This is a genomic window from Pseudomonas sp. B6(2017) (assembly GCF_002112765.1).
Taxonomy (GTDB): Bacteria; Pseudomonadota; Gammaproteobacteria; order Pseudomonadales; family Pseudomonadaceae; genus Aquipseudomonas; species Aquipseudomonas piscis.
Genome location: NZ_NEIQ01000002.1, coordinates 220,590 through 275,993 on the forward strand (window position 1 = coordinate 220,590; position 55,404 = coordinate 275,993).

The 55,404-nt window shown below is 61.7% G+C and carries 57 protein-coding genes and 1 tRNA gene (1 of these 58 cut by a window edge); 42 read left to right on the forward strand and 16 right to left on the reverse strand.

Going from position 1 to position 55,404, the window contains the following annotated elements:
- Both CAG11_RS04325 and gcvA read right to left on the reverse strand, forming a co-directional pair.
- Positions 1-501, reverse strand: the 5' portion of a protein-coding gene (locus CAG11_RS04325) for a LysE family translocator (protein ID WP_085594965.1). It extends 108 nt beyond the left edge of the window; only the first 501 of its 609 coding nucleotides appear in the window; it begins with the start codon at positions 499-501; its stop codon lies off the left edge, out of view.
- A gap of 149 nt (positions 502-650) precedes the next feature.
- Positions 651-1,580 carry a transcriptional regulator GcvA gene (gene gcvA / locus CAG11_RS04330; protein WP_085594967.1) on the reverse strand — a complete coding sequence of 310 codons (930 nt, stop codon included), beginning with the start codon at positions 1,578-1,580 and terminating at the stop codon, positions 651-653.
- A gap of 101 nt (positions 1,581-1,681) precedes the next feature.
- Here gcvA and CAG11_RS04335 point away from each other — a divergent pair, with 101 nt between their 5' ends.
- Positions 1,682-2,809 (forward strand): MFS transporter, encoded by a 1,128-nt coding sequence (locus tag CAG11_RS04335; protein WP_085594969.1) that lies wholly within the window; start codon positions 1,682-1,684, stop codon positions 2,807-2,809.
- A 69-nt stretch (positions 2,810-2,878) separates the two neighbouring features.
- Here the strand turns inward: CAG11_RS04335 and CAG11_RS04340 are convergent, their stop codons facing one another.
- Positions 2,879-3,202 (reverse strand): hypothetical protein, encoded by a 324-nt coding sequence (locus CAG11_RS04340; protein WP_085594971.1) that lies wholly within the window; start codon positions 3,200-3,202, stop codon positions 2,879-2,881.
- 167 nt (positions 3,203-3,369) lie between these two features.
- On the opposite strand from CAG11_RS04340, the gene CAG11_RS04345 reads away from it, so the two are divergent.
- A complete protein-coding gene (locus CAG11_RS04345) occupies positions 3,370-4,080 on the forward strand; it encodes a response regulator (protein WP_085594973.1) in 711 nt (236 codons plus the stop codon).
- Entirely contained in the window at positions 4,077-5,411 is a 1,335-nt protein-coding gene (locus tag CAG11_RS04350; protein WP_085594975.1) for an ATP-binding protein, read from the forward strand. The genes CAG11_RS04345 and CAG11_RS04350 overlap by 4 nt, the downstream gene beginning before the upstream one ends.
- Before the next feature lie 140 nt (positions 5,412-5,551).
- Here CAG11_RS04350 and CAG11_RS04355 read toward each other — a convergent pair whose 3' ends face one another.
- Both CAG11_RS04355 and ppk2 read right to left on the reverse strand, forming a co-directional pair.
- Positions 5,552-6,289, reverse strand: coding sequence for a hypothetical protein (locus CAG11_RS04355; protein WP_085594977.1), 738 nt, complete (start codon positions 6,287-6,289; stop codon positions 5,552-5,554).
- Between the two features lie 371 nt (positions 6,290-6,660).
- Entirely contained in the window at positions 6,661-7,554 is an 894-nt protein-coding gene (ppk2, locus tag CAG11_RS04360; RefSeq protein WP_164485063.1) for a polyphosphate kinase 2, read from the reverse strand.
- 395 nt (positions 7,555-7,949) lie between these two features.
- Between ppk2 and CAG11_RS04365 the strand changes: the two genes are divergently transcribed.
- A complete protein-coding gene (locus CAG11_RS04365) occupies positions 7,950-8,462 on the forward strand; it encodes a hypothetical protein (RefSeq protein ID WP_256578538.1) in 513 nt (170 codons plus the stop codon).
- Entirely contained in the window at positions 8,425-8,619 is a 195-nt protein-coding gene (locus tag CAG11_RS33985) for a M35 family metallo-endopeptidase (protein ID WP_256578539.1), read from the forward strand. Before CAG11_RS04365 ends, CAG11_RS33985 begins: the two co-directional genes overlap by 38 nt.
- A gap of 115 nt (positions 8,620-8,734) precedes the next feature.
- On the opposite strand, the gene aceE is transcribed toward CAG11_RS33985, so the two are convergent.
- Positions 8,735-11,404 carry a pyruvate dehydrogenase (acetyl-transferring), homodimeric type gene (gene aceE, locus CAG11_RS04370; RefSeq protein ID WP_022639709.1) on the reverse strand — a complete coding sequence of 890 codons (2,670 nt, stop codon included), beginning with the start codon at positions 11,402-11,404 and terminating at the stop codon, positions 8,735-8,737.
- A 178-nt stretch (positions 11,405-11,582) separates the two neighbouring features.
- Here aceE and CAG11_RS04375 point away from each other — a divergent pair, with 178 nt between their 5' ends.
- Positions 11,583-12,035 carry a MarR family winged helix-turn-helix transcriptional regulator gene (locus CAG11_RS04375; protein ID WP_022639708.1) on the forward strand — a complete coding sequence of 151 codons (453 nt, stop codon included), beginning with the start codon at positions 11,583-11,585 and terminating at the stop codon, positions 12,033-12,035.
- 4 nt (positions 12,036-12,039) lie between these two features.
- Here CAG11_RS04375 and CAG11_RS04380 read toward each other — a convergent pair whose 3' ends face one another.
- Positions 12,040-13,158 carry a pyruvate dehydrogenase gene (locus tag CAG11_RS04380; protein WP_103324013.1) on the reverse strand — a complete coding sequence of 373 codons (1,119 nt, stop codon included), beginning with the start codon at positions 13,156-13,158 and terminating at the stop codon, positions 12,040-12,042.
- 117 nt (positions 13,159-13,275) lie between these two features.
- Here CAG11_RS04380 and CAG11_RS04385 point away from each other — a divergent pair, with 117 nt between their 5' ends.
- A complete protein-coding gene (locus CAG11_RS04385; RefSeq protein ID WP_085594981.1) occupies positions 13,276-13,905 on the forward strand; it encodes a glutathione S-transferase family protein in 630 nt (209 codons plus the stop codon).
- Positions 13,906-14,190: 285 nt separating this feature from the next.
- On the forward strand, positions 14,191-14,919 hold the full coding sequence (locus CAG11_RS04390; RefSeq protein ID WP_085594983.1) for a LuxR family transcriptional regulator: 729 nt from the start codon (positions 14,191-14,193) through the stop codon (positions 14,917-14,919).
- On the opposite strand, the gene CAG11_RS04395 is transcribed toward CAG11_RS04390, so the two are convergent.
- Positions 14,889-15,527 (reverse strand): acyl-homoserine-lactone synthase, encoded by a 639-nt coding sequence (locus CAG11_RS04395; protein WP_256578540.1) that lies wholly within the window; start codon positions 15,525-15,527, stop codon positions 14,889-14,891. The two genes, CAG11_RS04390 and CAG11_RS04395, sit on opposite strands and share 31 nt — an antisense overlap.
- Before the next feature lie 326 nt (positions 15,528-15,853).
- Here CAG11_RS04395 and CAG11_RS04400 point away from each other — a divergent pair, with 326 nt between their 5' ends.
- The 5 genes from CAG11_RS04400 to CAG11_RS04420 are packed head-to-tail and all read left to right on the forward strand — an operon-like array spanning position 15,854 to position 19,413.
- On the forward strand, positions 15,854-17,032 hold the full coding sequence (locus tag CAG11_RS04400; protein ID WP_053131807.1) for a pyridoxal phosphate-dependent aminotransferase: 1,179 nt from the start codon (positions 15,854-15,856) through the stop codon (positions 17,030-17,032).
- Positions 17,025-17,543, forward strand: a complete 519-nt coding sequence (locus CAG11_RS04405; protein ID WP_085594987.1) for a DUF6190 family protein — start codon at positions 17,025-17,027, stop codon at positions 17,541-17,543. Before CAG11_RS04400 ends, CAG11_RS04405 begins: the two co-directional genes overlap by 8 nt.
- Entirely contained in the window at positions 17,533-18,333 is an 801-nt protein-coding gene (locus tag CAG11_RS04410; protein ID WP_085595268.1) for a dihydrodipicolinate synthase family protein, read from the forward strand. The genes CAG11_RS04405 and CAG11_RS04410 overlap by 11 nt, the downstream gene beginning before the upstream one ends.
- A complete protein-coding gene (locus tag CAG11_RS04415) occupies positions 18,333-19,190 on the forward strand; it encodes an iron-containing redox enzyme family protein (RefSeq protein ID WP_085594989.1) in 858 nt (285 codons plus the stop codon). The genes CAG11_RS04410 and CAG11_RS04415 overlap by 1 nt, the downstream gene beginning before the upstream one ends.
- Positions 19,174-19,413, forward strand: a complete 240-nt coding sequence (locus CAG11_RS04420) for a Rieske 2Fe-2S domain-containing protein (protein WP_085594991.1) — start codon at positions 19,174-19,176, stop codon at positions 19,411-19,413. The genes CAG11_RS04415 and CAG11_RS04420 overlap by 17 nt, the downstream gene beginning before the upstream one ends.
- Before the next feature lie 297 nt (positions 19,414-19,710).
- Here CAG11_RS04420 and CAG11_RS04425 read toward each other — a convergent pair whose 3' ends face one another.
- From CAG11_RS04425 to CAG11_RS04435, 3 genes are all read right to left on the reverse strand, one after another.
- Positions 19,711-20,760 carry a hypothetical protein gene (locus tag CAG11_RS04425; protein WP_085594993.1) on the reverse strand — a complete coding sequence of 350 codons (1,050 nt, stop codon included), beginning with the start codon at positions 20,758-20,760 and terminating at the stop codon, positions 19,711-19,713.
- A 7-nt stretch (positions 20,761-20,767) separates the two neighbouring features.
- Positions 20,768-21,451, reverse strand: coding sequence for a bifunctional 2-polyprenyl-6-hydroxyphenol methylase/3-demethylubiquinol 3-O-methyltransferase UbiG (locus tag CAG11_RS04430; protein WP_085594995.1), 684 nt, complete (start codon positions 21,449-21,451; stop codon positions 20,768-20,770).
- A gap of 566 nt (positions 21,452-22,017) precedes the next feature.
- A tRNA-Leu gene (locus tag CAG11_RS04435) sits at positions 22,018-22,102 on the reverse strand.
- Positions 22,103-22,210: 108 nt separating this feature from the next.
- On the opposite strand from CAG11_RS04435, the gene queA reads away from it, so the two are divergent.
- From queA to CAG11_RS04465, 6 genes are all read left to right on the forward strand, one after another.
- On the forward strand, positions 22,211-23,275 hold the full coding sequence (gene queA, locus CAG11_RS04440; RefSeq protein ID WP_085594997.1) for a tRNA preQ1(34) S-adenosylmethionine ribosyltransferase-isomerase QueA: 1,065 nt from the start codon (positions 22,211-22,213) through the stop codon (positions 23,273-23,275).
- Positions 23,276-23,289: 14 nt separating this feature from the next.
- Entirely contained in the window at positions 23,290-24,405 is a 1,116-nt protein-coding gene (gene tgt, locus CAG11_RS04445; protein ID WP_022640715.1) for a tRNA guanosine(34) transglycosylase Tgt, read from the forward strand.
- A 46-nt stretch (positions 24,406-24,451) separates the two neighbouring features.
- Positions 24,452-24,790, forward strand: coding sequence for a preprotein translocase subunit YajC (yajC, locus tag CAG11_RS04450; RefSeq protein WP_011063224.1), 339 nt, complete (start codon positions 24,452-24,454; stop codon positions 24,788-24,790).
- A gap of 61 nt (positions 24,791-24,851) precedes the next feature.
- A complete protein-coding gene (gene secD, locus CAG11_RS04455; RefSeq protein ID WP_085594999.1) occupies positions 24,852-26,720 on the forward strand; it encodes a protein translocase subunit SecD in 1,869 nt (622 codons plus the stop codon).
- 9 nt (positions 26,721-26,729) lie between these two features.
- Positions 26,730-27,644 (forward strand): protein translocase subunit SecF, encoded by a 915-nt coding sequence (gene secF, locus CAG11_RS04460; RefSeq protein WP_022640713.1) that lies wholly within the window; start codon positions 26,730-26,732, stop codon positions 27,642-27,644.
- A 121-nt stretch (positions 27,645-27,765) separates the two neighbouring features.
- Positions 27,766-28,314, forward strand: a complete 549-nt coding sequence (locus CAG11_RS04465) for a glycine zipper 2TM domain-containing protein (RefSeq protein WP_022640711.1) — start codon at positions 27,766-27,768, stop codon at positions 28,312-28,314.
- A gap of 88 nt (positions 28,315-28,402) precedes the next feature.
- Here the strand turns inward: CAG11_RS04465 and suhB are convergent, their stop codons facing one another.
- A complete protein-coding gene (suhB, locus tag CAG11_RS04470) occupies positions 28,403-29,221 on the reverse strand; it encodes an inositol-phosphate phosphatase (RefSeq protein ID WP_007941397.1) in 819 nt (272 codons plus the stop codon).
- Positions 29,222-29,444: 223 nt separating this feature from the next.
- Between suhB and trmJ the strand changes: the two genes are divergently transcribed.
- From trmJ to CAG11_RS04575, 21 genes are all read left to right on the forward strand, one after another.
- Positions 29,445-30,215, forward strand: coding sequence for a tRNA (cytosine(32)/uridine(32)-2'-O)-methyltransferase TrmJ (gene trmJ / locus CAG11_RS04475; protein WP_085595001.1), 771 nt, complete (start codon positions 29,445-29,447; stop codon positions 30,213-30,215).
- Positions 30,215-30,991, forward strand: coding sequence for a serine O-acetyltransferase (gene cysE / locus CAG11_RS04480; protein ID WP_085595003.1), 777 nt, complete (start codon positions 30,215-30,217; stop codon positions 30,989-30,991). The genes trmJ and cysE overlap by 1 nt, the downstream gene beginning before the upstream one ends.
- A gap of 236 nt (positions 30,992-31,227) precedes the next feature.
- Positions 31,228-31,719 (forward strand): Fe-S cluster assembly transcriptional regulator IscR, encoded by a 492-nt coding sequence (gene iscR, locus CAG11_RS04485; RefSeq protein WP_011063217.1) that lies wholly within the window; start codon positions 31,228-31,230, stop codon positions 31,717-31,719.
- 50 nt (positions 31,720-31,769) lie between these two features.
- A complete protein-coding gene (locus CAG11_RS04490; protein WP_022640706.1) occupies positions 31,770-32,984 on the forward strand; it encodes an IscS subfamily cysteine desulfurase in 1,215 nt (404 codons plus the stop codon).
- A gap of 93 nt (positions 32,985-33,077) precedes the next feature.
- Positions 33,078-33,464 (forward strand): Fe-S cluster assembly scaffold IscU, encoded by a 387-nt coding sequence (iscU, locus tag CAG11_RS04495; protein WP_007929523.1) that lies wholly within the window; start codon positions 33,078-33,080, stop codon positions 33,462-33,464.
- A gap of 42 nt (positions 33,465-33,506) precedes the next feature.
- Positions 33,507-33,830 (forward strand): iron-sulfur cluster assembly protein IscA, encoded by a 324-nt coding sequence (gene iscA, locus CAG11_RS04500; protein WP_053131791.1) that lies wholly within the window; start codon positions 33,507-33,509, stop codon positions 33,828-33,830.
- A gap of 8 nt (positions 33,831-33,838) precedes the next feature.
- Positions 33,839-34,360 (forward strand): co-chaperone HscB, encoded by a 522-nt coding sequence (hscB, locus tag CAG11_RS04505; protein ID WP_085595005.1) that lies wholly within the window; start codon positions 33,839-33,841, stop codon positions 34,358-34,360.
- Between the two features lie 51 nt (positions 34,361-34,411).
- A complete protein-coding gene (hscA, locus tag CAG11_RS04510; RefSeq protein ID WP_085595007.1) occupies positions 34,412-36,274 on the forward strand; it encodes a Fe-S protein assembly chaperone HscA in 1,863 nt (620 codons plus the stop codon).
- A 3-nt stretch (positions 36,275-36,277) separates the two neighbouring features.
- Positions 36,278-36,619 carry an ISC system 2Fe-2S type ferredoxin gene (fdx, locus tag CAG11_RS04515; protein WP_022640702.1) on the forward strand — a complete coding sequence of 114 codons (342 nt, stop codon included), beginning with the start codon at positions 36,278-36,280 and terminating at the stop codon, positions 36,617-36,619.
- Positions 36,620-36,633: 14 nt separating this feature from the next.
- On the forward strand, positions 36,634-36,834 hold the full coding sequence (iscX, locus tag CAG11_RS04520; RefSeq protein WP_022640701.1) for a Fe-S cluster assembly protein IscX: 201 nt from the start codon (positions 36,634-36,636) through the stop codon (positions 36,832-36,834).
- Between the two features lie 94 nt (positions 36,835-36,928).
- Positions 36,929-37,354 (forward strand): nucleoside-diphosphate kinase, encoded by a 426-nt coding sequence (gene ndk, locus CAG11_RS04525; protein ID WP_022640700.1) that lies wholly within the window; start codon positions 36,929-36,931, stop codon positions 37,352-37,354.
- Between the two features lie 31 nt (positions 37,355-37,385).
- Positions 37,386-38,534, forward strand: coding sequence for a 23S rRNA (adenine(2503)-C(2))-methyltransferase RlmN (rlmN, locus tag CAG11_RS04530; RefSeq protein WP_031320437.1), 1,149 nt, complete (start codon positions 37,386-37,388; stop codon positions 38,532-38,534).
- Between the two features lie 12 nt (positions 38,535-38,546).
- Positions 38,547-39,305 (forward strand): type IV pilus biogenesis/stability protein PilW, encoded by a 759-nt coding sequence (gene pilW / locus CAG11_RS04535; RefSeq protein WP_085595009.1) that lies wholly within the window; start codon positions 38,547-38,549, stop codon positions 39,303-39,305.
- On the forward strand, positions 39,305-40,321 hold the full coding sequence (locus tag CAG11_RS04540) for a RodZ family helix-turn-helix domain-containing protein (RefSeq protein ID WP_085595011.1): 1,017 nt from the start codon (positions 39,305-39,307) through the stop codon (positions 40,319-40,321). The genes pilW and CAG11_RS04540 overlap by 1 nt, the downstream gene beginning before the upstream one ends.
- Before the next feature lie 3 nt (positions 40,322-40,324).
- Positions 40,325-41,434 carry a flavodoxin-dependent (E)-4-hydroxy-3-methylbut-2-enyl-diphosphate synthase gene (gene ispG, locus CAG11_RS04545; RefSeq protein ID WP_022640696.1) on the forward strand — a complete coding sequence of 370 codons (1,110 nt, stop codon included), beginning with the start codon at positions 40,325-40,327 and terminating at the stop codon, positions 41,432-41,434.
- A 22-nt stretch (positions 41,435-41,456) separates the two neighbouring features.
- Complete coding sequence (gene hisS / locus CAG11_RS04550) at positions 41,457-42,746, forward strand: histidine--tRNA ligase (protein ID WP_022640695.1); 1,290 nt, start codon at positions 41,457-41,459, stop codon at positions 42,744-42,746.
- A 40-nt stretch (positions 42,747-42,786) separates the two neighbouring features.
- A complete protein-coding gene (locus CAG11_RS04555; RefSeq protein ID WP_022640694.1) occupies positions 42,787-43,428 on the forward strand; it encodes a tetratricopeptide repeat protein in 642 nt (213 codons plus the stop codon).
- The gene (bamB, locus tag CAG11_RS04560; RefSeq protein WP_022640693.1) at positions 43,421-44,572 is read left to right on the forward strand and encodes an outer membrane protein assembly factor BamB; all 1,152 of its coding nucleotides are present in this window, start codon (positions 43,421-43,423) and stop codon (positions 44,570-44,572) included. The genes CAG11_RS04555 and bamB overlap by 8 nt, the downstream gene beginning before the upstream one ends.
- 141 nt (positions 44,573-44,713) lie before the next feature.
- Entirely contained in the window at positions 44,714-46,186 is a 1,473-nt protein-coding gene (der, locus tag CAG11_RS04565) for a ribosome biogenesis GTPase Der (protein ID WP_022640692.1), read from the forward strand.
- Positions 46,187-46,371: 185 nt separating this feature from the next.
- Positions 46,372-47,520, forward strand: coding sequence for a pyridoxal phosphate-dependent aminotransferase (locus CAG11_RS04570; RefSeq protein ID WP_085595013.1), 1,149 nt, complete (start codon positions 46,372-46,374; stop codon positions 47,518-47,520).
- Positions 47,508-48,299: an amidohydrolase gene (locus CAG11_RS04575; protein ID WP_022640690.1), complete on the forward strand. Its 792-nt coding sequence runs from the start codon at positions 47,508-47,510 to the stop codon at positions 48,297-48,299. The genes CAG11_RS04570 and CAG11_RS04575 overlap by 13 nt, the downstream gene beginning before the upstream one ends.
- A 230-nt stretch (positions 48,300-48,529) precedes the next feature.
- Here CAG11_RS04575 and leuA read toward each other — a convergent pair whose 3' ends face one another.
- The 4 genes from leuA to CAG11_RS04600 all read right to left on the reverse strand — a co-directional run bounded on the left by leuA (position 48,530) and on the right by CAG11_RS04600 (position 53,736).
- Complete coding sequence (gene leuA, locus CAG11_RS04580; protein WP_085595015.1) at positions 48,530-50,209, reverse strand: 2-isopropylmalate synthase; 1,680 nt, start codon at positions 50,207-50,209, stop codon at positions 48,530-48,532.
- A 378-nt stretch (positions 50,210-50,587) separates the two neighbouring features.
- The gene (locus CAG11_RS04590; protein WP_022640687.1) at positions 50,588-51,409 is read right to left on the reverse strand and encodes a M23 family metallopeptidase; all 822 of its coding nucleotides are present in this window, start codon (positions 51,407-51,409) and stop codon (positions 50,588-50,590) included.
- Between the two features lie 3 nt (positions 51,410-51,412).
- Positions 51,413-52,792, reverse strand: coding sequence for an exodeoxyribonuclease VII large subunit (gene xseA / locus CAG11_RS04595; protein WP_085595017.1), 1,380 nt, complete (start codon positions 52,790-52,792; stop codon positions 51,413-51,415).
- A 47-nt stretch (positions 52,793-52,839) separates the two neighbouring features.
- Entirely contained in the window at positions 52,840-53,736 is an 897-nt protein-coding gene (locus tag CAG11_RS04600) for a LysR family transcriptional regulator (protein WP_085595019.1), read from the reverse strand.
- Positions 53,737-53,838: 102 nt separating this feature from the next.
- On the opposite strand from CAG11_RS04600, the gene CAG11_RS04605 reads away from it, so the two are divergent.
- Entirely contained in the window at positions 53,839-54,609 is a 771-nt protein-coding gene (locus CAG11_RS04605) for a sulfite exporter TauE/SafE family protein (protein WP_085595022.1), read from the forward strand.
- Between the two features lie 131 nt (positions 54,610-54,740).
- The gene (locus CAG11_RS04610; RefSeq protein ID WP_085595024.1) at positions 54,741-55,289 is read left to right on the forward strand and encodes a sugar ABC transporter ATPase; all 549 of its coding nucleotides are present in this window, start codon (positions 54,741-54,743) and stop codon (positions 55,287-55,289) included.
- Positions 55,290-55,404 lie beyond the last annotated feature (115 nt).

Sequence of the window (55,404 nt, forward strand, 5' to 3'; positions counted from 1 at the left end):
GTTGGCCAGCCCGGCGTAGGCGCTGTGCACCGCCACCACCAGCAGGCCGTAGCTGGTCACCAGCAACAGGAACTGGCCCAGATAGCTGCCCTCGGAGTGGATGAACTGTGGGAACACCGCGAGGAAGAAGAACCCGGCCTTGGGGTTGAGCAACTGGATCGACAGAGCCTCGACGAAGCGCCGCCACGGGCGCGAGGCGCTGGCCTGGAGTTGCGCAATGAAGCGCTGGGTGCGCCACATCTTGATACCCAGGTACAGCAAGTACAGGGCGCCTAGGTACTTGAACAGGGTGAACGCGGTAGTCGAGGCAGCCAGTACCAGGCCCAGGCTGCTGGCGCAGAGCCCGGCCACCACGAAGGCGCCCAGGGCAATGCCGAGGACGCCCGGCAAGGCGCCCGTCCAGCCATGGCGCAGGGCGTTGGACAGGGTCAGCACCACCCCGGGCCCGGGGCTGAGGATGGTCAGGGTAGCTAGCAGGAGGAACAGTCCGTAGCTCGCCATGGGGCACTCCGGGTTTGGATGATGGAAGAGCGCCGTGGCAATGGCCGGCGCCGTGGTGCAGGGTGAGCGCGAAGGCAAGCGCTGACAAACGCTTTAATTGCACCGCTGCTGTGCCTGAATCAGACACATGGGCGATTTGCAGGGCCGGTTCACTGGTCGCCGTGGCGCGCCGGCAGCTGCGGCAGGTTGAGCATGGCGTCTTGCTGGATCTGGGCCTGCATCCAGTCGATGAACACCTGGGCCTCGGGCGCGGCGTCGCAGGCCAAGGCGTAGTAATAGTGGGTCAGGGGCTGGCGCAACTCTGGCAACGGGCAGACCAGCCGGCCGCTGGCCAGGTCCTTGGCCAGTAGCGAGGCGGGGCACAGGCTCAAGCCGAGGCCGTCGACGCAGGCCTGGAGGACGAAGTGCATATGGTCAAAATGCAGGGTCGGCGGGTTGCGCAGCGGCTTGAGCCGGCAGTGCTCGAGCCATTTCGACCAATCGCCGAGCCGGGTGCGGCTGACCAGCAGGGTATGGCGTACCAGGTCCTTGGGGCTGTGCAAGGGAGTGCCTTGCAAGAGCGCGGGGGCGGCCACCACCAGGATTTCGTCGTCCAGCAGGGGTTGCGGTTGCAGCGCTGCCGCCCACCCCGAGTGCCCACGGCGAATCACCAGGTCGAAGGTTTCCCGGGCCGGGTCGGGGGGCAGGGTGCTGGTCACCACCTCCGGGTGGATCTGCGGGTACTGCGCCATGAACTGCGGCAGGCGCGGAATCAGCCAACGCACGGCGAAGGACGGTCGCACGTTGATGGTCACCTTGCGCAGCGCCGCGCCCTGGCGCAGGGTGGTGGCGGCCTGGGCGATCTGGGTCAGGGCCACGCTGACCTGTTCATAAAAAGCCTGTCCGGCCGGGGTGAGGACCGACTGGCGGATGCGGCGCTCGAACAGCAGCACGCCCAGGTGTTCTTCCAGCAACTTGATATGTCGGCTGATGGCACTGTGGCTCACGTGCAACTCATCCGCCGCGCGGCTGAAGCTTTCGTGGCGGGCGGCCGCGGCAAAGGCGCGGACCGCGTTCAGGGGGGGCAGGTCGCTGATCATGTGTCTAATTTAGTTACCTATACGGCGCAAATAAAGCGTTTGTCAGCGCAGGTCACGGGCGGCACGCTGCGTCGGGTTCACGATCTGCCGGTTTGCCTGACATGCCCGATACTTCGCTTCGCCGTACCGATCAAGACTCTGCCCGTTGCGCCAGCATCCTCGGCCTGTGCCTGCCTGGTGATGTCCTGCTGTACCTGTTGCTGCCCATGCAGCACGAAGCATTCGGCGTGACCCTGGCCGAGGCCGGCTTGCTGCTGGCTGCCAACCGCCTGGTGCGGATCTTCGGCTACGGCCAGGTGATGCGCTTCTATGCCCGGCACGGCGACCGCCCGGTGTGCGTGCTGGCCGCTGCGACCGCCGCGTTGTGCGCCCTGGGCTACGCCACGCTGTCGGGCTTCTGGTGGTTGTTGCTGCTGCGCCTGGGCTGGGGCCTGAGTTACGCCGCCCTCAACCTCTCGACCCAGGTCATGGCCACCGCCGAGCCCACGGGCGCCGCCCGCCGCACCGGCCGCTCCCGCGCGCTGATCGCCACCGGGCCGATGCTGGCCTTGCCCATCGGTGCACTGGTCAGCGTCGAATACGGCCCGCGGGTGATCTTCGGGCTCATGGCCCTGACCTCGCTGCTCGCCATGCTGCTGGCCTTCGGCCTGCCTGGCAGGCCTCACCCACTGGCGAATTCCGGCCGGCGCTTGCAACGTCCCGACAGCGTGGCGCTGTGGTCCTTCATCGAAGGCCTGGTGCTGGACGGGCTGTTCATCATTGGCTTGTCGTTGCAGGCCGAACAACTAATGGCCGGCAACGCGCTGCTGGTGGCGGGTGCGCTGTTGGCCCTGCGCTATATCTCGGAAATGCTCCTGAGTCCCTTGGGCGGCATCGCCGCGCAACGCTTTGGCGCGACGCGGATGCTGATCGTTTTTTCGCTGCTGACCTGCGCGGCCCTGGTGGGGTTCGGTTGCCACTGGCTGATCGTCGGCGGCGCCCTGGTATTGATACTGCGGGCCCTGCAACTGCCGCTGGTAGTAACGGTGGTGGCCCAGCGGCATCCGGGCGCGGGACGAGTGCGAGCCCTGGCGGCCAATGCGGTATGGCGGGATATCGGCGCCGGGCTCGGACCGCTGATCGCCGGCATGCTGCTGCCGGTGGCCTCCACGGTGTGGGTGTATTCGCTGGCGGCAGTGTGCCTGGCGCTGAGTGCGTTGGCGTGCCGGAAGTCCGATGCAAACCTCTGAATCTAAGCCGCAAGCTGCAAGCTGCAAGCGACAAGCTTTAATCTTGAAGCTTGTCGCTTGCAGCTGTCTTTACGCCTGTTTGTCGTCGCCGCGTTCGACGCTCTGGGGCTGGCCCTGTTCGATGACCCAGCGCAGCAGGTCGGTGACCGAGACTCGATGCTTGCGCTCCACCCATTCCATGCCTTGTGGGCTGTAGTGTTCGCTGTAGCGGGTCAGTACCAGGTGGTTCTGATCCTCGGACAGGCGCAGGCTGACCTCGCGACAATGCAAGCTGGCGTCGTCGAGCTTGGTCACCCGCTGCAGCAGCGTCAGGACCGGTTGGGTGAGGCAGGGTTCGGGCAGTTCTTCGCGGATGGCTGGGGCGGGCGCCGAGGTGTTCTTGATCAGGTGCATGGTCGGCTGTTCTCCAGTAGGGGGAGGCCGATGCTGGCAGCCGAACCTTGCGCAAAGATGTCTGCTTTATTGCAGCGTTGCAGGTTTGTTACCGGGTTGAAATATATGACGCGATGCGGCGAATGGTTTTAGATAACGCTCCTTTCCACTTGAAGTGATCCCCGCCGGTGAGCCGTCTCTTGATCGTGGACGACGACGTCGAAGTCCTCGCCCTGCTGAAGAAATTCTTTGTCCAACAGGGCTACGAGGTCGGCGTGGCCACCGATGGCGCCGGGTTGTGGGCGGCCATGGAGCGGCAGGTGCCGGACCTGATCATCCTCGACCTGATGCTCCCCGGCGACAACGGCCTGACCCTGTGCCAGCGCCTGCGGCTGCAACATGCCACGCCGGTGATCATGCTCACGGCCATGGGCGAGCTGAGCGACCGGGTAGTGGGCCTGGAGATGGGCGCCGACGATTACCTGGGCAAACCCTTCGATGCCCGCGAGCTGCTGGCGCGGGTGCGCGCGGTGTTGCGCCGCTCCGGCGAGAGCCGGCCGCTGGCCGGTGAGGTGCCACGGCCGTTGATCCGCTTCGCCGACTGGCAACTGGACCTGACCCGGCGCGAACTGCGTTCGCCGGACCAGGTGATGATCCCGCTGTCGGCGGGGGAGTTCGACTTGCTGCTGGTGTTCGTCGAGCATCCGCAGCGCATCCTCACCCGTGAGCAGTTGCTCGACCTGGCCCGGGGTCACGCCCATGATGCCTTCGACCGCAGCATCGATGTCCAGGTCAGCCGCCTGCGGCGCAAGCTGGAGTTCGATACCAAGCGCCCGGCGATGATCCGCACGGTGCGCAACGGCGGCTACCTGTTCACCCCCAGCGTGACCCGCCAGTGAAGGCGCTCAAGCCGCTATGGCGCTATCGGCTGCGCGATACGGTGGCGCGCTGGATCGCCCTGACCATCATCATGGCCATGCTCACGGCCCTGGCCTTCAATGCGTTGTTCGTGCAGTTGGCCGGCGTCTGGGCCTATCCGTCCCTGGAAGAGTCGGGAATCCTGGAGAGCTCTGCGTCTATCGTGCGCATGATCGAGGCCTCGGAACCGGGCCAGCGTGCGCGGCTGGCGGCAGCGGTCAGCCATGAGTATTCCAGCGTGGTCTGGCAGCCGACTCGCGAGGCTTTCAATCTGCCGGTCGTCGAGGACTCTGAGTACGTTGGAGAGGGCATTCGCCAGGCGCTGGAACCGCCTACGCGGCGCATGGAGGCCTACATGCCCAGCGACTGGCCGGGGCCCAATGGCCGCTACGCGTTACTGGTACAACTGACCGATCAATCCTGGCTGATGTTCTCCTCGACATCCCGCAGTTGGGGGCTGGATGAGAGCACCCGCAACTTGATCGTCATCGCCCTGGTGTTGGTGTCCACCGGCCTGGTGGCATGGATCGCCACCCGCCGCCTGGCCAGGCCGTTGCAGCAATTCGCCCAGGGCGCACGACGCTTTGCCCTGGATTTTCACGCGCCACCCATCGAGCCGGTGGGCCCCCACGAGATCCGCCAGGCGATCCTGGCGTTCAACGCCATGCAGGCGCAGTTGCAGCACTTCATCAAGGACCGTACGCAGATGCTCGCAGCCATTTCCCACGATCTGCGCACGCCCCTGACCCGCATGCGCCTGCGCGGCGAGTTCATCGAGGATGCCGACCAGCAGCAACGGCTGTTCCGCGACGTGGACGAGATGCAGGCCATGATCAACTCGGCGCTGGAATTCTTTCGCGACGATGCACGCCTGGAGCAGGCGACCCAGTTCGACCTGGCCGAGCTGCTGCAGACCCTGGTGGACGATTATCGCGACCAGGGCCTGGAGATCACCTTCAGCGGCCCATCGCGCCTGGTGTATGGCGGCAGGCCCCTGGGGCTCAAGCGGGTGATGACCAATCTGCTGGACAACGCCCTCAAGTACGGCGTCGAGCCGGCCATCGTGCTGGAGCAGGGGGTTGAGCAGGTGCGGGTGCGAGTTTTGGATCGTGGCCCGGGCATTGCGCCCGAGGCGTTGGAGCAGGTGTTCGAACCGTTCTTCCGCCTGGAGACGTCACGCAACAAGAGCACCGGCGGCGTTGGCCTGGGCCTGTCGGCGGCCCGGGCCATCGTGCGTGAGCATGGCGGCAGCTTGCGCCTGTTCAACCGCGATGGCGGCGGGCTCGAAGCTCGGGTGGAACTGCCGCTGTAACCCTTGTACCTGGGCGGTTCTTGTAGCCGCTGCCGAACCTGCGAGGCTGCTTACGGGCGCGTAGCGGCCGTTGTGGTTGAAGGCCCTGCGGGCCTTTTCGCAATCTCGCGTCGCTCGACAGCGGCGACAGGTGTCGCCGGTCAGGACCAGTCGAAGCAGAACAGCACCAGGCCTTCAACCGGCTCGTAGAACATCACGATCAGGTCGGCGCCGCGGATGCCGTAGTTGTAGGCCGGTACCCCCAGGACGTGCTGGAAGCGGCGGCCCGCGGGGCTCAGGGGCCAGACGTCGATGTCGCCGCTGTCATCCTCGGCTTCGACCACGTCCATGGGAAACTCCACGGTTTCCACCCAGTTGCCATAACCTTCGGCCACGCCACCGACTTCCTCGATGAAGTTGAGCTTCTGCCCGTTGTCCCGCGGCCAAGTCAGGTGCCCGAGTTCCTGGTAGCGCTGGCGGGCGGCCTGGTAGGCGGCGCGTTGCTCGGTGTAGTGCTGTTCCAGGTCGGCGCGGGCGTTGCGCTCGGGATCGGCCAGGTGGGCGTTGTCCGGGTGCAGGAAGAAGTAGCGCGGATCACCGCACAGGCGATAGCGCCCGTCCTCGATCTTGAAACCGATCCAGTTGGTCTTCAGCAAGTCGCTGCCAAAGCCTTGGCCTTCGGTGAACATGCCGACCAGGCCGCCACTGGGTTCGATGGGGTTGAGCAGGTGCAGGCGAGCGGACCATTCGGGGTTGATCAGGCTGGCATCGAAGGACAGCAGCGGCAGCAGGTGTTCGGCCAGCTCTTGCTGGTCGGCGACGAACAGGTCACGGGCTTCGGGGTAGGCCACGGCGCCAGCCGGCAGCTGGTTGAATTCCGGGGTCGGGATAGTGGGCATGGAACATCCTTGGTATCGGGCGATTAACGTGCGCAAGCCACTGCGCGATTCAGGAAGAACACATGGCAAGCGCTCGAGCAGGGCTGACGCTTGCCGGGTGAGCGGGTGCGACGCAGGTTCCGGGCGCTGGTGGCCGGAAACAGTCGGGTTGTCGCGAGTAGCCTGCCGCACACAAGGTTTGCGGGGCGGGCGAAACAGCGGGCGCCAGGGAGCGCGGGTATCGGAGGGCGTTGCTGGGCATCCATGTCCAAGTCCGGTCTGTGCAATACGCGGTCATTGCCGGGGCCGGCAATTTAACACCTGGCAAGGGCCCGGGCCAGGCGCACCGCGACACGGGTCCCGAGGCCCGTGTGCAGCGCGCGAGGATGACCTTAGAACGACAGTGCGGGGCCGGTGGTGTCGATGTCCGCCGCCAGCTGGCCGGGGCGCTCATCTTCTTCCAGCCCCCGCGAGGCGCGACCCACCAGCAGCGGATCGGGAGCGTGGGCGACCTTGGGGTCCTTGCCCGGGTAGTCCAGCTCGTGCAGGAAGTGGCGGATGCAGTTGATCCGGGCGCGTTTCTTGTCGTCGGACTTGATCACCGTCCACGGTGCGTCGGCGGTGTCGGTGTGGAAGAACATCGCCTGCTTGGCGCCGGTGTATTCGTCCCATTTGTCCAGGGACTTGATATCGATGGGCGAGAGTTTCCAGTGCTTGAGCGGGTCGTCGCGGCGCGAGATGAAGCGTCGCAGTTGCTCTTCGCGATTGACCGAGAACCAGAACTTGAACAGCAGGATGCCGCTGTTGCACAGCATGCGTTCCAGTTCTGGAGTCTGGCGCATGAACTCCAAGTATTGCAGGGGCGAGCAGAATTCCATGACCCGCTCGACGCCGGCGCGGTTGTACCAGGAGCGGTCGAAGAAGACCATTTCCCCTGCCGTCGGCAGGTGCTGGATGTAGCGCTGGAAGTACCACTGGCCCTTTTCCTGCTCGGAGGGTTTTTCCAGGGCGACGATCCGCGCGCCGCGAGGGTTCAGGTGCTCCATGAAGCGCTTGATGGTGCCGCCCTTGCCCGCGGCGTCGCGGCCTTCGAACAGCACCACGATGCGTTGCCCGGTTTCCTTGACCCAGTTTTGCACCTTGAGCAATTCGATCTGCAACTCGTGCTTGGCCTTCTCGTACTCGGCGCGGCGCATGCGGTTGCGATAGGGATAGTTGCCTGGCAGCTTGGCCGAGACGCTGTCTTCGTTGGAGCCACGAGGTGCGCTGGCGATCTGCAGGGCCATGGGGGTCTGTTCGAGATCGACCTCGATGGCCTTCACTGCCGCGGCCTTGGCGGGAGTGCTGCGCGGGCGGCGGGCGCGGGGTGTGGCGCTCTTGCGGGCCGGGGGCTTGGCGGGGCTGGTTGCGCTGGTCTTGGGCAGCACTTCAGGAAGGGGAAGTGCGCGGGAATCTTCACTCATGGCGGGGCCTGCGGATCTTGTTCAAAGGGGTAGCGACCAGTGTAGGGAGCGCAAAGCACCGCTCGTTGACTTCCATCAAGGTTGTGCTCGGGAGATGGCGCTAGGCGCTGGCGCAGCTGCGAAAGCAGTTCCTGCTGATACAGCGTTCGGGCGGGGAATCCAATGCAGGTACCGCCCCGTTCGGGGTGGTCTCTGGAATGTGCAAAAGATGCAGAATCATGGAGATCCGATCCCTTGTCTATTCATCCCGCCCCCGGCTGGCGTACCGGCTGTGGAGACTATTGCTGTTGTTGGGGCTGAGTACGGCGGCGCAATCGGCGCTGGCGTTCAACGTGGCCTTCGATGCCTGGTGTTCGACCCAGGCCGATCGCACCGCGGTGAGCAACGCGGTGGCGGTGGCCACTACCTGGTCCAATGATGCCTACAACCGGATCAACAACAACGAAGCGGTCTTTGGTCGTAACGGCGACCCGGTCTATCAGACATGGTCCGGCGTCTTCAGCCAGGATCGTTATCAGCGAGTGCGTGCGGTACTCGACGGAGTGCGCTTCAAGTTCAACAGTGGCAATACCCTGACGGCCCGTTGCCGGACCAACCCCGTCGATGCCTGCGACAGCGCAGATGTTATCGCGGCGACCTACGTCAATGCCCCGCGGGGACATCGAAGCCTGGTTCTGCACGGCGTTCTTCGCCTTGCCGCCACGGGGGGGCTTCGATACCCAGGCCGGTAGCGTGGTGCATGAGCTGACCCACTCGATCGGCCACACCGCCGATATCCCGGGTGGCTATGGACCGGTGGGCGCGCGTGATCTGGCGACCCATCACCCGGGCCGGGCAGTGGAAAACGCCGATAACTACGAATATTACGAGGAACAGATGCACGACTGACCTGGGCTGGTCGGGGAACGCGTCCACGCCTCGGGGCAAGCCCCGGGGCGTTTGGCGTTGGGAGGGGGTACAGCGAAGGTGTGCCTTGCCCGGGTGGGCAAGGCAGTTTGCAGCGTCAGACCTTGGCTGGGTTCTTCTTCTCCGGATCGATGCCGTACAGGGCGATGGCCTCGGCGACCTTTTCCCGTGGCAGGCTGCCTTCGTCGGCCAGGGCCTTGAGGGCGGCCACGGCGATGAAGTGACGGTCGACCTCGAAGAACCGACGCAGGGACTCACGGGTGTCCGACTGGCCGAAGCCGTCGGTGCCCAGGGCGACGAAACGGCGCTTGGGTACGAAGGGACGGATCTGGTCGGCGAAGATCTTCATGTAGTCGGTAGCGACCACCACCGGGCCTTCCTTGTCTTGCAGGCAGCTTTCCACATAGCTCACGCGAGGCTCTTGCTCGGGATGCAGCAGGTTCCAGCGCTCGGCTTCCTGGCCGTCGCGACGCAGCTCGGTCAGGCTGGTGACGCTCCAGACCTCGCTGCTGACGCCGAAGTCGGCTTCCAGCAGCTTCGCGGCGGCGTTGACTTCCTGCAGGATCGAGCCACAACCCATCAGCTGCACGTGCTTGCCCTTGTTCTGCTTGGCCGGGGCCGAGAAGCGGTACATGCCCTTGAGGATGCCTTGCTCGACGCCTTCGGGCATGTCCGGGTGGGCGTAGTTCTCGTTGAGCAGGGTGATGTAGTAGTAGATGTCCTCGTTCTCGACATACATGCGGCGCATGCCGTCCTGGATGATCACCGCCAGCTCGTAGGCATAGGTCGGATCATAGGAGACGCAGCACGGGATGGTGGACGACATCACGTGGCTGTGGCCGTCATCGTGCTGCAGGCCTTCGCCCATCAGCGTGGTGCGCCCGGAGGTGGCGCCGAGCAGGAAGCCACGGGCCCGGGCATCGCCGGCGGCCCAGGCCAGGTCGCCGACCCGCTGGAAGCCGAACATCGAGTAGAAGATGTAGAACGGGACGGTCATCACCCCGTGGTTGCTGTAGGAGGTACTGGCGGCGATCCACGACGAGATGGCCCCGGACTCGTTGAGTCCCTCCTGCATGATCTGGCCGTCCTTGCTCTCCTTGTAGTAGCTGAGCTGGCCGGCGTCCTGCGGGGTATACAACTGGCCCACGTGGGAGTGGATGCCGATCTGGCGGAACAGGCTTTCCATGCCGAAGGTACGGGACTCGTCCGGCACGATCGGTACCACCAGCTTGCCGATGTTCGGATCCTTGAGCAGGGTGCCGAGGATGCGCACGAAGGCCATGGTGGTGGAGATCGCCCGATCGCCGGTGCCCTTGAGCTGGGTCTCCAGGGCCGACAGCGGCGGGATCTGCAGGGACTGGGCATCGCTGAAGCGCGCCGGGATATGGCCGCCGAGCTTGCCGCGCACGGCCTTCAGGTAGTTGGCCTCGACGCTGTCCGGCGCTGGCTTGAGGTATGGCATGTCGCCCAGTTGCTCATCGCTGAGCTCCAGGCCGAAACGGTCGCGGAAGGCCTTGACCGCCTGGTCGCCCATCTTCTTGAGCTGGTGGTTGATGTTCTGGCCTTCGCCGGCCTCACCCATGCCGAAGCCCTTGACGGTCTTGGCCAGGATCACGGTCGGCCCGCCGGTGTGGCGCATGGCCGCGGCGTAGGCGTTGTAGACCTTCTCCGGATCGTGGCCGCCACGGGAGAGTTTCCAGATCTGCTCGTCGGTCATGTCGCTGACCAGTTCCAGCAGTTCGGGATACTTGCCGAAGAAGTGCTCGCGCACGTAAGCGCCGTTCTGCGACTTGTAGTTCTGGTAGTCGCCGTCCACGCATTCCATCATGCGCCGGCGCAGCAGGCCGCTCTTGTCCTTGTCCAGCAGGGCATCCCAGCCGCTGCCCCAGATCACCTTGATCACGTTCCAGCCAGCGGCGCGATACAGGCTTTCGAATTCCTGGACCACCTTGCTGTTGCCGCGTACCGGACCGTCTAGGCGCTGCAGGTTGCAGTTGACCACGAAGATGATGTTGTCGAGTTTTTCCCGACCGGCCAGGGAGATCGCCGCCAGGGATTCGGGCTGGTCCATCTCGCCATCGCCCAGGAACGCCCAGACCTTGCGGCCCTGGTGTTCCTTGAGGCCACGGTTCTCCAGGTAACGCATGAAGCGTGCCTGGTAGGCGGCGGTGATCGGACCCAGGCCCATGGAAACGGTGGGGAACTGCCAGAAGTCGGGCATCAGCCGTGGATGAGGGTAGGAGGACACGCCATCGCGGTCGGTTTCGCGGCGGAAGTTGTCCAGTTGCTCTTCGCTCAGGCGGCCCTCGAGGAAGGCGCGGCCGTAGATGCCTGGCGAGGAGTGGCCCTGGATGTAGACCATGTCACCGGCGAACTGCTCGGTGCGGCCACGGAAGAAGTGGTCGAAACCTACGTCGTAGAGCACTGCCGCCGAGGCATAGGAGGCAATGTGCCCGCCGACGTTGGAGTGCTTGCCGGCGCGTAGCACCATGGCCAGGGCGTTCCAGCGGATGTAGGCGTTGATCCGCTTTTCTACGGCGAGGTCGCCTGGGTAGGGCTGTTGGCGGCTGACCGGGATGGTGTTGACGTAGGGCGTGGTCACGCGCCCGTAGAAGTCGCCATGTTGGGCAACGTCGAAATCCAGCAGTTGGTCGATCAGGTAATGCGCCCGAGGGCGGCCTTCGACATTAAGAACCGATTCAATGGATTCGAGCCATTCACGAGTCTCTTGTGGATCCTCGTCGAGAAACACTGATTGTTGTGCCATCGTCGTCTCCTGGGCAGTACTGCGGGGAACACCGAGTCGTTCGGTGCCATAGCGAGGGGCATCGGCGGTTGCCGATATTGTTCAGAATCCAGATGATTGCAATTGCAATTATTCTCGGGAATTTATCGTGCACCGCGTTACAATTGCAACTAAATCGATTCTTGAAAAAAGGTGATGCATGTCTTCCAGCGAGCCGGATACCTGGTTCAGATTCGTCAGGGCCCACCGCTGCCTGATTCGCGAAATCGAACGCCGCCTGGCTGCCGCCGGGCTTCCGGCCTATGCCTGGTACGACGCCTTGTGGGGGCTGGAAAGCGGCCCTGGTGGTACCCGGCGAATGAACGAGCTGGCCGATGTCATGGCGATCGAACGCTACAACCTGACACGCTTGATCGACCGCCTGGAGGCCGAAGGCCTGGTCGAGCGCAGCCGGGCCAGCGAGGACGGCCGTGGTGCCTGCGCCTCGATCACCGAGGCCGGCAAGGTGTTGCGCAAAAAGATGTGGCGAATCTACGAAGATGCGGTCGCCGAGTTGTTCCTGGCGCAGTTCGATGAACAGCAACAGCGCTTTTTCAGTGATGCCCTGGAGCGTGCGGCCAGCGCCGCGCGCAGGAGTGGGCGAGAGGCCTAGGCCTTCATTGCAGCAGGTAGCGGCGCATGGCCTGCTTGACGTATTCCTGAGGAACCTTGCCGTCCTGGGCCAGTGCACGCAGGGCCAGGGTTGCGATCCAGCGTTTGTCCACGGTCTTGCTGGAGATCGGACGGGTCGGCAGTGAGCCGATGGAGTCGGCACCCAGGGCGACGAAGCGCGAATTCAGATGGGCACCGATCTGCTCGGCCACATGTTGGGCGTAACCGGTCACGGCGACCACCGGCGCATCCTCGACGTTCAGGCTGTCGCGCAGATGCGATGAGCGCCGCGGCAGGTCCGGGTGCATGCGGTTCCAGCGTAGGGCGCTGTCGGCATCCCGGGCCAGTCGGGTATAGCTGGGGCAACTCCACAGTTCGCAACCCACGCCCCAATCCTCGTGCAGGATCTGCGCCGCAGCGATCACCGCGCGCAGGCTCAGGCCGGCTCCCAGCAGGCGGACCTTGGGGCGATCGGGCCCGGCCTCCAGCTCGGCGATCTTGTACATGCCTTGCAGGGCCTGGCTGACGCTGTGCTTGTCCATCGGACCGACGAAGTCATTGGGCTCGTCGTGCAGGGCCATGTAGTAGAAGCCGTTGCTTCCATCCACATACAGGCTTTTCAGCGCCGCCAACGCAATGGCCCGGGCCTCGGCACCGCTGGCCGGGTCGAAGGGCAGGCAGCGAGGATTGGCCGCCAGCCACAACGGCACCCATGGATGTGCACCCTTGGGCCAGATCGAGGAAATGGTCTCGATGTCGTTGCACAGGATCCCGCGCTGGGAGGACTCGCTCGACAGGGCGCATAACTGGGCCGATGTGGAGGAACTGGTCAGGTACAGCAGCGGTTTTTCGCTGGCGCGGGCCTGGGAACTGAAGTGCAGGGGCCAGGCGCTGATACGGGTGTGCTCGGGCGCGGCACCGGGACGCGTGTTGGAACGCACCACCCAGATGTTCTTCGCCGTTCTCGGATCCCTCTCCAGACGATTGGCGATGTCGATCATGGTGTAGAGCGGTGAAGAGCATCCTTCGCTGGCCTGGACGGCCAACGTCTGGATCTTGTCGATGCAGGCTTGCGCGGCCTCGCCGGTCTCGCGCGTGGTCCTGAAACTGGAAAAACCCATCATAACTTCGAAGCTCTCCGTGCGTTCCGTCATTCTTGCACCATACTGTACGCCTCAATATGATTGCAAATGCAATAAGATTCAAACGCAGTGACATTCGCAGCAGTCAACGGAGGACTCATGAACACGCCAAAATCCCTCACTTTCTATACCGCAGACACCCCAAACGGACAGAAAATCAGCATTTTCCTCAAGGAAGCCGGCATCGATTGTGAACGGGTGAAATTCAATCTGTCCGAAGGGCGCCAGCACTCCCCGGAGTTCCTGCAGATCAACCCCAACGGCAAGATCCCGGCGATCGTCGATCATGAGGCCGGAGTCTCGGTATTCGAGTCGGCAGCGATCCTTGGCTATCTGTCGGAAAAATACGACTGCCTTCGAGCCCAGTCGCCGACCGAACAATTGGCGGTCCAGCAATGGCTGTTCTTCCAGGTCGGCGCCATCGGTCCGATGCTCGGCCAGCTTTGGTGGTTCCTCCATGGCAGCAAGACCGCCAACCAGGAAGCCATCATGCGCTACCGCAAGGAGTCGCTGCGTATCTATGGCGTAGTCGACAGCCAGCTGGCCAAGCATGCCTACCTGGCTTCGAACAACTATTCCATCGCCGACGTCGCGGCGTTTCCCTGGTTGCGCACCCATGAGGAACTGAACCTGGATATCACTCCGTTCCGCCATGTTCGCCGTTGGCTGGATGTGATCGAAGCGCGGCCGGCGGTAAAGGCTGGCTTGGCCGACTCCCGGGAAGCCTAGGCGAACCCGGGAATGTCAGCTGGTTCGAGGAACCGCTCTGGCCCTGTCGGGAAAGAGCGGTTTTCTGCATTCATAGTGGGTACGAGGTTGGATTTACTGCCGGTTCGGTCATTGAGTCACGGGCTTCGAGAAGGTCGATAACCCCTGTTGAACTCACGTTGTAGTTAATTTGTGTAGTGATTATTTGTCTTTACTACCTAAAAGCTTTTGAGTTGAGTGTCAGGGGTGGCGAAGTCAGAGCAACAAGATTCACGGACTGAACACTATAAAGAACATGGAGTTCTTATGAACACTCAATTAGTTAGTGGCAGACAAGTAACCGATGATGAAGCTGAACTGGATTATCTGCTGAAAAATTCCTTCGAGAAGCGTCTGCCGCCCCTCGATGGCTGTCAATATGCCTATTTCACCATGCATAAAGGGCGGCAAGTAAAGCCGCTGATCTTCTCCAGTTACCCAAGACGTTGGCTGGATATCTACAAGGCTTCCAATTACCACTTGATCGATCCGGTAATCAATCATGGATTGAAGTCCATTGCCCCGTTTTCCTGGCGCGAAGCGCTTGAATCCGGGAAGCCGGGGCAGGGCGATAAATTGTTCGCTCTATCCGAGAAATACCGGATATCCACTGGTTTCACCTTCAATCTCCATGACTCCAATGGCCTGTTCGCCGCGCTCAGCATTTGTAACACCGAATTGCGGGCCGACTTCGACCAGGTCATGACCCGGCATACCGCCGAGATCCAGATGGCGCTGATCCAGTTTCACAACAGCCTGATGGACAGGTTCACACCCAATGAGCTGTTTCCCGAGAAGGACGATGCCAGTTTGTCGAATCGGGAAATGGGAGTCCTCCAATGGGTGGTCAAGGGCAAGACCTACGGGGAAATCGCCGCGATCCATGCGATTTCCGTACGCACGGTGAAATTCCACATGTCCAACATCGTGCACAAGCTGCAGGTCTGCAATGCCAAGCAGGCGGTCTACAAGGCTGTGAGCATGGGCATGGTCTGAGGCGCTCGCCTGGCGCTGTTGGAGCGGTGGCATGGGCCTGGGGCGTGTAGTTCGTACAGATGATCGCCGCCCTTGGTGGCGATCATCGCCTGCAGGCGCAGGGCATTGTCTGGCGATATCGGCATCTTGAGCAGCAATACCCGCTCTCCGGGTGAGGCCTGCCCGCTGTCGAGGATCTCGTAATGCCATCCGGCCCGGTGCACGATGCGTGACATGGCTTGGCTCACTACGGTGACGATCGCCTCCAGGCCTGTGTGGGCTCCATGGCTGTGCATGGCCAGCAGGAGCATTTCGGTCAGTGGCAGGCGCTCCAGGCCGAGGGCGCGAGAACGGGTCTTGTCGACGAAGAAGCGACTGGATTCGGCGATCAGGCGGTGCTTGGGCGCGGGCTGGCTGAAAAAACTGCGGAATGGCCCTTCCACCATGTAGGGGTGCAGCGTGTTGATCAGGCGCAGGCTGGCCAGGGGGATTCCGGTGTGGACTCCAACCAGGTAAGTGGCGTGGGGATTGTCATATTCATCGACTTCCTGGTCACCGCAGACATTGACCTTCCAATTGAGCCGGTCGGCGAAGACTTCCTTGCGCAGCCCATACAAGTTTCCCAACAAGTCCTGGGACGCATTTGTGTAGTCGATATTATAAAAACTTACTTTATCCATACTTATTGTTATTTCCATCCGAGGAATAAAGACAGGCCACCTTCATCCATCGCGCCGGGTCGCGGAAAGGATGAATTGCCTGTTTCGAGAAAGCAACTGTACCTAAGGTCAGTCTTCGCGGAAAGAATTAAACGCTCGTTTTTATAAGTGTCGATCTGCACTTAGGTACAGTTGTCGGCCTGTCGCGGAGCGATAAACATGGAGAGGATTTACCCGTGGTTTGATAACTACACCTATCCCGCAGGCGATTATTTAGCTCTTACAGGAATAATAATATGAGTGTCGTAATTACGCGTCAGGAAGTTAAGCAGGATATCACTCAGCATGAAATCTCTGCCCTGAAGACCCGTTTCAATCTTGCAGATGCCCATACTCACCAGGACCAGAGCGTAACCCAGCGCCAGATCGTCGAACGACTTCCGGAGCTGTGGTACCGCGCCCAGGGCCAGACCCAGTACCAGAGCGAACAGGAGTTCATCAAGGCGTTCTTCACCTTCCACGGCCAGGAGCACGCCCTCAAGCGCCACGACGAGATCTACCTGGTCTACGCCGCGTCGATTGCCATGCATATCACCGCGACCTACCTGCGCAAGCGTGACATGAGCGTTGGTTTGATCGAGCCGTGCTTCGACAACCTGCATGACCTGCTCAAGCACATGGAAGTACCGCTGTCGCCGCTCAACGAGTCGCTGTTCCATTCCCCGGAGCATGTCTACGCCAACCTCGAGACCGCGGCGGCCAAGGTCGACGCGATCTTCCTGGTGGACCCGAACAACCCTACCGGTTCGAGCCTGTTCGCCGAGGGCCCGGAAACCTTCATCGAGGTCGCGCGCTACTGCAAGGATCACGGCAAGCTGCTGATCCTCGACTTCTGCTTCGCCGCATTCATCAAGGCCTCCGGCGGTAGCCGCTATGACGCCTACGCGATCCTCGACGAGATCGGCACCCAGTACATCATCATGGAAGACACTGGCAAGACCTGGCCGCTGCAGGACGCCAAGTGCGCCACCATCATGTCGAGCAAGGGTATCAATGCCGATATCTACAGCATCGTCACCAGCGTGCTGCTGAACGTCTCGCCGTTCATCCTCAACGTGGTCACCCAGTACATCCTCGACAGCAGCGAAGATGGCTTCGAGTCGGTGCGCTCGGTGCTGGACATCAACCGCCAAGTGGCGCGCAAGCGTCTGGACGGAAGCTTCCTCAACTACCTGACGCCGATGGTCGACACCAGCGTGGCCTGGTTCGAAATCACTCGTGAGGGGGTGAGCGCCGATGACCTGCAGGCCTACCTGATGGACTACGACGTCTACGTGCTGCCGGGCAAGTACTTCTACTGGAGCCAGCCTGAAGCCGGGCAGAAGTACATCCGCCTGGCGCTGGCGCGCAAGCCGGAAGAGTTCCAGCAGGCGGTCGAGACCATCGCCCGGGCACTGGAGAAGTACAATGGCTGAGGCACTCTTGCCGGTGATCGATGCCACCGTCTTCATGGGCATGCATCACGCCGATCCGCAGTTGCGGGCCAAGTCGCTGGGGTTCTTCAGCCACTTCTATCAGCAGCAGGTGCAGATGAACTACGGCCAGATCGGCATCTGCGATGCCATCATCTGGAAGAAGAGCCGGCACCTGCAGGATGTCTACTACCCGTTCATGGACGTGCTGCACACCGACATGGACATCCAGCGCCAGGGCTACTGCAACGCTGTGTTGCAACGCGCCACCCGGGAGCCGGCATGGTCGCACCTGAGCGTCGAGAAGAAGTTGCTCGCCGCCCAGGTGGTGGAGTACGGCCAGCCGCTGTACACCCACGACCCGGAGCTGCGTGACCTGGCAGCCTTGCAACCCTATCTGCAGCCATTCCCCCAGCCGGCCTCCGGGCCGGCTTTTCCGGAATTCCTGCAAGGGTTGTTCGAACAGTCGAAGGAAATGCTGATCGAGCAGGAGGATTTCCATGATGTCGACTAAGAGCATTTTCGTGCCCCTGATCTCGCCACTGGACGAGCGGTCGCAGATCTGTGAAACCAGCGTGCGCCAGTTGCTGCATGGCTCGCAGCCCTATGTCGATGGCTACATCCCTTGCCTGACTTCAGGCGAGGGCTGGCGCCTGGGCCGGCGGGACTGGCAGCGCATGCTGGAACTGACCCTGGCCCACGCCCAGGACCGTACGGTGATCGCCGGCATCGAGCGTGGCACCACCGCCGAAGTCCTGGAATATGCCCGGCTGGCCCAGGAACTGGGGGCACACGGGGTGATGTTCACCTCGCCGTTCGCCAAAGGCACTACCCAGGAGGAGATCATCGAGCATTATCGTGCCGTCCATGACGCCACGTCGCTGGATATCTTCATCTACAACGAGTCCGCGCTGTCGGGGAACGAGAAGAGCTTCGAGACCCTGATGACCATCGCTCGCCTGCCGCGGGTGATCGGCATCAAGGATTCGCCGTCGCAGCCGCGAACCCAGCAGCAGATCCAGCAGTTGCGGGCCGAAGGCCTGGACTACTTCATCGGCTGGGAGATGTCCCTGGCGCGCGACCTGGAGTCCGATGGCAACGTGGTGTCCCTGGCCAACCTGGAACCGGCGTTGTGCCGCCTGGCCATAGGCGCGCGCCAGCAAGTAGTGGCGCAGTGGGTGGAGACACTCAATGGCTACTTCGATCTGGGTGCCGACGATTGGTACGCCCAGGTGAAAAAGGAACTCAAGGCCCGGGGTGTCATCACCACTGACCGGGTGCTGGCAGAAGAGGGAGCAGCGTGATGAACGATCTTCAGAAGGAACTGTTTCTGGCCAATCGTTCCTGCATCAAGCATCTCAAGCCGCTTGACCGCCGGATCGCCGAATTCGAGCACGATTGGATTTTCTCCACCATCGACAAGACCCTTACCGCCGAGGTGCCGCGCGACCTGGCCAGCCTGCGCCAGAAGCTGGCTGACCTGGTGGAGCAGGATCGCAGCGAAGTACCGCCCAGCGCGGTGTATGTTGCCGAGCAGATGACCCTCGATGAGTTCCGGATCCTGGTCCAGGAGTTCGCCCTCGATGGCCTGACCGAGGCCCAGGTGTTCTACCACCTGATGCCGCGATTGAGCCTGGAGGCGCAGATGCCGATGCTGCGGATGATGATCGACGAGTTCGGCTCGGGGAACATCAAGCGCTCCCATACCACCTTGTACATGGATTTGCTCAAGGAACTGGAGATGCCCACCGACCTGCCGTTCTACATCGAGGCCAACTCCTCGGCAGGTTATTCATTCCCCAACATGTTCTGCTGGCTGACCATGCGCGCCGACGATCCTTCGTACTTCGCCGGGGTGATCACCTACTTCGAGACCGTGGTGCCGTTTTTCTTCGAGTGCTACACCGCGATCTGCGATCGCCTGAAGATCAAGGCCCACACCTATTACTCGGAGCATGTGCACATCGACGTGTACCACGCCATCGAAGGCCAGCGCCTGCTCAAGGCCATGGACGTGGCGGGGGACCTGGATCCGGTCAAGGCCTGGCAGGGCATCTGCATGGGCCGCGACATCACCAACGCGGCGTTCGACGCCGCCGTGGAAAAGGCCCAGCGTCTCAAGCATTTCAATCGGGAGAAGGCCGTTGAGCGAGCTATCTGAGTTCCATCGCCCCGGCACCTTCACCGTTGAGATCGACAACCAGCAGTACGAGGTGCCCCATACCTGTCCACACCGCCAGGGTTGGCTGGTTCATGGCAACATCAATGAGCAGCGCAAAAGCATCACCTGCCCCTTGCACTTCTCGGTGTTCAGCCTGGAAACCGGTGAACAGCTCAGCGGTCCACCCTGCGGACGCCTGGAGGTCAAGCGCGTGACTTCCTGACGGAAGGCCGTTTCGCGTCCGCTCATCCTGCCGCACGACTTTTGGGTCGTGCGGCAGTCGCGTTTGTGGAGTCGGGAAAGGCCAGGAGTTTTCTGGCGGTAAACCGACTTTGAGAGCACTTAAGGGACTGCTGTATGGCGATACCTTGGACAAAACCCAAACGGTGTCCACTCAAGTTGACGGACACCGTTGTTCCAAGCATCAGGCCAGAAAGCTTGGCTGGCTAGTTGCTCAGTCCCGACGGATGATTCTCAAGTACGCACAAGTCGCAATGAGGCTTCTGGAAAGCAAGATCGCTTACCCCTGCTTTATCTTGATCGTCACTTGTAACCCCAGTGGGCCGGGTCTGTCGCAGATCAATGTCATGCCATCGATGGAATGAGTCTCCAGCAATTGAAGCAATTGCGTTGGGCGTAGACCCACTCGCACATGCGCTAGCAATTCGCGAGTATGGCGAGACAGGGCTTGCAGTATGGCCGCAGGGGCATCGACCTGCAGGTTCAGCCATTTACGTGGGGCCGCGGTATCTGGCAAATCGAATCCATCGAGGCTTGTTTGGAGCAACTCCCCATCCTTGGTTTGGATGGAGGAAGCAGCAGGCGAAATCCCCAGCCCCTGTAGCAGGAACTTAAGCTTGGTAGCTTCACTGCTAGCACTAACGGTAGTCATGGCTGAGAACGCGTAGTTGATGCGATTGTTCGGGGACTGCAGTATCACTTGTTCAAGGAAGGCAGTGCGTTTTGGCGCAATTTCCCAGACCAGGGTGTCTGTCGCATCGGTGGGCTGCAAGGACTGCCTTTGAGCGATTGTCTGATAAAAAGGGTGCTCGCACAGTGGCTGCATGATCTCGGATAGTCGCGTGGCCAATCCGGTATCAAGAAAGCTCAAATAGGCTTCAAACGTTTGGTTGGACTTCGCGTCAGGCCAACGTCCGCGATAAGCCTTGAGCGCATCACTGGCTATTGGATCGAACGCTTGCGGTAGGATCATTGGTCCAAGGTCACGGGACTGTCCGGTATGGCTCAACATAGCGGCATAGTCCGTCAGCAACTCACCTTGGTCGACCCACTGAATGCCATGCTCACGCCCACGGCGCTGCCAAAGATTGCGTTGCTGTTCATCATGAGAGAACAGCATGGCTGTCGTCTGTCCCGGGACGCATTGAGCCAGAAAATCCTCCGTGGTCATCAACTCGATGCCATCAACGGCATCAATGAGTACCTTGTCATGCACCAGTGCCACCGGCTCCCAGGGAAAACTCCGATCTTGCAAGGCGCGCTTGAAGGGGACTGAGCGCGGCGAACTGTAGTCCCAGCCGATAAAGTAGAGCTTTTTACGAACAGTCATGCCGGGCTCACTGTGGTTTTTGAAAATAAAAGGTTTGTGTATCGCCGATACGGCCTGTTTCCAAAGCTCCGCTATGTGGACTGAAGTAATTGCCCGAGACAACCTTCCCAGCAGGATTGACCAGCGTGCAGTCGGCTCCCAGCCACGTGATCAAGTTCAGTCCATGGCGTTCTCCCAAGCTCATGAACTCCTCAACGGTGTAATGCTTGTAGTGCCATGCGTAGGGGTTCTTGACCAGATCTATGACCTGTGAATTGGGCGCAGAGATAATCAATCGGCCACCAGGCTTCAATGCATGGACCAGCAATCCAAAAAACGCCTCACCTTGCTCGACGTGTTCAATGGACTCTATCGACACGATGAAATCGAAATGATTGGCCGGCAATGAGAACGGAAAAAATTTCTGGCTGAACAGTACATTCATATCCACATAACTGCGGTTGGCCAGATTAATTGATTCTGCCGATCCATCGATACCGTGTATGAAGCACGGCAAAGATTGCGCCAGCAGATGAGTGCCGTAGCCATTACCGCAAAAAATATCGGCACCCACTAGCGGCCCCGGTAAATCGGCGAGGGCCTCGCATGCGAATGCATAACGGGCGATGGCATCGGGTGGAAGGGCATCTACGTGCAGGGCGGTGAGTCGTTCACCGCTGTCCAAGCCAAAATCTCTATCAAGCAACCCCATAAACACCTCGACACTAAGTGCCCGGACTCCAGGCACCTTGGATAAATGATTCGTACTTGAACACCCAGTTGGCTGCGGGGCTTCAGTTCGTCATCAAAACTGGTAACAGGTCACCGCTGTACAAGCTTCCATCTACCGTTGTCTTGACTGTTGAGCCACCGTCTCGTACCCAGCGTTCGCGTGAGGACTGCTCGATTGAGCCTGAGCACACAACCTGTGGCGGCCGTTGCTTGGCGCTCTATCGTCCCTCGCGAAAAATGCGTGGTTTTTTGGCAGGCGGATAGTGCTGCAGCGGTATCGACAGGTCAAATTTGAAATAGTCGGTCAACGTCAGGTTCTATCTGCGCGCGTTTTGACGACGTGCCAAGTGCACCTAGTCCGAAGATGTTCAGGGCGCCTCTCATCGCGCCGCTGCCCTTATCCTGATGATGGGCGTGTTTGACCGATATGTTCGGAGTATTGCTTGAGATGTAGACAGAGGGAGGAGGGTAGACACAAAAAAACCGGCCAAGTGGCCGGTTTCTCTGGGTCTGAGAGGCTGGTAGAGACTCTCAGATACTGCTATGTGGTGCCCCGAGGGAGACTCGAACTCCCACTCCTTTCGAAAACGGATTTTGAATCCGCCGCGTCTACCAATTCCGCCATCAGGGCTCAATGGCGGCGAAGTATAGAGAGGCGGATACCGTTGGTCAATCGGCTTTCATGGTCAATTTTTGCTGATTCCGCTAAACTTTCCGGCCCTGCTAGACGAACCCCATCATGCGCGTTGCTGACTTTACTTTCGAGCTTCCCGATTCGCTGATCGCCCGCCACCCATTGGCCGAGCGTCGCGGTAGTCGCCTGTTGACCCTGGATGGGCCAACCGGCGCCCTGGCCCACCGTCAATTCACCGATTTGCTCGAGCATCTGCGCCCGGGCGATCTGATGGTGTTCAACAATACCCGGGTGATCCCGGCACGCCTGTTTGGCCAGAAGGCTTCCGGCGGCAAGCTGGAGATCCTCGTCGAGCGGGTGCTGGACAGCCACCGTGTGCTGGCCCATGTGCGCTCCAGCAAGTCGCCCAAGCCGGGATCGACGATCCTGGTCGATGGTGGTGGCGAGGCGCGTATGCTGGCTCGCCACGACACTTTGTTCGAGCTGGAATTCACCGAGGAGGTGTTGCCGCTGCTGGACCGGGTCGGACATATGCCGCTGCCTCCTTATATAGACCGTCCGGATGAAGGCGCAGACCGCGAGCGTTATCAGACGGTCTATGCCCAGCGCCTGGGCGCGGTGGCGGCGCCGACCGCGGGGCTGCACTTCGACCAGCCGCTGCTGCAAGCCATTGCCGCCAAGGGCGTGGAGACCGCCTTCGTGACCCTGCATGTGGGGGCTGGGACCTTCCAGCCGGTGCGGGTGGAGCGCATCGAAGATCACCATATGCATCACGAATGGCTGGAAGTCGGCCAGGACGTGGTGGATGCCGTGGCCGCATGCCGGGCCCGTGGCGGTCGGGTGGTCGCGGTAGGCACCACCAGCGTGCGTTCCCTGGAAAGCGCTGCCCGTGATGGCGTGCTCAAGCCGTTCAGCGGCGACACCGATATCTTCATCTACCCGGGCCGGCCGTTCCATGTGGTCGATGCCCTGGTGACCAATTTCCACCTGCCGGAATCCACGCTGTTGATGCTGGTTTCGGCCTTCGCCGGTTATCCCGAGACCATGGCTGCCTATCGTGCGGCGGTCGAGCATGGATACCGCTTCTTCAGCTACGGTGATGCGATGTTCATCACCCGTAATCCTGCGCCAACCGCTCCCAAGGACCTGGCCCCCGAGGAAACTGTATGAGTCGCACCTGTCGTATGTCCTTCGAGCTCCTGGCCACTGATGGCAAGGCGCGTCGCGGTCGCCTGACCTTCCCCCGCGGTACGGTGGAAACCCCGGCCTTCATGCCGGTGGGCACCTATGGCACGGTCAAGGGCATGCTGCCGCGGGATATCGAGGCCATCGGCGCCGAGATCATCCTGGGCAACACCTTCCACCTGTGGCTGCGTCCGGGCACCGAAGTGATCAAGGCCCACGGCGACCTGCATGACTTCATGCAGTGGAAAGGGCCGATCCTTACCGACTCCGGTGGCTTCCAGGTGTTCAGCCTGGGTGCCATGCGCAAGATCAAGGAAGAGGGCGTGACCTTCGCCTCTCCGGTGGACGGCGCCAAGGTGTTCATGGGGCCGGAAGAGTCGATGCAGGTGCAGCGCGACCTGGGTTCGGACATCGTGATGATCTTCGACGAATGCACGCCGTACCCGGCTGACGAGGACGTGGCGCGGATCTCCATGGAGCTGTCCCTGCGCTGGGCCCAGCGCTCGAAGAACGCCCACGGCGACAACACTGCGGCGCTGTTCGGCATCGTCCAGGGCGGCATGCACCAGGACCTGCGCATGCGCTCCCTGGAAGGCCTGGACAAGATCGGCTTCGACGGCCTGGCCATCGGCGGCCTGTCGGTGGGCGAGCCCAAGCATGAAATGATCAAGGTCCTGGACTACCTGCCAGGCCAGATGCCAGCCGACAAACCTCGTTACCTTATGGGAGTTGGCAAGCCGGAAGATCTGGTTGAGGGTGTGCGCCGCGGTGTGGACATGTTCGATTGCGTGATGCCAACCCGCAATGCCCGCAATGGGCATCTGTTCATCGACACCGGCGTGCTGAAGATCCGTAACGCGTTCCATCGCCATGATGATTCGCCCCTGGATCCAACCTGTGATTGCTATACCTGCCAGAACTTCTCCCGTGCCTATCTGCACCACTTGGACAAGTGCGGGGAAATGCTCGGAAGTATGCTCAATACCATCCATAATTTGCGCCATTACCAGCGCCTTATGGCTGGTTTGCGCGAGGCTATTCAACAAGGTACATTGGCCGCCTTTGTCGATTCCTTCTATGCCAAGCGCGGATTGCCCGTGCCGCCTTTGGATTGATTTCCAGAAGCGTCAGATACTAATTTTGCAACTATCGGAGTGCTAAATGAGCTTTTTGATCCCTGCCGCGTATGCGGATGCCGCCGCACCTGCTGCTGCCGGCCCTGCTGGCACTGGTTTCGAGTGGATTTTTCTGGTGGGTTTCCTGGTCATCTTCTATCTGATGATCTGGCGTCCACAGGCCAAGCGCGCCAAAGAGCAGAAGAACCTGCTGGGCAGCTTGCAGAAAGGCGATGAAGTTGTGACCACCGGTGGTATCGCCGGCAAGATCAACAAAGTGACCGACGATTTCGTGGTTCTGGAAGTGTCGGACTCGGTTGAGCTGAAGTTCCAGAAGGGCGCGATCGCGGCCACGCTGCCAAAAGGCACGCTGAAAGCGATCTAAGTTTCATCTTTTACCAATCGACGGGGCGCGCAAGGCGCCCCGCGTCATAACGGGCGGCGTGATGCTGAACAAATATCCTCTATGGAAGTACCTACTGATCCTGGCGGTGCTGGCGATCGGTTTTATTTATTCCGCTCCCAATCTATACCCTGATGACCCGGCCATTCAGGTCAGCGGTGCGAGCACTGCGCTGCAGGTCACTCAGGCGGATCTGGATCGTGCGAGCAAGGCGCTCACCGACGCCGGCATCAACGTCAAGGCTTCTTCCGTTGCCGCCAACGGCAAGGGCGGCCTGCTGCGCTTGATCAACAAGGAAGACCAGCTCCCGGCCAAGGATGTAGTGCGCAAGGCGCTGGGCGATGATTTCGTGGTGGCGTTGAACCTGGCGCAAACCACTCCGCAGTGGCTGCGCAATCTGGGCGCGCACCCGATGAAACTGGGTCTGGACCTTTCCGGTGGTGTGCATTTCCTGTTGGAAGTGGATATGGAGAAAGCCCTCGACGCGCGCCTGAAAGTCTATGAAGGTGACGTCAAGAGCCTGCTGCGCAAAGAGCGCCTGCGCTATCGCAGCCTGCCGCAGCTCAATGGCGCCATCCAGCTGGGCTTCAGCGACGAAGACAGCCGTGAACAGGCTCGTGCGCTGATTCGCAAGAATTTCAATGATTTCGACATCGTGCCAGCCGACCTCAACGGTCAGGCGGTGCTGCGTCTGGCGATGACCCCGGCCAAGCTGGCGGAAATCCGCGAATACTCCATCAAGCAGAACTTGACCACTGTACGTAACCGGGTCAACGAACTGGGCGTGGCCGAGCCTCTGGTCCAGCGCCAGGGCGCGAACCGGATCGTGGTCGAGCTTCCAGGCGTGCAAGACACCGCCGAAGCCAAGCGGATCCTGGGCAAGACGGCCAACCTCGAGTTCCGCCTGGCCGCCGAGCCGGGTGCCACCAAGGCTACCTCCGAGTCCTTCGAGTTCCGTGAGGGCAACCGTCCTCCGGCACTGATCGAGCGGGGCCTGATCATCACTGGTGACCAGGTGACCGATGCCCAGGCTAGCTACGACGAACACGGTCGTCCGCAGGTGAACATCAAGCTCGATGGCCATGGCGGCGAGCTGATGAACCGTTCGACCCGCAACAACGTCGGTCGTGGCATGGCGGTGATCTTCATCGAGCAGAAGCCTATCACCACCTACACCAAGCAAGTGGTGGATGGCATCGAGAAAGACGTGCCGGTGCAGTCGTTCAAGGAAGAGAAGAAGATCATCAGCCTGGCGACCATCCAGTCGCCACTGGGCAGCCAGTTCCGCATCACTGGCCTGAACGGCCAGGGCGAGTCCTCGGAACTGGCGCTGTTGCTGCGTGCCGGTGGTCTGGCGGCGCCGATGTACTTCGCCGAAGAGCGCACAATCGGTCCTAGCCTGGGTGCCGACAACATCACCAAGGGTATCGATGCCTCGTTGTGGGGCATGCTGTTCGTGTCGCTGTTCATCATCGCCATCTATCGCTTCTTCGGCTTGATCGCCACTGTGGCGCTGGCGTTGAACATGGTGCTGCTGCTGGCCCTGATGTCGCTGCTGGGGGCGACGCTAACCCTGCCGGGTATCGCCGGTATCGTACTGACCATGGGTATGGCGGTGGACGCCAACGTGCTGATCTTCTCGCGGATACGTGAGGAAATCGCTGCTGGCATGACCGTGCAACGGGCAATCAACGAAGGCTTCGGCCGGGCATTCACGGCGATCCTGGACTCCAACCTGACCACATTGCTGGTGGGTGGCATCCTTTTCGCCATGGGTACCGGTCCGGTCAAGGGCTTTGCGGTGACCATGTCCCTCGGGATCTTTACCTCGATGTTCACGGCCATCTGGCTGACCCGTGCGATGGTCAACCTGATCTTCGGCGGTCGTGACTTCAAGAAGTTGTGGATTTAAGGGGCTGCCATGTTACGTACTATCAACTTCATGGGCGTGCGCAACGTTGCGTTCGGCCTGACCGTGCTCCTGACCGTTCTGGCGTTGTTCAGCTGGTTCCACAAGGGCTTGAACTATGGCCTGGACTTCACCGGCGGTACGCTCATCGAGCTGACCTACGAGCGTCCGGCAGATGTGATGAAGGTGCGTTCGCAGTTGAACGACGCCGGCTATCACGAGGCGATCGTGCAGAGCTTCGGTGCTACCACCGACCTGCTGGTGCGGATGCCGGGCGAAGACCCGCAACTGGGCCACCAGGTGGCAGCTGCGCTGCAGAAGGTTGGCGGTGATAACCCGGCGCAGGTCAAGCGCGTCGAGTTCGTCGGTCCCCAGGTGGGTGAAGAGCTGCGTGACCAGGGCGGCCTCGGCATGCTCATGGCTCTGGGTGGCATCCTCATCTACCTGGCTTTCCGCTTCCAGTGGAAGTTCGCGGTCGGTGCGATTGTCTCGCTGATCCACGACGTAGTGGTGACCGTGGGTATCCTGTCGTTCTTCCAGATCACCTTCGACCTGACGGTGCTGGCGGCGGTACTGGCGATCATCGGCTACTCGCTCAATGACACCATCGTGGTATTCGACCGGGTGCGCGAGAACTTCCGTGTGCTGCGCAAGGCCAGCCTGATCGAGAACATCAACATCTCGACCACCCAGACCCTGTTGCGGACCATGGCGACCTCGATCTCCACCTTGCTGGCGATCATTGCCCTGTTGTTCTTCGGCGGCGATAACCTGCACGGCTTCTCCATTGCCCTGTTCGTCGGCGTATTGGCGGGTACCTACTCCTCGATCTACATCGCCAACGTGGTGCTGATCTGGCTGAAACTGAGCAGCGAGGACCTGATTCCCGCAGCCAATACCGACAAGGAAGTGGACGACCGTCCGTGAGGGCCTGACCCCTTCCAATCGTCAGCTAAAAAGGCGCGAGTGTTGAACTCGCGCCTTTTTTTTTGCTCCAAGGCTGGGAGAAGCGCGGGTTATGACCCGTATGTATGGTCAGGAGGTTCACGTGAACAAGTCGTTGCTGGTTGGTGCGGTATTGGGTGCTGTCGGTGTCACTGCCGGGGGTGCTGTGGCCACCTACAGCTTGGTTAAAAGCGGCCCTGAGTATGCGCAAGTATTGGCGGTGCAGCCGGTCAAGCAACAGATCAAGACCCCTCGTGAAGTCTGTAAGGACGTTGCCGTGACCCGGCAGCGTCCGGTCAAGGACGAGCATCAGATCCTGGGTACCGTGGCCGGTGCGGTGGGTGGCGGCTTGCTGGGCAGCATGATTGGCGGCGGTAATGGTCGCAAGATCGCCACTGTAGCTGGTGCCGTGGGCGGTGGTTATGCGGGTAACAAGGTGCAGGAGGGCATGCAGGAGCGTGACACCTACACCACGACGCAAACTCGCTGCAATACGGTCAATGACATCAGCGAGAAGGTCGTGGGTTATGACGTAAAGTACGATCTGGGTGGCAAGCAGGGCCAGGTACGGATGGATCGCGATCCGGGCAACCAGATCCCTGTGGATAAAGACGGTCGGCTGATCCTGGGGCAGAATCAGCCCGGCCAATAATGCTTTGCGCATGAGTCGGCGGCTGCCGATGGCGCGAATCGCAGGTATAAAAAAGCACCCCGCGGGGTGCTTTTTTCATGCCTGTTGCTTAGCGTTTCAACGAAGCTGGCAGGTGTGGTTGGATAGCGGTCAGCACGGCCTTGAAGCACTTGGTGTTACCAGCTACCACGTGGCCTTTTTCCAGGAAGTCGTGGCCGCCGGTGAAGTCGCTCACCAAGCCACCGGCTTCCTGGATCAGCAGGGCGCCTGCCGCCATGTCCCATTCGGACAGGCCCGACTCCCAGAAGGCGTCGAAGCGACCGGCGGCAACATAGGCCAGGTCCAGGCTGGCGGAGCCGGCGCGGCGAATGCCGGCGGTTTGGCCGACCAGTGCGCGGAACATGCCCAGATAGTTGTCCAGGTTGTCCATCTGGTCGTCGCGAAATGGGAAGCCGGTGCCCAGCAGTGCGCCGTCGAGGCTGGTGCGGCCGCTGACCCGCAGGCGCCGACCGTTGAGCTGGGCGCCACGACCGCGGCTGGCGGTGAATTCTTCCTGGCGAACCGGATCCAGGACCACGGCATGTTCCAGGCGACCACGGTATTTGCAGGCGATGCTTACAGCGAAGTGGGGGATGCCACGCAGGAAGTTGGTGGTGCCATCCAGTGGATCGATGATCCACAGGTACTCTTCACCTTCGATCCCGGTGCCGGCATGCAGGCCGGTTTCTTCGCCCATGATCGAGTGATTCGGATAGGCCTTGCGCAGCGCGTCGATGATCTTCTGTTCAGCGGCGCGATCGACCTCGGACACGTAGTCCTTGGCGTCTTTTTCATCGACCTTGATGGTATCCAGGCGCTCGATGGAGCGGAAAATCAGTTCACTGGCGCTGCGGGCGGCGCGCAGCGCGATATTCAGCATTGGCTGCATGGATAGGTCACCTAAGGTTGTTAAAGAAAGCCGAGCATTCTAGCAGAAAACTTTTGCAGATGAAGTTCGGAGTTCGCTTTGATTGCATCTGCCCGCCGTATGGCGCTTATGGGGGGGCTGGATTGCCGGTGAGTTGCCGGGAGTGACGGATGGTTATTTTTAAGGCAACAGCGCGGCCCGTTCTGTAAGATTTGTTCCCCTTTCCCGTCCGAGGGCGCTTCCCTTGCTGCAGAACATTCGTGTCGTCCTGGTCAATACCAGTCATCCCGGCAATATCGGTGGGGCTGCGCGCGCCATGAAGAACATGGGGTTGTCGCGCCTGATGCTGGTGGAGCCCCGTGTATTTCCTTCTCCTGAGGCGGATGCGCGGGCATCCGGCGCCACCGACATCCTGGAGGGTGCCCAGATGGTCGCCACGCTCGAAGAGGCCCTGATCGGTTGTACCCTGGTGTTCGGTACCAGCGCCCGTGAGCGGAGCATTCCCTGGCCATTGCTCGATCCTCGCGAGTCGGGGGTAAAAGTCGTGGAGCAGGCGGGGCAGGGGGCACAGATCGCCCTGGTGTTCGGTCGTGAAGATTCCGGCCTGACCAACGACGAGCTGCAGCGATGTCATTTTCACGTGCATATCCCGTCGGATCCGGCGTTCAGTTCGCTGAACCTGGCAACGGCGGTGCAGGTGCTGGCCTATGAAGTGCGCATGTCCTGGTTGGCGGTGCAAGGACAGTCGGGCGCGGCGCGCAAGGATGAAGCGGTGTCGTCCAGTGATGAGCTGGCGACCATGGATGAGCTGGAGCGATTCTACGAACACCTGCAGCAGGCGCTGGTGGAAATCGACTTCCTCGACCCGCAAAAGCCCCGGCACTTGATGGCGCGCCTGCGCCGGCTATACGGTCGTAGCTCGGTCACTCGAGCGGAAATGAACATATTGCGCGGCATCCTCACGGAAACCCAGAAAGCGGCCCGTGGGGAGCTGCAAAAGCGGAAAGATCAGTGATGTTCGAGCGTCTGCGTGAAGATATCCAGAGCGTATTCCATCGTGACCCGGCGGCGCGCAACGCCTTCGAGGTGATGACCTGCTATCCGGGCATGCATGCGATCTGGATCCATCGTTTGTCCGGTGCCTTGTGGGGTATGGGCTGGAAGTGGTTGGCGCGCCTGGTGTCGAACTTCGGGCGTTGGCTGACCGGGATCGAGATTCATCCTGGGGCCAAGGTGGGTCGTCGTTTCTTCATCGATCACGGCATGGGTATCGTCATCGGCGAAACGGCCGAGATTGGCGATGATGTGACGCTCTATCAAGGGGTGACCCTGGGTGGCACTAGCTGGAACAAGGGCAAGCGCCATCCGACCCTGGAAGATGGCGTGGTGGTAGGGGCGGGCGCCAAGGTGCTCGGGCCGTTCACGGTCGGTGCGGGCGCCAAGGTCGGCTCCAATGCGGTGGTGACCAAGGAAGTGCCGGCAGGGGCGACGGTGGTGGGAATCCCGGGGCGGATCATCATGAAGTCCAGCGACGAGCAGCAAGCCAAGCGCAAGGCCATGGCGGAAAAGCTCGGGTTCGATGCTTATGGCGTCAGTGAGGACATGCCCGACCCGGTGGCGCGTGCCATTGGCCAGTTGCTCGATCACCTGCAGGCGGTCGATGGTCGTCTGGAAGGGATTTGCGGTGCGCTGAAGGACCTGGGTAGCGACTATTGCGCCAAGGACTTGCCTGCGCTGCGCGAGGAAGACTTCGCCGGCGTCAAGGACAAGAGCGACAGCCGGGTCGGCTGAATGCCGGCGTCTCGGTTCCTCAGGGGCCGAGGCGCTCGCAAATAAAGGGCGAGTTGGCCGGAAACGGACCCGTAGGTCGGTTGTTGCCATCCGCTGTGCCATTACGTCGCAGACTTTGCTATGATTCGCGCGCTCTTTTGCGGGTAAACCCGACTAAAGTAGTTGGTCTTATAGTTGACTCGATTACTCGGGTATTGCATACTCGCCTCCATTCCGAAACTCCGTGGTACTTGTCCATGCGACTGACTACTAAAGGCCGATATGCGGTGACCGCCATGCTTGACCTGGCGTTGCACGCGCAACATGGCCCGGTCTCCCTGGCCGATATCTCTGAGCGCCAAGGCATCTCCCTGTCCTATCTCGAACAGCTTTTCGCCAAGCTGCGCCGTAGCAACCTGGTATCCAGCGTCCGGGGTCCCGGTGGCGGCTATCAGCTGTCGCGCGATATGCAGGGGATCCAGGTAGCCCAGGTGATCGATGCGGTGAACGAATCGGTCGATGCGACCAAATGCCAGGGATTGGGTGATTGCCATGCCGGTGACACCTGTTTGACCCATCACCTGTGGTGCGATCTGAGCCTGCAGATTCACGAATTTCTGAGCGGTATCAGCTTGGCCGACCTTGTAACCCGCCGTGAGGTGCAAGAAGTGGCCCAGCGTCAGGATCAGCGCCGTTGTAATGGCAAGGCGCCGCGCCTGGACAAGATTGAAGCGTCCGCCGTCGAATGACAGCCGAAGAGCTAGCGGCACGCCAGCCAGCCTGATTTAGGAGAGAGTCCATGAAATTGCCGATTTACCTTGATTACTCAGCGACCACGCCGGTCGATCCGCGCGTCGCGCAAAAAATGAGTGAATGCCTGCTGGTCGACGGGAACTTCGGTAACCCGGCGTCCCGCTCCCACGTGTTCGGCTGGAAAGCCGAGGAATCGGTGGAAAACGCCCGTCGCCAAGTGGCTGACCTGGTCAACGCCGACCCGCGTGAAATCGTCTGGACTTCCGGTGCCACCGAGTCCGACAACCTGGCTATCAAGGGTGTCGCGCATTTCTACCACACCAAGGGCAAGCACCTGATCACCTCGAAGATCGAGCACAAGGCTGTCCTGGACACCATGCGCCAACTCGAGCGCGAAGGTTTCGAAGTGACCTACATCGAGCCGGGTGAAGACGGCCTGATCACTCCGGCCATGGTGGAAGCAGCTCTGCGTGACGACACCATCCTGGTTTCGATCATGCATGTGAACAACGAGATCGGCACCATCAATGACATCGCCGCCATCGGCGAGCTGACCCGTTCCAAGGGCATTCTGTTCCACGTCGACGGTGCCCAGTCCACCGGCAAGGTCGAGATCGACCTGCAGGCACTGAAGGTCGACCTGATGTCGTTCTCTGCCCACAAGACCTACGGCCCCAAGGGGATCGGCGCGCTATACGTGAGCCGCAAGCCGCGTGTTCGCCTGGAAGCCACCATGCACGGTGGTGGTCATGAGCGCGGCATGCGTTCCGGGACCCTGGCTACCCACCAGATCGTCGGCATGGGTGAAGCTTTCCGCGTCGCGAAGGAAGACATGGCGGCCGAGAACGCTCGCATCCAGGCCCTGAGCGACCGTTTCTACAAGCAGGTCGAGCACCTGGAAGAGCTTTACGTCAACGGCAGCATGACTGCCCGTGTGCCGCACAACCTGAACCTGAGCTTCAACTACGTCGAAGGCGAGTCGCTGATCATGGCGCTCAAGGACCTGGCGGTGTCGTCCGGTTCGGCCTGTACTTCGGCTTCCCTGGAGCCTTCGTACGTGCTGCGTGCTCTGGGCCGTAACGACGAGCTAGCGCATAGCTCGATCCGCTTCACCTTCGGCCGCTTCACCACCGAAGAAGAGATCGACTACGCCGCACAGAAAGTCTGCGAGGCCGTTACCAAGCTGCGCGCCCTGTCCCCGCTGTGGGACATGTACAAAGATGGCGTCGATATCTCGAAGATCGAGTGGGCGGCACACTGAATTTAAGTCGCCGCACAGGGTTCTGCAGGACGTATCGACAAGGCGGTTTGTGGAACCCCAGAGCGACTCTCTGATGAGTGAGGATTAAGAATCATGGCTTACAGCGAAAAGGTCATCGACCACTACGAGAACCCGCGTAACGTCGGCAAGATGAACGCGGAAGATCCGGATGTCGGCACCGGCATGGTCGGTGCTCCTGCCTGTGGCGACGTGATGCGCCTGCAGATCAAGGTCAACGAGCAGGGCATCATCGAAGATGCCAAGTTCAAGACCTACGGCTGCGGTTCGGCTATCGCTTCCAGCTCCCTGGCCACTGAGTGGATGAAGGGCAAGACCCTGGACGAAGCCGAGACCATCAAGAACACCCAGCTGGCCGAAGAGCTGGCCCTGCCTCCAGTGAAGATCCACTGCTCGGTACTCGCCGAGGACGCCATCAAGGCTGCCGTTCGCGACTACAAGCAGAAGAAAGGCCTGATCTGACCGATCGGCTTTCACAGATTTGGCGACAAGTAAGGAGTCACGATGGCTATCAGCATGACAGAAGCGGCTGCTCAACACGTGCGACGCTCCCTCAACGGGCGCGGCAAGGGTGATGGGATTCGCCTGGGTGTTCGCACCACGGGCTGTTCCGGCCTTGCCTATGTGCTGGAGTTCGTCGACGAGATCGGCGAGGACGACCAGGTGTTCGAGAGTCATGGCGAGAAAGTGATCATCGACCCCAAGAGCCTGTCCTACCTGGATGGCACCGAGCTTGATTTCGTCAAGGAAGGGTTGAACGAAGGCTTCAAGTTCAACAACCCCAACGTGCGCGGTGAGTGTGGCTGCGGCGAAAGCTTCAACGTCTGAGGCTGCTTGTGGGTACTCCTTGTCATTTTGCCTTATTTGAGTTGCAGCCGAGTTTTCGCCTGGATCTCGAGCAGTTGGCCGCGCGCTATCGTGAGTTGGCGCGCGGAGTCCATCCCGATCGGTTTGCCGACGCCCCCGAGCGTGAGCAGCGCCTGGCCCTGGAACGGTCCGCCAGCCTCAACGAGGCCTACCAGACCCTCAAGAGCCCTCCCAAGCGTGCCCGTTATCTCCTGGCTCTCAAGGGCGGCGAGCTGCCGCTTGAGGTCACGGTGCACGACCCCGAGTTTCTTCTGCAGCAGATGCAATGGCGCGAAGAGCTCGAGGACTTGCAGGACAGTGCCGATCTGTCGGGGGTGGCGGCGTTCAAGCGCCGGCTCAAGACCGCCCAGGAACAGCTGAACGAAAGCTTCGCAGCCTGTTGGGACGATGCCGCGCAGCGCGAGCAGGCCGAGCGCCTGATGCGGCGCATGCAGTTCCTCGACAAGCTCACCTACGAAGTGCGCCAGTTAGAAGAGCGCCTCGACGATTAACCTAGTGCCGCTCCGGTCGCACGCCTGATATACAGATAAGTCCAGATAGACATGGCCCTACTGCAGATCGCTGAACCCGGCCAAAGTCCTCAACCGCACCAGCGTCGCCTGGCTGTGGGGATCGACTTGGGTACTACCAATTCGCTGGTCGCTGCGTTGCGCAGCGGCCTTTCCGAGCCGCTGGCCGATGCACAGGGCCAGGTCATCCTGCCCTCCGCCGTGCGCTACCACGCCGATCGCGTCGAGGTGGGTGAGTCCGCCCGGTTGGCTGCCTCCGCCGATCCCCTGAACACCGTGCTGTCGGTCAAGCGCCTGATGGGGCGCGGCCTGGCTGACGTGAAGCAGCTGGGCGAGCAGCTTCCGTATCGTTTTGTCGGTGGTGAATCGCACATGCCGTTCATCGAGACGGTGCAGGGGCCGAAGAGCCCGGTGGAAGTCTCCGCCGAGGTGCTCAAGGTGCTGCGCCAGCGGGCCGAGGCGACTCTGGGTGGCGAGCTGGTCGGCGCGGTGATCACCGTTCCTGCCTATTTTGACGATGCCCAGCGGCAAGCGACCAAGGATGCGGCCAAGCTGGCCGGCCTGAATGTACTGCGCCTGCTCAACGAACCAACGGCCGCTGCCGTGGCCTATGGCCTGGACCAGCAGGCCGAAGGGGTCGTGGCTATCTACGACCTGGGTGGCGGGACCTTCGATATCTCCATCCTGCGCCTGACCGGCGGTGTCTTCGAGGTGCTGGCCACGGGTGGCGATACCGCCCTGGGTGGCGACGATTTCGATCATGCCATCGCCAGCTGGATCATCCAGGGCGCCGGTTTGTCCTCCGACTTGGATCCGGGCGCGCAGCGTAACCTGTTGCAGATTGCCCGTGGGGCCAAGGAAGCCTTGACCGACGCCGCTTCTGTGGACGTCGAGTATGGCGCCTGGCGCGCCGCGCTCACCCGCGAGGCATTCGATGAATTGATCGAGCCGATGGTCGCTCGCAGCCTCAAGGCTTGCCGTCGCGCGGTGCGGGACTCCGGTGTCGAGCTCGACGAAGTGCGGGCCGTGGTCATGGTCGGCGGTTCGACCCGTGTTCCGCGGGTGCGTGAGGCGGTTGCCGAGATGTTCGGTCGCCAGCCGCTGACCGAGATCGATCCGGACCAGGTGGTGGCCATAGGTGCCGCGATCCAGGCCGATACCCTGGCGGGTAACAAGCGTGACGGCGGCGAATTGCTGCTGCTGGACGTGATTCCGCTGTCCCTGGGGCTGGAAACCATGGGGGGGCTGATGGAGAAGGTGATTCCGCGCAACACCACCATCCCGGTCGCACGAGCCCAGGATTTCACTACCTACAAGGATGGCCAGACGGCCATGATGATCCATGTGCTGCAGGGTGAGCGCGAGCTGATCAGCGACTGCCGCTCCCTGGCACGTTTCGAACTGCGCGGCATCCCGCCGATGGTGGCTGGCGCGGCGAAGATCCGGGTGACCTTCCAGGTGGACGCCGATGGCCTGCTCGGCGTTGCCGCGCGGGAGCTGGGGTCGGGAGTCGAAGCCAGTATCCAGGTCAAGCCGTCCTACGGGCTGACCGACGGCGAGATCGCCCGGATGCTCAAGGATTCCTTCCAGTACGCCGGCGATGACAAGGTCGCCCGCGTGCTGCGTGAGCAGCAGGTAGATGCCCAGCGGTTGATCGAGGCGGTGCAGGGGGCCCTGGAGGCCGACGGCGACCGCTTGCTGGACGCCGAGGAGCGCATGGTCATCGAGCTGCAGATGCAGGAACTGAGTGAATTGATGCGTGGCACCGATGGCTATGCCATCGAGCAGCAGACCAAGCGTCTGTCGCAAGTGACCGACGCCTTTGCTGCCCGTCGCCTGGATTCGACGGTGAAAGCCGCCCTGGCGGGGCGCAACCTGAATGAGATCGAGGAATAACTGATGCCGCAGATCATTTTTCTGCCCCACGCCGTGTTCTGCCCGGATGGCCTGGTCGTCGAAGTCGAGCCCGGCGTTTCGCTGCTCGAGGTTGCCCATGACAACCACATCGAGATCGAGAGCGCCTGCGGCGGTGTCTGCGCCTGCACTACCTGCCATTGCATCGTGCGCGAGGGTTTCGACTCGCTGAACGAGGCCGACGAGCTGGAAGAAGACTTGCTGGACAAGGCCTGGGGCCTGGAAGCCCAGTCGCGCTTGTCGTGCCAGGCTATCGTTGGCGATGAAGACCTGACTGTCGAAATTCCCAAGTACTCGCTCAACCACGCGGCCGAAGCGCCGCACTGATTCAAGGGGTCATCATGAGTCTGAAGTGGGTTGATGTACTGGAAATCGCGATCCAGCTGGCTGATTCCAAGCCGGATGTGGACCCGCGTTATGTGAACTTTGTCGATCTGCACAAGTGGGTTCTGGCATTGCCGGAGTTCAGTGACGATCCGGCTCGCGGAGGCGAGAAGGTTCTTGAAGCAATTCAGGCCGCCTGGATCGACGAAACTGACTGAATCCGCGGGCTACGCAGTTAGGCAATCCCTTTAAACCCGCGTATAATTCGCGGGTTTAATTTTTCGCTTTAATCACCGTTTCTGGAGTTACACCATGGCTGTTCAACGTACTTTCTCCATCATCAAGCCTGACGCTGTTGCAAAAAACGTCATCGGCAAGATCGTTTCCCGTTTTGAAGAAGCCGGTCTGCGCGTTGTAGCTTCGAAAATGAAGCAACTGTCCAAGGCCGAAGCCGAAGGTTTCTACGCTGAGCACAGCGAGCGTGGCTTCTTCGGCGAACTGGTTGCCTTCATGACTTCCGGTCCGGTTGTGGTTCAGGTTCTGGAAGGCGAGAACGCCATCGCTCGCAACCGTGAGCTGATGGGCGCTACCAACCCTAAAGAAGCTGCTGCCGGCACCATCCGCGCTGACTTCGCCGAGTCCATCGACGCCAACGCCGTTCACGGTTCGGACTCCGAAGCCGCCGCTGCTCGCGAAATCGCTTACTTCTTCGCAGCTACCGAGGTGACCACTCGCTAAGCCGCCAGGCCTGTGAGTGAAGGGTGAAACCATGACTACATCGATCGGCAAAACTAACCTGTTGGGGCTTACTCAACCGGAAATGGAGAAATTCTTCGACTCGATCGGGGAGAAGCGTTTCCGTGCCGGTCAGGTAATGAAATGGATTCACCACTTTGGCGTCGATGATTTCGACGCCATGACGAATGTCGGCAAGGCCTTGCGTGAAAAGCTCAAGGCCGTTGCCGAGATTCGCGGTCCGGAAGTGGTCAGCGAGGACATCTCCAGCGACGGCACCCGCAAGTGGGTGGTGCGCGTGGCGTCCGGCAGCTGCGTCGAGACCGTATACATTCCCCAGGGCAAGCGCGGCACCTTGTGCGTTTCGTCCCAGGCCGGCTGTGCCCTGGACTGCAGTTTCTGCTCCACCGGCAAGCAAGGCTTCAATAGCAACCTCACCGCCGCTGAAGTCATCGGTCAGGTGTGGATTGCCAACAAATCCTTCGGCAGCGTCCCGGCAACCATCGACCGAGCCATCACCAACGTGGTGATGATGGGTATGGGCGAGCCGCTGCTGAACTTCGACAACGTCATCGCGGCCATGCACCTGATGATGGACGACCTGGGCTACGGCATCTCCAAGCGCCGGGTGACCCTGTCGACCTCCGGCGTGGTACCGATGATCGATGAGCTGGCCAAGCACATCGACGTCTCCCTGGCGTTGTCCCTGCACGCTCCCAACGATGCGCTGCGCAACCAGCTGGTACCGATCAACAAGAAGTACCCGCTGAAGATGCTGCTCGACTCGTGCCAGCGCTACATGTCGGCCCTGGGCGAGAAGCGTGTGCTGACCATCGAGTACACCCTGCTCAAGGACGTCAACGACCAGCCTGAGCACGCGGTGCAGATGATCGAGTTGCTCAAGGACATTCCTTGCAAGATCAACCTGATCCCGTTCAACCCGTTCCCCCACTCCGGCTACGAGCGTCCGAGCAACAACGCCATCCGGCGTTTCCAGGACCAGTTGCACCATGCCGGCTTCAACGTCACCGTACGCACCACCCGCGGGGAAGACATCGATGCCGCTTGCGGCCAGTTGGTAGGCCAGGTGCTGGACCGCACCCGGCGCAGTGAACGCTATATCGCCGTGCGTGAATTGAGCGCCGATGCCGATATGCCGCAAAGCGTCGCGGCCCGTACCTGAGAGAGGATCTCCATGGTCTTGCGCCTAGCGCTGCTCCTGCTTGTTGCCAGTCTTTGCGCTGGCTGTGTCATGTCGGGCAATTCCAGCCCGCTGGACACTGGCAAGGGGCGTGACGAGGCGCGCCAGGCCTATGTGCAGCTGGGGCTGGGCTATTTGCAGCAGGGCTTGGGTGAACAAGCCAAGGCCCCGCTGAAAAATGCCCTGGAGCTGGCTCCCGACGATGCCGACGCCAATGCCGCCCTGGCGCTGGTGTTCCAGGCCGAGATGGAGCCGGCGCTGGCTGAAGCGCAGTTTCGCAAGGCCCTGGCGGCACGCCCGGACGATTCCCGGATTCTCAATAACTACGGCAGTTTCCTGTTCCAGGAAAAGCGCTACGACGACGCATACTCGCGTTTCGAGCAGGCCGCAGCTGATACCCTGTATCCCGGCCGTTCCCGGGTTCTCGAGAACCTTGGGATGACCGCCTCGAAGCTCGGCCAGCGCAAGCTGGCCCAGTCGCATCTGGAGAAGGCCCTGCGGCTGAATCACCAACAGCCTCGCGCATTGCTGGAAATGGCTGAGTTGTCTTACGAAGACAGGCATTATGTGCCCGCGCGTGATTATTACGATCGTTTTAACCTGCTTGGCGAGCAAAATGCACGTAGTCTATTGCTCGGCGTGCGCCTGGCAACGGTGTTCGAAGATCACGAGAAGGCCTCCAGTTACGGTCTGCAACTAAAACGACTCTATCCCGGTACGCCGGAATATCAGCAATACCTGTCGGAGCAATGATGAAAGTGGCGCAACCCGAAGTTCAAGCAGCGACTAGCGTCAATCCCGGTGAGACCTTGCGCCAGGCTCGCGAAAGCAATGGTTGGGCGCTGGCGGACGTGGCCCACAAGCTCAACCTCACCGTGAGCTCCCTGAGCAACCTGGAAGCCGGCGCATTCGACAAGCTCCCGGGGCATACCTTCGCCCGTGGCTATATCCGTGCCTACGCCAAGTTGCTGGATATGGACCAGGCGACCCTGGTCCAGGCTTTCGACCAATACACCGGCACCGACTCCCAAGGCAGCAGCGTGCATGCCCTGGGCCGTATCGAAGAGCCGGTGCGGGTCTCCCATACCATCCTGAGGATCGTCAGCCTGTTGTTGCTGGTGGCCGTGGTCGGCGGTGGTTTCATCTGGTGGCAGGACCAGACCTCGCAGCGCAGCAAGGAACTGGTGGGCCTGAGCCCGGAACATGTGGAAGTCGAGGGCGCCGACGGCAAGACCCAGATCCACCCGATCGACGAGCCGGAAGACCAGGCCGTTGCCGAAGGCCAGAGCGAAGCCGAGGCCAATGCTGCGCAATTGGCCGGCGAGGCACCTGCCGAGACCCCAGCCCCGGTTGTGGCTCCGGCTGCCCCTGCGCAGGCGCCGGCAGTTGCTCCAGCCGCTGTGTCCCATCCTGTGACCGCCCCGGCTACGGCCCCGGTGATCGCGGCCCCGGCCGCTCCGGTGCCAGCCCCGGCAACCACGGCGACCGCTCAGGCCAACGTGCCAGCCCCGGTTGTCGCAGCCGCCGGCTCCGCGCAGGTGCAGATCCAGTTCAGCGCCGACTGCTGGACCCAGGTCACCGACGGCAATGGCAAGATCCTGCTCAGCGCCTTGAAGCGCAAGGGCGAGAGCGTCGATGTCAGCGGCAAGCCGCCCTTTGCCGTACGGCTGGGCTACGCCCGTGGCGCACAAATCAGCTACAACGGTCAGGCGGTGGATATCGCCCCGTTCACCACCGGCGAGACTGCTCGCCTGAAGTTAGGTCAATAAGTCATGCACGGCGAATCTCCAATCAAACGTCGCGAGTCCCGCAAGATCTGGGTCGGCTCGGTACCGGTGGGCGGCGATGCCCCGATCGCGGTACAGAGCATGACCAACAGCGACACCAACGATGTGGCCGCAACCGTGGCCCAGATCAACCGCCTGGAAGCCGCCGGTGTCGATATCGTGCGGGTTTCGGTGCCCGATATGGACGCCGCCGAAGCGTTCGGCCGGATCAAGCAGCAGGTCAAGGTACCGCTGGTGGCCGACATCCACTTCGACTACCGGATCGCCCTGCGGGTAGCCGAGCTGGGCGTCGATTGCCTGCGGATCAACCCGGGTAACATCGGTCGCGAGGATCGGGTGCGCGCGGTAGTGGACGCGGCCCGTGACCGCGGCATCCCGATCCGCATCGGGGTCAATGCCGGCTCGTTGGAAAAGGACCTGCAGAAGAAGTATGGCGAACCGACCCCGGCAGCGCTGGTGGAGTCGGCATTACGCCATGTGGAACACCTGGAACGGCTGAACTTCAAGGATTTCAAGGTCAGCGTCAAAGCCTCCGATGTGTTCATGGCCGTCGAGGCCTACCGTCTGCTGGCCAAGGAAATCATCCAGCCCCTGCACCTGGGGATCACTGAAGCCGGCGGTTTGCGTTCAGGCACGGTGAAATCCGCCGTCGGCCTCGGTATGCTGCTGGCCGAAGGGATTGGCGATACCATTCGCATCTCGTTGGCGGCCGATCCGGTCGAGGAAGTGAAGGTCGGCTACGACATCCTCAAGTCCCTGCACCTGCGTTCCCGTGGCATCAACTTCATCGCCTGCCCGAGCTGCTCGCGGCAGAATTTCGATGTGGTGAAAACCATGAACGAGCTGGAAGGGCGTCTGGAGGACCTGCTGGTACCCATGGATGTCGCGGTGATCGGTTGTGTGGTCAACGGTCCGGGCGAAGCCAAGGAAGCCCATGTGGGGTTGACCGGCGGTACACCGAACCTGATCTACATCGATGGCAAGCCGTCGCAGAAACTGACCAATGACAATCTGGTGGACGAGCTGGAAAAGCTGATCCGGCAGAAGGCGGCCGAAAAGGTCGAGGCCGACGCAGCGCTGATCGCTCGTGGCTAACCGAACGTATTAAGGATTCTTTGTGAGCAAGTCCCTGCAAGCCATTCGTGGCATGAACGACATCCTGCCCGAGCAGACGCCGCTGTGGCGCTACTTCGAAGGCACCGTGGCACGGCTGCTGGATAACTACGGTTACAAGCAGATCCGCATGCCGATCGTCGAGTTCACCGAGCTGTTCAAGCGCTCCATCGGTGAAGTGACCGACATCGTCGAAAAAGAGATGTACACCTTCGAGGACCGCAACGGCGATTCCCTGACACTGCGTCCGGAAGGCACCGCCGCCTGTGTGCGCGCAGCCCTGGAACATGGCCTGACTGGTGCCGGCCAGGTGCAGAAGCTCTGGTACATCGGCCCGATGTTCCGCCATGAGCGTCCACAGAAAGGCCGTTATCGCCAGTTTCACCAGATCGGCCTGGAAGTGTTCAACCTGGACGGTCCGGACATCGATGCCGAACTGATCGTGCTGACCTGGCGCCTGTGGGGCGAGCTGGGCATCCGCGATGCGGTGAAGCTTGAGCTCAACAGCCTGGGGACCGCCGAGGCCCGTGCACGTTATCGCGATGCCCTGGTGGAGTTCCTCTCGGCCCGCCACGAACAGTTGGACGAAGACAGCCAGCGTCGCCTCAAGACCAACCCACTGCGGGTGCTGGACACCAAGGACCCAGGCACCCAGGCGGTGCTGGTGGACGCGCCGAAGCTGGCCGACTACCTGGACGAAGAGTCCCGGGTGCATTTCGAAGGCCTCAAGGCCCGCCTGGAAGCCGCTGGCATCCCCTATGTGATCAATCCGAAGCTGGTGCGTGGCCTGGACTACTACAGCAAGACCGTCTTCGAGTGGGTGACCGACAAGCTCGGTGCCCAGGGCACTGTCTGCGCCGGCGGCCGCTACGACGGCCTGGTGGAGCAGATGGGCGGCAAGCCGACCCCGGGCGTGGGTTTCGCCATGGGTATCGAGCGCCTGGTGCTGATGCTGGAGACCCTGGAGCGGGTGCCGGAAGAGATCTCCCGCCAGGTGGATGTCTACCTGTGCGCCTTTGGCGAGGCCGCCGAACTGGCAGGCCTGGCCCTGAGCGAGCGGGTACGCGATCAACTGCCGAACCTGCGCCTGCAGGTCAACGCCGGTGGTGGCAGCTTCAAGAGCCAATTCAAGAAGGCCGACAAGAGCGGTGCGCTGTATGCGCTGATCCTCGGTGACGACGAAATGGCCCAGCAAGTGGTAGGTTTCAAGCCCCTGCGTGGCCAGGGCGAACAACAAAGCATTGCCTGGGATGCACTCGCTGCGCACCTGGCCACCTGCGTCGTGCAGGGTTGAAGCTGTCAAACAGCCGATTTAGCGAATAAGGAGTATTGGGGTGTCGAGTACCGAAGATGAACAGCTGGCGGAATTGAAAGACTGGTGGCAGCGTAACGGCAAACCCCTGGTGAACGGCGGCCTGCTGGCCCTGGTCATCGTGTTCGGCTGGCAGGCCTGGCACAAATATCAGAACAACCAGTCGCAAGGCGCTTCGGTGCTCTATCAGCAACTGCTTGAAACCACCCTGACGCCTGATGGCAAGCCGGATGCAGCCCGTGTCACCGACCTGGCCGGCAAGCTCAACAGCGAGTTCGGCGGCAGCGCCTATGCGCAGTACGGCAGCCTGTTCGTCGCCAAGGTAGCTGTGGACAGCGGCAAGCTGGATGACGCTGTAGCCCAGCTCAAGGCCGTGGCCGACAAGCCGGCGAACGCGACCCTGGGCGAAGTGGCGCGTCAGCGCCTGGCCCAGGTGCTGGCCGCGCAGAACAAGGCCGACGAGGCCCTGAAGCTGCTCGACGGCGATGCCGACAAGGCCTTCCTGGCCACTCGTGAAGAACTCAAGGGCGATCTGCTGGTCCAGTTGGGCCGCATTGACGAAGCCCATGCTGCATATCAGAAAGCCAAGGCGGCGCTGTCGGATGAAGCAGCGGTCGGTGGCCTACAAATCAAGCTCGACGACCTGGCCAAAGGGGATGCGTGACGTGATCCGTTGGAAACATGCAGCATTGCTGGCCCTGGCCTTGTTGGCCGCGGGTTGCAGCAGCAACAGCAAGAAAGAACTGCCACCGGCCGAACTGGTCGACTTCAAGGAAGAGGTGGTCCTGCAGAAACAGTGGAGCCGCTCCATCGGTGATGGCCAGGGCGAAACCTACAACATGCTGGTTCCAGCTATCGACGGCAGCACCATCTACGCCGCCGATGTCACCGGTGTAGTGGTGGCCATGGACCGCATGAACGGCGACGTCAAATGGAAGCAGGACCTGGAACTGCCGGTTTCCGGCGCCGTGGGCGTGGGTTACGGCCTGGTGATGATCGGCACCCTCAAGGGTGAAGTCATTGCCCTGGACACTTCCAACGGTGAAGAGAAATGGCGTGCCCGTGTCACCAGTGAAGTGCTGGCTCCGCCGGCTACCAACGGTGATGTAGTGGTGGTCCAGACCCAGGATGACCGGGTGATCGGCCTCGATGCCAGTACCGGCAACCAGCTCTGGCTCTACGACAGCACCCCGGCGGTCCTGACCCTGCGTGGCACCAGTGCTCCGCTGGCGACCAACCGCCTGGCCTTGGCCGGCCTTTCCACCGGCAAGGTAGTGGCACTGGATATCCGCAACGGCGTGCCGGTGTGGGAGCAGCGTGTCGCCATCCCGCAAGGTCGTTCCGAGCTGGATCGCGTGGTGGACATCGACGGCGGCCTGCTGCTGTCCGGTGGCACCCTGTACGTGGCCAGCTACCAGGGGCGTGTCACGGCCCTGGATCTGGAGAGCGGTCGCCCGCTGTGGCAGCGTGATGCTTCCAGCTACGCAGGTGTCGCCCAGGGCTTCGGCAGCGTCTACGTTAGCCTGTCCTCGGGTACCGTGGAAGGCATCGACGAGCGTTCAACCTCCGCCCTGTGGAGCAACGATTCCCTGGCTCGCCGCCAACTGTCGGCACCGGAAGTGTTCTCCAGCTATGTGGCCGTGGGTGACCTGGAAGGCTACCTGCACCTGCTGAGCCAGGTGGATGGTCGTTTCGTCGCTCGTGAGCGCATCGACAGTGACGGCCTGCGCGCTCGTCCGCTGGTGGTGGGCGACATGATCTACGTGTTTGGCAACAGCGGCAAACTGGAAGCCCTGACCATCAAGTAATGGTTTGACTATGCTTGGGGTTGATTCCCCAAGCGGCCTTGTCTGGACAAGGCTTGCAGCACTTCAAGGTGCTGCCCCGAGCACCAGCCGCTGCCTCGCAGCGGCTTTTGTATTTTCTGAAATAATGCAGTGGAGAGCCGCATGGTTCCCGTAATCGCCCTGGTGGGCCGACCCAACGTCGGCAAGTCCACCTTGTTCAACCGCCTGACTCGGACTCGCGACGCCATCGTCGGCGACCTGTCCGGTCTGACCCGTGATCGCCAATACGGTGAGGCCAAGTGGCAAGGGCGTACCTATATTCTCATCGACACCGGTGGTATCTCCGGTGACGAACATGGCATGGATGAAAAGATGGCCGAGCAGTCGCTGCTGGCCATCGAAGAAGCCGATGTGGTGCTGTTCCTGGTGGACGCCAAGGCCGGGTTCACCGCGGCCGACCAGATGATCGGCGAGCACCTGCGCAAACGTAACAAGACCTCCTACGTGATCGCCAACAAGGTCGACAACATCGACCCGGACATGGCTCGCGCCGAGTTTGCCCCGCTGGGCATGGGGGACGCGATCCCGATCGCCGGCGCCCACGGCCGTGGCATCAGCCAGATGCTGGAAATCACCCTGCGCGAATTCCCCAAGGATGACGCCGACGAGCTCGAAGAGGGCGAGGAAGAGATCGTTGCCGAAGGCGAGGAAGCCAAGCGTATTCCTGGTCCGAGCGAGAAGGATGGGATCAAGATCGCCATCATCGGTCGTCCCAACGTAGGCAAGTCGACCCTGGTCAACCGCATGCTCGGTGAAGACCGGGTCATCGTCTACGACCAGCCCGGCACCACCCGCGACAGTATCTACATCCCGTTCGAGCGCAACGAGGAGAAGTACACGCTGATCGACACCGCGGGTGTGCGCAAGCGCGGCAAGATCCACGAGGAAGTCGAGAAGTTCTCGGTGGTCAAGACGCTGCAGGCGATCAAGGACGCCAACGTGGTGATCTTCGTCATGGACGCCCGCGAAGGTGTGGTGGACCACGACCTGAACCTGCTGGGCTTCGCCCTGGAAGCCGGTCGGGCATTGGTGATCGCCCTGAACAAGTGGGACGGCATGCAGCCTAGCGAGCGCGACTACGTGAAGACCGAGCTGGAGCGCCGGCTGTTCTTCGTCGACTTCGCCGATATCCACTTCATCTCGGCATTGCACGGCACTGGCGTGGGCAACCTTTACCAATCGGTGCAGAACTCCTTCAAGTCGGCGGTGACCCGCTGGCCTACCAGCCGCCTGACCCAGATCCTGGAAGACGCCGTGAGCGAGCATGCCCCGCCCATGGTCAACAGCCGCCGGATCAAACTGCGCTACGCCCACCTGGGTGGTGCCAACCCGCCGTTGATCGTGATCCACGGCAACCAGGTGGAGAAAGTGCCCAAGTCCTATGTGCGCTACCTGGAGAACACCTACCGGCGCGTGCTGAAGCTGGTGGGTACGCCGATTCGTATCGAGTTCAAGGGCAGCGACAACCCGTACGAGGGCAACAAGAACACGCTCACCGACCGTCAGGTCAACAAGAAGCGCCGCTTGATGTCGCACCACAAGAAAGCCGACAAGAAGCGCCGCGACAAGCGTTGAGACAGCGCTTGGAGTTGCAAGCTACAAGCCAGTAAAAAGCGGCAAGGGCTTGCAGCTTATGGCTTGCAGCTTGTAGCGGCGATTAAAAAGGGTCCTTGAGGGACCCTTTTTTAATCGCCGTCCTTTGGGCTATCCTCGGGACCTCCCGCGCCGTCGTAGAGCCGGGTGTTCAGCAGGGAACCCGCATGATCACCAGCAAACTGCCGAATGTCGGCACCACCATCTTTACGCAAATGTCCCAGCTCGCGGCCCAGACCGGAGCGCTCAACCTGTCCCAGGGATTCCCGGATTTCGACGGCCCGCAAGCACTGCGCGATGCAGTCGGCCGGCATGTCGCCATTGGTCATAACCAGTACGCACCGATGACCGGCCTGCCGGCGCTACGCCAGCAGGTGGCGGCCAAGATCGCTCGCAGCTATGGCGCCAAGGTCGACCCTGACGCTGAAGTGACCATCACGCCGGGGGCGACCCAGGCGATCTTCTGCGCGATCCATGCAGTGATCCGCCCGGGAGATGAAGTCATCGTCTTCGACCCCAGCTACGACAGCTACGAGCCATCGGTAGAACTGGCCGGCGGTCGCTGCGTGCACGTACAACTGGGCCAGGGCGACTTCGCCATCGACTGGCAGCAGCTCGAGGCAGCGCTGGGGCCGCGTACGCGGATGATCATCATCAATACCCCGCACAACCCCAGTGGCGCCCTGCTCAGTCGCGCCGAGCTGGACCGGTTGGCCGAGCTGATCCGCGCTCGCGACATCTACCTGGTCAGCGACGAGGTGTATGAGCATCTGGTGTTCGATGGCGTGCCCCATGCCAGCGTCCTGGCCCATGAGGAATTGTACCAGCGGGCATTCGTGGTCAGCTCCTTCGGCAAGACCTACCACGTCACCGGCTGGAAGACTGGCTACGTGGTGGCGCCACCGGCCTTGAGCGCCGAGCTGCGCAAGGTGCATCAATATGTCAGCTTCTGCGGGGTGACCCCTTTGCAGTACGCTCTCGCCGATTTCATGGCCGAGCATCCGGAACACGTCGAGCAGTTGCCTGCTTTCTACCAGGCCAAGCGTGATCTGTTCTGTGATCTGTTGAGCGCTTCACGCTTCAGTTTCACCCGGGTGACCGGCACCTACTTTCAACTGGTGGATTATTCGCAGATTCGCCCAGACCTGAACGATGTCGAGATGGCGACCTGGATGACCCGTGAACATGGGGTCGCGGCCATCCCGGTGTCGGTGTTCTATCAGCAGCCGCCCCAGGGGCAGCGTCTGGTGCGTCTGTGTTTTGCCAAGCGCGAGGAGACGCTGCGTCAGGCAGCGGAGAAACTATGCGTGATCTGAGTGCACTACCCGATCTGAACCTGGCTTTGGTCCAGACGACCCTGGCCTGGCACGATCGCCAGGCCAACCTGGAACATTTCGAGCCGTTGCTGGAACAGGCCCGTGGCGCCGACCTGGTGATTCTTCCGGAGATGTTCACTACCGGCTTCTCCATGGAGTCCCAGACCCTGGCGGAAGCGGAGAATGGTCCGACCAGCAAGTGGTTGCGTTGCCAGGCGAAGAAGCTCGATGCGGTGATCACTGGCAGCGTGATCATCCAGGCGGCCGATGGCAGCCACCGCAATCGCCTGCTGTGGGCGCGCCCCGACGGTGAAGTCTGGCACTACGACAAGCGTCACCTGTTCCGCATGGCTGGCGAGCACGAGCATTTCACTCCTGGCGAGCGCCAAGTGCAGTTCGAGCTCAAGGGCTGGCGCATTCGCCCGTTGATCTGCTACGACCTGCGTTTCCCGGTGTGGAGCCGCGATTCCCAGGACACTGATTTGCTGCTGTATACCGCCAACTGGCCGGGAGCGCGGCGCTTGCACTGGAACCGGCTGCTGCCGGCGCGCGCCATCGAGAACCTGTGTTATGTCGCCGCGGTAAACCGGGTGGGCACCGATGGCAAGGGCTTCGCCTACACCGGCGACAGCCAGGTGCTGGACTTCCAGGGCGAGAGCCTGCTCAGTGCCGGAGAGGCGGACGGGGTATTCCAGGTCTGCCTCAAGGCTGCGGACCTGGCGGCCTACCGCGCCCGGTTTCCGGCCAATCTCGATGCCGACGGCTTCAGGTTCACCTAGGGCTCATCAAGCTTCGTGCCCGAAGGCCGATAGGACATGATTCGAGGAGGAATCATTCATGACCGCCATCGATGCCCATGCTGGCATTCCTTACCCTTGGTCCGCGGCGAGCGTTCGGGCAGTGTCGACGTGAATGCTTGATTGACCGAGGCAAGTCCCGGGATTGCCGGTGAGATGCAAAAAGGCCCCGGGGAGTCCGACTCCCCGGGGCCTTTGCGTAAAGGCTAGGTTTAAGCAGCCTTGGCCTGCTGTTCGCTCAGGGAGCGGTTCAGGGCGCTGAACAAGGCCTTGAAGCTTGCAGTGGTGATGTTTTCATCGATACCCACACCGTGCACCGCACGCTCACCATTGACCCGCAGCTCGATGTAGGCCGCCGCCTTGGCGTTGGTGCCCGCGCCGATAGCGTGTTCGTTGTAGTCCATGATTTCCACCGGGACCGGCAGCCCGGCCACCAGAGCCTCCAGGGCGCCGTTGCCCTTGCCGCGCCAGTGCAGGTTGGTTTCGCCCTGGCCCTTGCTCGCGACTTCCACCTCCACGGAGCTGTGGCCGTTCTCTTCCTGCAGGCGATGGCTGACCAGCGCGTACGGGGTGTTGGCCTGCAAGTACTCGCTGTGCAGCAACGCGTGGATCTGCTGGGCGGTCATCTCCAGGCCGAGGCGGTCGGTTTCCCGCTGTACCACCTGGCTGAACTCGATCTGCATGCGGCGCGGCAAGCTGATGCCGTATTCCTGTTCCAGCAGGTAGGCAATGCCGCCCTTGCCCGACTGGCTGTTGACGCGGATCACGGCTTCATAGCTGCGGCCGATGTCGGCCGGGTCGATCGGCAGGTACGGTACTTCCCAGACGCCATCGGCTTGCTGCTGGGCGAAGCCCTTGCGGATTGCATCCTGGTGGGAGCCGGAGAAGGCGGTGTGGACCAGGTCGCCCACATAGGGGTGGCGCGGATGCACGGGAATCTGGTTGCACTCTTCCACCACCTTGCGCACGCCGTCGATGTCGGAGAAGTCCAGCTCGGGGTCGATGCCCTGGGTGTAGAGGTTCAGGGCCACGGTCACCAGGTCGACGTTGCCGGTACGCTCGCCGTTGCCGAACAGGCAGCCTTCGACGCGGTCGGCACCGGCCATCAGGCCCAGTTCGGTAGCTGCTACGCCGGTGCCACGGTCGTTGTGGGTGTGCAGGCTGATGATCACGCTGTCACGGCGGTTGATGTTGCGGCAGAACCACTCGATCTGGTCGGCGTAGATATTCGGCGTTGCCACTTCGACGGTAGCTGGCAGGTTGAGGATCACCTTATGAGTTGGAGTTGCGTTCCACACTTCCACCACGGCGTCGCAGACTTCCTTGGCGAATTCCAGCTCGGTGGCGCTGAAGGTTTCCGGCGAGTATTCGAACTGCCACTGGGTTTCCGGTTGCTGGGCCGCGTACTTGACGAACAGCTTGGCCGCATTCACCGCGATTTCCTTCACCCCGGCCTTGTCCTGGTTGAAGACGATGCGGCGGAAAGAAGGGCTAGTGGCGTTGTAGAGGTGGACGATGGCCTTCTTCGCCCCGCGCAAGGATTCGAAGGTGCGGGCGATCAAGTCTTCACGGGCCTGGGTCAGCACCTGGATGGTGGTGTCGTCCGGAATATGCTTGTCTTCGATCAGGGTCCGTACGAAGTCGAAGTCGGTTTGCGAAGCGGCGGGGAACGAAGCTTCGATTTCCTTCACACCGACCGCCACCAGGGTCTTCCAGAAACGCAGTTTCTTGACCGCGTCCATCGGTTCGATCAGCGACTGGTTGCCATCGCGCAAGTCCGAGCTGCACCAGATCGGCGCGCTGGTGATGGTCTTCGACGGCCAGGTGCGGTCCGGCAAGTTGATGGTCGGGAACGCGCGGTACTTGGAGGACGGATCTTTGAGCATGGTCATGGCGAAATCCTTATGGTCCGGGCCGAAAAGGGGCGGCCTGCCGGTGAGTCAAGAATGAATTGTTGACGCAGGGGGATGAGGCACCGCGGTTCAGCCTGGCAGTCGTGCGCTGACGAGGCAGAGGCTCCGGTGTTGACGACGCTGAATGAGGGTGTGAGAGGTTTTCATGTGCTCAACCCTAACTATTGGGGTCAGAGATGGCAAGCAACGAAAAAAAATTGAGAGGAATACTCGAATTTCAAAAATTGACGAGATTTTATTCTGCTTGATGGTTTTTTGTTTTATGTGGATTGCGCAGTCCTCGCGAGCTGCGCAATCCCCAGGGCAAGCGCCCTTGGCCGGAAAGGGCCGGCGGTAGTCCGCTTATGGCGAGGCAGATCAGGGTTGGAAGGCGCCGATGAAGATCGCCGGATCGACCCGTGCGTCGTTCAGGCTGACGTTCCAGTGCATGTGCGGACCGGTGGCCCGGCCGGTGGAGCCGACCTTGCCGACCACTGCGCCGCGGGCCAGGGATTGGCCGACCTTCACGTCGATCTTCGACATGTGGCAGAACATGCTGATGAAACCCTGGCCATGGTCGACGAACACCGTGTTGCCATTGAAGAAGTAGTTGCCGGTGAGAATCACCTTGCCCGCCGCCGGGGTCTTGATCGGCGTGCCCGCCGGCACCGCGAAGTCCAGGCCCGAATGCGGGTTGCGCTCCTCACCATTGAAGAAGCGGCGCACGCCGAACTTGCTCGACAGCGGCCCGTTCACCGGCTTGTCCAGCAACAGGTTGCTCGGGGTATTGGCGCTGAAGCTGCGGTAGGCGCGCAGTTGCTCGGCCAGTTCGGCATCGATGCGTTTCAGGTCGGCCGGGTTGGGATTCACCTGGCGCTGGTTCTTCAGGGTGATGTGCTGCTCGGGATACTTCTTGTTCCCGACCACGAAACCCAGGTTGCCGCTGGCGCTAGTCAGTTGCTGGGCCCCGGGCTTGACCGTCAGCGGAATGCCGACGATCGCCAGCCAGTTGGCCTGTTCCTTGACCACCAGCACCGGCTTGCCCTGGTAGCTGGCCTTGGGCGCCTGGGTGGCTTGGCCGAGGTCGATCACCGCCACGCCGCCGGGCACGGGTTTGTTCAACAGGCGGGTGATATAGCTATCGGCCTGGGCATTGCAGGCCAGGCACAGCAACAGCAGGGAGCAGAGAAAACGTGGCATGGATCAGTCCAGTAGGGAAAGGGTGACAGGCGTCAGGTGGTTGTCCTCGACCCGCACCTGCAACTCGCCTTCGCCCAGGCGCGCGGTGAAGCGCTGACCATTGCGGGTTTGCGCGGCGCTGCGGATGGCCTGGCCACGCTCGTCGAGGAGAATGCTGTAGCCCCGGCCCAGGGTCGCCAGGGGGCTGACCACGTGCAAGGTCTGCATCTGGCTGTGCAGTTGCAAGCGCCGGGCCTTCAGGCCTTCGCGCATGGCCCGGGGCAGGCGTTCGGCGAGGCTGTCCAGGCGCTGGCGCAACAGCGCCAGGTTGCGTCCCGGATGCTGGGCGCCGAGGCGGGTCTCCAGGCGGATCAGGCGTTCGCGACGGGTATTCAGGCTGCGCTCGAAAGCCCGGCGCAGGCGCATGTCCAGGTCGTCCAGGCGCTGTGCCTGCTGGCGCAACCGCTCGCCTGGATGGCGCAGACGCCGGGCCAGGCCATCCAGGCGCAGGCGCTCGCGCAGCAAGCGGTCGCGCATGCGCATTACCAAGCGGCGGTGCAGACTGTCGACCCGCCGTTGCAGGTCGCTGGAGTCCGGGGCCAGCAACTCGGCGGCGGCCGAGGGCGTGGGCGCGCGGACGTCGGCCACGAAATCGCTGATGGACACGTCGGTTTCATGGCCGACGGCGCTGACGATCGGTGTCACGCAGTTGGCTACAGCCCGAGCCACCGGCTCCTCGTTGAAGCACCAGAGATCTTCCAGGGAGCCGCCACCACGGGCCAGGATCAAGGCGTCGAAGCCCCGGGCATCGGCCAGTTGCAGGGCCCGGACGATCTGCGCCGTGGCTTCGCGGCCCTGCACTGCGGTAGGGATCAAGGTCAGCGAGACTTGAGGCGCGCGGCGCCGGAAGACACTGATGATGTCGCGAATCACCGCCCCCGTGGGTGAACTGATGATGCCGATGCGTTGGGGGTGGGCCGGTAGCGGCCGCTTGCGCTCGGCGCTGAACAGGCCTTCGGCGCTGAGCTTGTCCTTCAAGGCCTCGAAGGCCAGGCGCAGGGCACCGTCGCCGGCTGGTTCCACGGTGTCGAGAATCAGTTGATAGTCGCCGCGTCCCTCGAACAGTGAGACCTTGCCCCGTACCTTGACCGCCAGGCCGTCCTTGAGCGCCTGGCGCACCCGCGCGGCGTTCTGCCGGAACAGCGCGCAGCGCACCTGGGCGCCACTGTCCTTGAGGGTGAAGTACACATGGCCGGAAGCCGGACGGGCGAGGTTGGAGATCTCGCCCTCGACCCAGATATTGCTGAACACGTCCTCGAGCAGCACCCGGGCGCGGCCGTTGAGCTGGGTGACGGTGAGGACTTCGCGGTCCAGTCCGAGTCGTGCAAAGGGATCTTTAATCATGGGGCGCAGTTTAAAGGGCTGTTTCCCAATGGGCCAAGGCAAATCGCTTATAGACAGTCGCGAAAATGTTCGACGAACTGTGCCACCAGCGGCGTGGGTTCCTGGCGGCAGGCGAGGGCGATGACACTCTGGCAATCGCTATCGGCCAAGGGCAGGAAATGGATGCTGGCCGGGGCTATATCCTGCATCGACTCGGGCAGCAGGGCGATGCCGAAACCGGCCTGGATCAACTGCAACTGGGTGGTCTTGCGCGACATCACCCGCGCCGCCTTGGGAAAGAAGCCCTGGCGCATGCACAACTCGGCCGAGAGGTAGCTCAAGCCGCCACGCTGGGGATGGGGAATGGAGATAAAGGCTTCGTCGCGCAGTTGCGCCAGGTCGACCTCCTTGGCCGCCGGGTCGAGCGCCAGCGGATGTGTCGGTGGCAGCGCCACCAGCAAGGGTTCGCTGAACAGCGGGATGATTTGCACCCCTTCGCGCTGGCGCAATACTGGCAGGCGCAACAGGCCGACGTCCAGGCGGCCCTCGGCCAGTTCCTCCAACTGTGCTTCGGAAGACAGCTTGACGATGTCCAGCGAGGCCCCGGGGCATTGCTGTAGATAGTGGCTGATCCCCCGTAGCAGGCGCCCGCTCATGGGCACGGTGCTGGAGTGGCTCAGGCGCAGGGTCCCCAGCTGGCCCTGGCCGACCTGGGTCGCCAGCTCGCCGGCCTTGTGCAGTTCGGTCAGCAGGTTGCGAGCCTTGGGGAAGAACGCCTCGCCGGCGGCGGTCAAGCGTGGCAGGCGAGCGGTACGCTCGAACAACGGGGTTTGCAGCAGGCCTTCGAGCTCCTTGATCTGCCGGCTCAGGGCCGACTGGGCGACGAACAGGCGTTCAGCCGCAGCACTGAAGCTGCCGCATTCGGCGATTTCCACGAAGTAGCGCAGTTGACGGGTTGAAATCACAAGTCATGCCTTTTTGCGATGAGTGGGCGGCTGCGACGATATTAGTCGCAAGGCTCGTCTCTGGCTAAAGTCGTGGGACATAAGGTCGAGGAAGTGGCGGTAATGAGTCTGTTCGTTGAAGGATTGAACCAGTGGGCGTTCGGGCCGGGTGCCTGGCTGGCGATCGGCTTGGGCATTGCCCTGGCCTACATAGTGTTCGGCATCGCCGGTTTCGGCACGGCGCTGGTGGCCGGGCCGATCCTGATCCTGTTCATGCCCTTGTCGAAGATCGTGCCGTTGCTGGTGCTGCTGGATTTCATCGCCGCCTTCGGCAGCTTCCTGTCATCACGCAAGGACGTGGCCAAGCCCGAGTTGCTGCGCCTGTTGCCGTGCATGGCAGTGGGCTGCACCCTGGGGGTGATCTTCCTGCTCAGCCTCAAGTCCGATGTGTTGCTGCTGCTGATGGGACTATTCATTTGTGCCTATGCCATCTACAGCCTCTGGGTGAAGGCCCGCCCGGCGCGGATGGCGGCCGGTTGGTCGGTGCCCATGGGCATCGTGGGCGGCTTGTTCGGCGCCTTGTTCGGCAGCGGTGGCTTTCTGTATGCGATCTACCTGAACAGCCGGTTGCCCAAGGACCCGGCCCGGGCGACCCAGAGCGCGCTGATCAGCAGCAGTACCGTGGTACGCCTGAGCCTGTTCGCCCTGGCCGGGGTCTACGCCGAGGTATCGCTGCTGTTGCTGGCGCTGTGCTTGTTGCCGGCCATGGTGTTGGGGTCGTGGATTGGCCGGCGCTTGGCGATGAAACTGTCCCGGGAAACCTTCGTGCGGCTGGTGACCTGGCTGGTACTGGCCAGTGGCATTGCCCTGATCGGCCGTTACCTGAGCGCTTGACCTGTAAGGAGCAGGGATTAAGCTGCCGGCCCTCGGCGCTGCTCGTCGCCGAACCGGCTTCTACACTTGGGTGATGGGGTCGGCTCGCCGGCGCTGCGTTTTCCCTGTCCCTCGACGCTCCAGGCTGGACCATGAATTCCCAAAGCATCCTCGTCCCGAAAATCTCCACGTTGCCGGTGCATGAGCCCCGGGCCCGCGCCATCGTGCGCTGGCTGGTACGCAAGAATATCGTCGAGGAAGCACTGACCACTTGCGGGCGCACCGGCAACCGCATGGGGCATGCCATCGCGCCAGGCGCCCGGGACGTGGTGCTGCGTCCTGAGGCGCTGCCGTTCGGTGAGCCAGTCAATGGCCTGGAGATCATCACCAAGCGCTGCATCTATACCCCGACCAAGGGTTTCCTCGAAGAAGCCGGTTGCGCCGAGTGCCGCCAGGAAATCGGCGAGGCCTTGTTCGAAAGCCTGGAAGACTGGATGCCCGGGCGCACCGACAACTTCACCTGTCCCGAATGCGGCCATGAAGACGACATCAACGGCTTCCTGTTCCTCCAGCCGTGCGGGTTTTCCAACCTGGGCTTCATCTTCAACAACTGGGCCGAAGCGGGGTTCAAGCAGAGCTTCATCGATGAGTTCGCCGACTGGCTGGACCAGCCGATGAGCTGGATCAAGGTCCAGTTGTAGTTTCTTGGCGGGGGCGCCCGGTTGGCCGGGTTGGTTCCGGCTAGCATGGCAGGCGCTCTCCATCCATCACTCCAACGATATTAGATCGAGTTTTACATTGAGCCCGGCAGGCGGT

What these genes read in the sequence shown, in the direction of transcription:
- gcvA (WP_085594967.1), bottom strand. Translation starts at nt 1,580, where the DNA reads ATGATCAGCGACCTGCCCCCCCTGAACGCGGTCCGCGCCTTTGCCGCG.
- CAG11_RS04335 (WP_085594969.1), top strand. Translation starts at nt 1,682, where the DNA reads ATGCCCGATACTTCGCTTCGCCGTACCGATCAAGACTCTGCCCGTTGC.
- CAG11_RS04340 (WP_085594971.1), bottom strand. Translation starts at nt 3,202, where the DNA reads ATGCACCTGATCAAGAACACCTCGGCGCCCGCCCCAGCCATCCGCGAA.
- CAG11_RS04355 (WP_085594977.1), bottom strand. Translation starts at nt 6,289, where the DNA reads ATGCCCACTATCCCGACCCCGGAATTCAACCAGCTGCCGGCTGGCGCC.
- ppk2 (WP_164485063.1), bottom strand. Translation starts at nt 7,554, where the DNA reads ATGGCCCTGCAGATCGCCAGCGCACCTCGTGGCTCCAACGAAGACAGC.
- CAG11_RS04365 (WP_256578538.1), top strand. Translation starts at nt 7,950, where the DNA reads ATGGAGATCCGATCCCTTGTCTATTCATCCCGCCCCCGGCTGGCGTAC.
- aceE (WP_022639709.1), bottom strand. Translation starts at nt 11,404, where the DNA reads ATGGCACAACAATCAGTGTTTCTCGACGAGGATCCACAAGAGACTCGT.
- CAG11_RS04375 (WP_022639708.1), top strand. Translation starts at nt 11,583, where the DNA reads ATGTCTTCCAGCGAGCCGGATACCTGGTTCAGATTCGTCAGGGCCCAC.
- CAG11_RS04380 (WP_103324013.1), bottom strand. Translation starts at nt 13,158, where the DNA reads ATGATGGGTTTTTCCAGTTTCAGGACCACGCGCGAGACCGGCGAGGCC.
- CAG11_RS04385 (WP_085594981.1), top strand. Translation starts at nt 13,276, where the DNA reads ATGAACACGCCAAAATCCCTCACTTTCTATACCGCAGACACCCCAAAC.
- CAG11_RS04390 (WP_085594983.1), top strand. Translation starts at nt 14,191, where the DNA reads ATGAACACTCAATTAGTTAGTGGCAGACAAGTAACCGATGATGAAGCT.
- CAG11_RS04400 (WP_053131807.1), top strand. Translation starts at nt 15,854, where the DNA reads ATGAGTGTCGTAATTACGCGTCAGGAAGTTAAGCAGGATATCACTCAG.
- CAG11_RS04405 (WP_085594987.1), top strand. Translation starts at nt 17,025, where the DNA reads ATGGCTGAGGCACTCTTGCCGGTGATCGATGCCACCGTCTTCATGGGC.
- CAG11_RS04410 (WP_085595268.1), top strand. Translation starts at nt 17,533, where the DNA reads ATGTCGACTAAGAGCATTTTCGTGCCCCTGATCTCGCCACTGGACGAG.
- CAG11_RS04415 (WP_085594989.1), top strand. Translation starts at nt 18,333, where the DNA reads ATGAACGATCTTCAGAAGGAACTGTTTCTGGCCAATCGTTCCTGCATC.
- CAG11_RS04425 (WP_085594993.1), bottom strand. Translation starts at nt 20,760, where the DNA reads ATGACTGTTCGTAAAAAGCTCTACTTTATCGGCTGGGACTACAGTTCG.
- CAG11_RS04430 (WP_085594995.1), bottom strand. Translation starts at nt 21,451, where the DNA reads ATGGGGTTGCTTGATAGAGATTTTGGCTTGGACAGCGGTGAACGACTC.
- queA (WP_085594997.1), top strand. Translation starts at nt 22,211, where the DNA reads ATGCGCGTTGCTGACTTTACTTTCGAGCTTCCCGATTCGCTGATCGCC.
- tgt (WP_022640715.1), top strand. Translation starts at nt 23,290, where the DNA reads ATGTCCTTCGAGCTCCTGGCCACTGATGGCAAGGCGCGTCGCGGTCGC.
- yajC (WP_011063224.1), top strand. Translation starts at nt 24,452, where the DNA reads ATGAGCTTTTTGATCCCTGCCGCGTATGCGGATGCCGCCGCACCTGCT.
- secD (WP_085594999.1), top strand. Translation starts at nt 24,852, where the DNA reads ATGCTGAACAAATATCCTCTATGGAAGTACCTACTGATCCTGGCGGTG.
- secF (WP_022640713.1), top strand. Translation starts at nt 26,730, where the DNA reads ATGTTACGTACTATCAACTTCATGGGCGTGCGCAACGTTGCGTTCGGC.
- suhB (WP_007941397.1), bottom strand. Translation starts at nt 29,221, where the DNA reads ATGCAGCCAATGCTGAATATCGCGCTGCGCGCCGCCCGCAGCGCCAGT.
- cysE (WP_085595003.1), top strand. Translation starts at nt 30,215, where the DNA reads ATGTTCGAGCGTCTGCGTGAAGATATCCAGAGCGTATTCCATCGTGAC.
- iscR (WP_011063217.1), top strand. Translation starts at nt 31,228, where the DNA reads ATGCGACTGACTACTAAAGGCCGATATGCGGTGACCGCCATGCTTGAC.
- CAG11_RS04490 (WP_022640706.1), top strand. Translation starts at nt 31,770, where the DNA reads ATGAAATTGCCGATTTACCTTGATTACTCAGCGACCACGCCGGTCGAT.
- iscU (WP_007929523.1), top strand. Translation starts at nt 33,078, where the DNA reads ATGGCTTACAGCGAAAAGGTCATCGACCACTACGAGAACCCGCGTAAC.
- iscA (WP_053131791.1), top strand. Translation starts at nt 33,507, where the DNA reads ATGGCTATCAGCATGACAGAAGCGGCTGCTCAACACGTGCGACGCTCC.
- hscA (WP_085595007.1), top strand. Translation starts at nt 34,412, where the DNA reads ATGGCCCTACTGCAGATCGCTGAACCCGGCCAAAGTCCTCAACCGCAC.
- fdx (WP_022640702.1), top strand. Translation starts at nt 36,278, where the DNA reads ATGCCGCAGATCATTTTTCTGCCCCACGCCGTGTTCTGCCCGGATGGC.
- iscX (WP_022640701.1), top strand. Translation starts at nt 36,634, where the DNA reads ATGAGTCTGAAGTGGGTTGATGTACTGGAAATCGCGATCCAGCTGGCT.
- ndk (WP_022640700.1), top strand. Translation starts at nt 36,929, where the DNA reads ATGGCTGTTCAACGTACTTTCTCCATCATCAAGCCTGACGCTGTTGCA.
- rlmN (WP_031320437.1), top strand. Translation starts at nt 37,386, where the DNA reads ATGACTACATCGATCGGCAAAACTAACCTGTTGGGGCTTACTCAACCG.
- pilW (WP_085595009.1), top strand. Translation starts at nt 38,547, where the DNA reads ATGGTCTTGCGCCTAGCGCTGCTCCTGCTTGTTGCCAGTCTTTGCGCT.
- CAG11_RS04540 (WP_085595011.1), top strand. Translation starts at nt 39,305, where the DNA reads ATGAAAGTGGCGCAACCCGAAGTTCAAGCAGCGACTAGCGTCAATCCC.
- ispG (WP_022640696.1), top strand. Translation starts at nt 40,325, where the DNA reads ATGCACGGCGAATCTCCAATCAAACGTCGCGAGTCCCGCAAGATCTGG.
- bamB (WP_022640693.1), top strand. Translation starts at nt 43,421, where the DNA reads ATGCGTGACGTGATCCGTTGGAAACATGCAGCATTGCTGGCCCTGGCC.
- der (WP_022640692.1), top strand. Translation starts at nt 44,714, where the DNA reads ATGGTTCCCGTAATCGCCCTGGTGGGCCGACCCAACGTCGGCAAGTCC.
- CAG11_RS04570 (WP_085595013.1), top strand. Translation starts at nt 46,372, where the DNA reads ATGATCACCAGCAAACTGCCGAATGTCGGCACCACCATCTTTACGCAA.
- CAG11_RS04575 (WP_022640690.1), top strand. Translation starts at nt 47,508, where the DNA reads ATGCGTGATCTGAGTGCACTACCCGATCTGAACCTGGCTTTGGTCCAG.
- leuA (WP_085595015.1), bottom strand. Translation starts at nt 50,209, where the DNA reads ATGACCATGCTCAAAGATCCGTCCTCCAAGTACCGCGCGTTCCCGACC.
- CAG11_RS04590 (WP_022640687.1), bottom strand. Translation starts at nt 51,409, where the DNA reads ATGCCACGTTTTCTCTGCTCCCTGCTGTTGCTGTGCCTGGCCTGCAAT.
- xseA (WP_085595017.1), bottom strand. Translation starts at nt 52,792, where the DNA reads ATGATTAAAGATCCCTTTGCACGACTCGGACTGGACCGCGAAGTCCTC.
- CAG11_RS04605 (WP_085595022.1), top strand. Translation starts at nt 53,839, where the DNA reads ATGAGTCTGTTCGTTGAAGGATTGAACCAGTGGGCGTTCGGGCCGGGT.
- CAG11_RS04610 (WP_085595024.1), top strand. Translation starts at nt 54,741, where the DNA reads ATGAATTCCCAAAGCATCCTCGTCCCGAAAATCTCCACGTTGCCGGTG.